Source organism: Ensifer sp. 22460, from assembly GCF_052044935.1.
GTDB lineage: Bacteria > Pseudomonadota > Alphaproteobacteria > Rhizobiales > Rhizobiaceae > Ensifer.
In genome coordinates this window covers 1-53,022 of sequence record NZ_JBQENZ010000003.1, presented here as the reverse complement: position 1 = coordinate 53,022, position 53,022 = coordinate 1, and the positions used below count along the sequence as shown (strand labels likewise).

General features: G+C 63.7%; 65 protein-coding genes (1 of these 65 only partly in view). 34 read left to right on the top strand and 31 right to left on the bottom strand.

All coding sequences use genetic code 11. From position 1 onward, the window contains the following. Both ACTJKM_RS04550 and ACTJKM_RS04545 read left to right on the top strand, forming a co-directional pair. Positions 1-66 carry the end of a histidine phosphatase family protein gene (locus ACTJKM_RS04550; RefSeq protein ID WP_113514322.1) on the top strand. It extends 558 nt beyond the left edge of the window, so only the last 66 of its 624 coding nucleotides appear in the window; its start codon lies beyond the left edge, outside the window; the stop codon is at positions 64-66. 127 nt (positions 67-193) lie between these two features. Continuing rightward, positions 194-1,408, top strand: coding sequence for a multidrug effflux MFS transporter (locus ACTJKM_RS04545; RefSeq protein ID WP_440659938.1), 1,215 nt, complete (start codon positions 194-196; stop codon positions 1,406-1,408). Between the two features lie 156 nt (positions 1,409-1,564). Here the strand turns inward: ACTJKM_RS04545 and ACTJKM_RS04540 are convergent, their stop codons facing one another. Next, on the bottom strand, positions 1,565-1,948 hold the full coding sequence (locus ACTJKM_RS04540; RefSeq protein WP_058321300.1) for a VOC family protein: 384 nt from the start codon (positions 1,946-1,948) through the stop codon (positions 1,565-1,567). Between the two features lie 198 nt (positions 1,949-2,146). Further along, the gene (locus ACTJKM_RS04535; protein WP_113514318.1) at positions 2,147-3,031 is read right to left on the bottom strand and encodes an SDR family oxidoreductase; all 885 of its coding nucleotides are present in this window, start codon (positions 3,029-3,031) and stop codon (positions 2,147-2,149) included. A gap of 200 nt (positions 3,032-3,231) precedes the next feature. On the opposite strand from ACTJKM_RS04535, the gene ACTJKM_RS04530 reads away from it, so the two are divergent. The 4 genes from ACTJKM_RS04530 to ACTJKM_RS04515 all read left to right on the top strand — a co-directional run bounded on the left by ACTJKM_RS04530 (position 3,232) and on the right by ACTJKM_RS04515 (position 6,089). Continuing rightward, positions 3,232-3,636 (top strand): winged helix-turn-helix transcriptional regulator, encoded by a 405-nt coding sequence (locus ACTJKM_RS04530; RefSeq protein WP_440659937.1) that lies wholly within the window; start codon positions 3,232-3,234, stop codon positions 3,634-3,636. A gap of 364 nt (positions 3,637-4,000) precedes the next feature. Beyond that, positions 4,001-5,281, top strand: a complete 1,281-nt coding sequence (locus ACTJKM_RS04525; protein WP_440659936.1) for an FAD-dependent oxidoreductase — start codon at positions 4,001-4,003, stop codon at positions 5,279-5,281. A gap of 62 nt (positions 5,282-5,343) precedes the next feature. After that, the gene (locus ACTJKM_RS04520) at positions 5,344-5,724 is read left to right on the top strand and encodes a VOC family protein (protein ID WP_057253662.1); all 381 of its coding nucleotides are present in this window, start codon (positions 5,344-5,346) and stop codon (positions 5,722-5,724) included. Then, positions 5,724-6,089, top strand: coding sequence for an NIPSNAP family protein (locus ACTJKM_RS04515; protein WP_440659935.1), 366 nt, complete (start codon positions 5,724-5,726; stop codon positions 6,087-6,089). Before ACTJKM_RS04520 ends, ACTJKM_RS04515 begins: the two co-directional genes overlap by 1 nt. A 61-nt stretch (positions 6,090-6,150) precedes the next feature. Here the strand turns inward: ACTJKM_RS04515 and ACTJKM_RS04510 are convergent, their stop codons facing one another. After that, entirely contained in the window at positions 6,151-6,870 is a 720-nt protein-coding gene (locus ACTJKM_RS04510; RefSeq protein ID WP_082616040.1) for an aspartate/glutamate racemase family protein, read from the bottom strand. Positions 6,871-7,055: 185 nt separating this feature from the next. On the opposite strand from ACTJKM_RS04510, the gene ACTJKM_RS04505 reads away from it, so the two are divergent. The 5 genes from ACTJKM_RS04505 to ACTJKM_RS04485 all read left to right on the top strand — a co-directional run bounded on the left by ACTJKM_RS04505 (position 7,056) and on the right by ACTJKM_RS04485 (position 10,139). Next, positions 7,056-7,520: an Lrp/AsnC family transcriptional regulator gene (locus tag ACTJKM_RS04505; protein ID WP_065374885.1), complete on the top strand. Its 465-nt coding sequence runs from the start codon at positions 7,056-7,058 to the stop codon at positions 7,518-7,520. 6 nt (positions 7,521-7,526) lie between these two features. After that, positions 7,527-7,679 (top strand): hypothetical protein, encoded by a 153-nt coding sequence (locus ACTJKM_RS04500; RefSeq protein ID WP_440659933.1) that lies wholly within the window; start codon positions 7,527-7,529, stop codon positions 7,677-7,679. A 26-nt stretch (positions 7,680-7,705) separates the two neighbouring features. Then, entirely contained in the window at positions 7,706-8,122 is a 417-nt protein-coding gene (locus tag ACTJKM_RS04495) for an isochorismatase family protein (protein ID WP_440659932.1), read from the top strand. Positions 8,123-8,247: 125 nt separating this feature from the next. Continuing rightward, positions 8,248-9,516 carry an NAD(P)/FAD-dependent oxidoreductase gene (locus ACTJKM_RS04490; protein WP_058321307.1) on the top strand — a complete coding sequence of 423 codons (1,269 nt, stop codon included), beginning with the start codon at positions 8,248-8,250 and terminating at the stop codon, positions 9,514-9,516. Positions 9,517-9,524: 8 nt separating this feature from the next. Continuing rightward, entirely contained in the window at positions 9,525-10,139 is a 615-nt protein-coding gene (locus ACTJKM_RS04485; protein ID WP_440659931.1) for a hypothetical protein, read from the top strand. Positions 10,140-10,164: 25 nt separating this feature from the next. On the opposite strand, the gene ACTJKM_RS04480 is transcribed toward ACTJKM_RS04485, so the two are convergent. Next, on the bottom strand, positions 10,165-10,890 hold the full coding sequence (locus ACTJKM_RS04480; RefSeq protein ID WP_440659930.1) for a class I SAM-dependent methyltransferase: 726 nt from the start codon (positions 10,888-10,890) through the stop codon (positions 10,165-10,167). A gap of 270 nt (positions 10,891-11,160) precedes the next feature. On the opposite strand from ACTJKM_RS04480, the gene ACTJKM_RS04475 reads away from it, so the two are divergent. Continuing rightward, positions 11,161-11,601 carry a hypothetical protein gene (locus tag ACTJKM_RS04475; protein WP_199536405.1) on the top strand — a complete coding sequence of 147 codons (441 nt, stop codon included), beginning with the start codon at positions 11,161-11,163 and terminating at the stop codon, positions 11,599-11,601. A gap of 3 nt (positions 11,602-11,604) precedes the next feature. Further along, positions 11,605-12,837, top strand: coding sequence for an HlyD family secretion protein (locus tag ACTJKM_RS04470; RefSeq protein WP_057253677.1), 1,233 nt, complete (start codon positions 11,605-11,607; stop codon positions 12,835-12,837). Positions 12,838-13,222: 385 nt separating this feature from the next. Here the strand turns inward: ACTJKM_RS04470 and ACTJKM_RS04465 are convergent, their stop codons facing one another. Both ACTJKM_RS04465 and ACTJKM_RS04460 read right to left on the bottom strand, forming a co-directional pair. After that, a complete protein-coding gene (locus tag ACTJKM_RS04465; RefSeq protein ID WP_440659929.1) occupies positions 13,223-13,711 on the bottom strand; it encodes an N-acetyltransferase family protein in 489 nt (162 codons plus the stop codon). A 181-nt stretch (positions 13,712-13,892) separates the two neighbouring features. Next, positions 13,893-14,324 (bottom strand): rhodanese-like domain-containing protein, encoded by a 432-nt coding sequence (locus ACTJKM_RS04460; RefSeq protein ID WP_440659928.1) that lies wholly within the window; start codon positions 14,322-14,324, stop codon positions 13,893-13,895. Positions 14,325-14,410: 86 nt separating this feature from the next. Here ACTJKM_RS04460 and ftrA point away from each other — a divergent pair, with 86 nt between their 5' ends. Together ftrA and ACTJKM_RS04450 are read left to right on the top strand one after the other, a co-directional pair. After that, positions 14,411-15,436: a transcriptional regulator FtrA gene (gene ftrA / locus ACTJKM_RS04455; protein WP_440660028.1), complete on the top strand. Its 1,026-nt coding sequence runs from the start codon at positions 14,411-14,413 to the stop codon at positions 15,434-15,436. Between the two features lie 2 nt (positions 15,437-15,438). Continuing rightward, complete coding sequence (locus ACTJKM_RS04450) at positions 15,439-16,020, top strand: immunity 26/phosphotriesterase HocA family protein (protein ID WP_440636488.1); 582 nt, start codon at positions 15,439-15,441, stop codon at positions 16,018-16,020. Between the two features lie 10 nt (positions 16,021-16,030). Here ACTJKM_RS04450 and ACTJKM_RS04445 read toward each other — a convergent pair whose 3' ends face one another. Beyond that, a complete protein-coding gene (locus ACTJKM_RS04445; protein ID WP_440659927.1) occupies positions 16,031-17,011 on the bottom strand; it encodes a nucleoside recognition domain-containing protein in 981 nt (326 codons plus the stop codon). Positions 17,012-17,127: 116 nt separating this feature from the next. On the opposite strand from ACTJKM_RS04445, the gene ACTJKM_RS04440 reads away from it, so the two are divergent. Next, the gene (locus tag ACTJKM_RS04440; protein WP_058322360.1) at positions 17,128-17,583 is read left to right on the top strand and encodes an Lrp/AsnC family transcriptional regulator; all 456 of its coding nucleotides are present in this window, start codon (positions 17,128-17,130) and stop codon (positions 17,581-17,583) included. A gap of 83 nt (positions 17,584-17,666) precedes the next feature. On the opposite strand, the gene ACTJKM_RS04435 is transcribed toward ACTJKM_RS04440, so the two are convergent. Then, a complete protein-coding gene (locus tag ACTJKM_RS04435; protein WP_057253689.1) occupies positions 17,667-18,416 on the bottom strand; it encodes an SDR family oxidoreductase in 750 nt (249 codons plus the stop codon). Between the two features lie 165 nt (positions 18,417-18,581). Here ACTJKM_RS04435 and ACTJKM_RS04430 point away from each other — a divergent pair, with 165 nt between their 5' ends. Next, the gene (locus ACTJKM_RS04430; protein ID WP_057253691.1) at positions 18,582-18,989 is read left to right on the top strand and encodes a GFA family protein; all 408 of its coding nucleotides are present in this window, start codon (positions 18,582-18,584) and stop codon (positions 18,987-18,989) included. A 15-nt stretch (positions 18,990-19,004) separates the two neighbouring features. Beyond that, positions 19,005-19,592: a hypothetical protein gene (locus ACTJKM_RS04425; protein WP_058326699.1), complete on the top strand. Its 588-nt coding sequence runs from the start codon at positions 19,005-19,007 to the stop codon at positions 19,590-19,592. An 18-nt stretch (positions 19,593-19,610) separates the two neighbouring features. Here the strand turns inward: ACTJKM_RS04425 and ACTJKM_RS04420 are convergent, their stop codons facing one another. Beyond that, on the bottom strand, positions 19,611-20,504 hold the full coding sequence (locus ACTJKM_RS04420) for a LysR family transcriptional regulator (protein ID WP_440636490.1): 894 nt from the start codon (positions 20,502-20,504) through the stop codon (positions 19,611-19,613). Between the two features lie 74 nt (positions 20,505-20,578). On the opposite strand from ACTJKM_RS04420, the gene ACTJKM_RS04415 reads away from it, so the two are divergent. After that, on the top strand, positions 20,579-20,854 hold the full coding sequence (locus tag ACTJKM_RS04415; protein WP_156436830.1) for a DUF1127 domain-containing protein: 276 nt from the start codon (positions 20,579-20,581) through the stop codon (positions 20,852-20,854). A 45-nt stretch (positions 20,855-20,899) separates the two neighbouring features. Here ACTJKM_RS04415 and ACTJKM_RS04410 read toward each other — a convergent pair whose 3' ends face one another. The 6 genes from ACTJKM_RS04410 to ACTJKM_RS04385 all read right to left on the bottom strand — a co-directional run bounded on the left by ACTJKM_RS04410 (position 20,900) and on the right by ACTJKM_RS04385 (position 26,920). Continuing rightward, the gene (locus ACTJKM_RS04410; protein ID WP_058326697.1) at positions 20,900-21,481 is read right to left on the bottom strand and encodes a nucleotidyltransferase family protein; all 582 of its coding nucleotides are present in this window, start codon (positions 21,479-21,481) and stop codon (positions 20,900-20,902) included. A 43-nt stretch (positions 21,482-21,524) separates the two neighbouring features. Continuing rightward, positions 21,525-22,223, bottom strand: a complete 699-nt coding sequence (locus ACTJKM_RS04405; protein ID WP_058326696.1) for a Type 1 glutamine amidotransferase-like domain-containing protein — start codon at positions 22,221-22,223, stop codon at positions 21,525-21,527. Between the two features lie 77 nt (positions 22,224-22,300). Continuing rightward, complete coding sequence (locus ACTJKM_RS04400; RefSeq protein ID WP_058326695.1) at positions 22,301-22,726, bottom strand: hypothetical protein; 426 nt, start codon at positions 22,724-22,726, stop codon at positions 22,301-22,303. 90 nt (positions 22,727-22,816) lie between these two features. After that, positions 22,817-24,760 (bottom strand): MacB family efflux pump subunit, encoded by a 1,944-nt coding sequence (locus tag ACTJKM_RS04395; protein WP_058326694.1) that lies wholly within the window; start codon positions 24,758-24,760, stop codon positions 22,817-22,819. An 8-nt stretch (positions 24,761-24,768) separates the two neighbouring features. Next, complete coding sequence (locus ACTJKM_RS04390) at positions 24,769-26,118, bottom strand: efflux RND transporter periplasmic adaptor subunit (RefSeq protein ID WP_058326693.1); 1,350 nt, start codon at positions 26,116-26,118, stop codon at positions 24,769-24,771. Between the two features lie 178 nt (positions 26,119-26,296). Further along, on the bottom strand, positions 26,297-26,920 hold the full coding sequence (locus ACTJKM_RS04385; protein WP_058326692.1) for a cysteine hydrolase family protein: 624 nt from the start codon (positions 26,918-26,920) through the stop codon (positions 26,297-26,299). A gap of 127 nt (positions 26,921-27,047) precedes the next feature. Here ACTJKM_RS04385 and ACTJKM_RS04380 point away from each other — a divergent pair, with 127 nt between their 5' ends. After that, entirely contained in the window at positions 27,048-27,896 is an 849-nt protein-coding gene (locus ACTJKM_RS04380; protein ID WP_058326691.1) for a LysR family transcriptional regulator, read from the top strand. Positions 27,897-28,232: 336 nt separating this feature from the next. Here ACTJKM_RS04380 and ACTJKM_RS04375 read toward each other — a convergent pair whose 3' ends face one another. Then, entirely contained in the window at positions 28,233-28,811 is a 579-nt protein-coding gene (locus tag ACTJKM_RS04375) for a hypothetical protein (RefSeq protein WP_440636495.1), read from the bottom strand. A gap of 228 nt (positions 28,812-29,039) precedes the next feature. Between ACTJKM_RS04375 and ACTJKM_RS04370 the strand changes: the two genes are divergently transcribed. Both ACTJKM_RS04370 and ilvC read left to right on the top strand, forming a co-directional pair. Further along, entirely contained in the window at positions 29,040-29,681 is a 642-nt protein-coding gene (locus tag ACTJKM_RS04370) for a TetR/AcrR family transcriptional regulator C-terminal domain-containing protein (protein WP_373419870.1), read from the top strand. Between the two features lie 57 nt (positions 29,682-29,738). Next, positions 29,739-30,758: a ketol-acid reductoisomerase gene (gene ilvC, locus ACTJKM_RS04365; protein ID WP_058322376.1), complete on the top strand. Its 1,020-nt coding sequence runs from the start codon at positions 29,739-29,741 to the stop codon at positions 30,756-30,758. Between the two features lie 374 nt (positions 30,759-31,132). Here the strand turns inward: ilvC and ACTJKM_RS04360 are convergent, their stop codons facing one another. The 13 genes from ACTJKM_RS04360 to ACTJKM_RS04300 form a co-directional block, all read right to left on the bottom strand. Next, the gene (locus ACTJKM_RS04360) at positions 31,133-31,357 is read right to left on the bottom strand and encodes a hypothetical protein (protein WP_057253719.1); all 225 of its coding nucleotides are present in this window, start codon (positions 31,355-31,357) and stop codon (positions 31,133-31,135) included. A 236-nt stretch (positions 31,358-31,593) separates the two neighbouring features. Beyond that, the gene (locus ACTJKM_RS04355; protein ID WP_057253721.1) at positions 31,594-32,367 is read right to left on the bottom strand and encodes a TIGR01458 family HAD-type hydrolase; all 774 of its coding nucleotides are present in this window, start codon (positions 32,365-32,367) and stop codon (positions 31,594-31,596) included. A 147-nt stretch (positions 32,368-32,514) separates the two neighbouring features. Continuing rightward, positions 32,515-33,429 (bottom strand): pyridoxal-phosphate dependent enzyme, encoded by a 915-nt coding sequence (locus tag ACTJKM_RS04350; RefSeq protein ID WP_057253723.1) that lies wholly within the window; start codon positions 33,427-33,429, stop codon positions 32,515-32,517. A gap of 169 nt (positions 33,430-33,598) precedes the next feature. Then, positions 33,599-33,721 carry a hypothetical protein gene (locus ACTJKM_RS04345; RefSeq protein ID WP_255571031.1) on the bottom strand — a complete coding sequence of 41 codons (123 nt, stop codon included), beginning with the start codon at positions 33,719-33,721 and terminating at the stop codon, positions 33,599-33,601. Positions 33,722-34,100: 379 nt separating this feature from the next. Beyond that, positions 34,101-34,499, bottom strand: coding sequence for a hypothetical protein (locus ACTJKM_RS04340; RefSeq protein ID WP_156414711.1), 399 nt, complete (start codon positions 34,497-34,499; stop codon positions 34,101-34,103). Between the two features lie 260 nt (positions 34,500-34,759). Beyond that, positions 34,760-34,981, bottom strand: a complete 222-nt coding sequence (locus tag ACTJKM_RS04335; RefSeq protein ID WP_057253726.1) for a hypothetical protein — start codon at positions 34,979-34,981, stop codon at positions 34,760-34,762. A gap of 43 nt (positions 34,982-35,024) precedes the next feature. Further along, positions 35,025-35,264, bottom strand: a complete 240-nt coding sequence (gene rpsU / locus ACTJKM_RS04330) for a 30S ribosomal protein S21 (RefSeq protein ID WP_057253728.1) — start codon at positions 35,262-35,264, stop codon at positions 35,025-35,027. Between the two features lie 45 nt (positions 35,265-35,309). Then, positions 35,310-35,582: a hypothetical protein gene (locus ACTJKM_RS04325; RefSeq protein ID WP_057253730.1), complete on the bottom strand. Its 273-nt coding sequence runs from the start codon at positions 35,580-35,582 to the stop codon at positions 35,310-35,312. Positions 35,583-35,701: 119 nt separating this feature from the next. After that, entirely contained in the window at positions 35,702-35,911 is a 210-nt protein-coding gene (locus ACTJKM_RS04320; protein WP_057253733.1) for a cold-shock protein, read from the bottom strand. A gap of 497 nt (positions 35,912-36,408) precedes the next feature. Continuing rightward, positions 36,409-36,651, bottom strand: coding sequence for a helix-turn-helix domain-containing protein (locus ACTJKM_RS04315; protein ID WP_058322381.1), 243 nt, complete (start codon positions 36,649-36,651; stop codon positions 36,409-36,411). Between the two features lie 282 nt (positions 36,652-36,933). Then, positions 36,934-38,520, bottom strand: coding sequence for an acetolactate synthase large subunit (locus ACTJKM_RS04310; RefSeq protein WP_058322382.1), 1,587 nt, complete (start codon positions 38,518-38,520; stop codon positions 36,934-36,936). A gap of 96 nt (positions 38,521-38,616) precedes the next feature. After that, positions 38,617-39,249, bottom strand: a complete 633-nt coding sequence (locus ACTJKM_RS04305; protein ID WP_057253739.1) for a LysE family translocator — start codon at positions 39,247-39,249, stop codon at positions 38,617-38,619. Positions 39,250-39,345: 96 nt separating this feature from the next. Further along, on the bottom strand, positions 39,346-39,969 hold the full coding sequence (locus ACTJKM_RS04300; protein ID WP_058326688.1) for an FMN-binding negative transcriptional regulator: 624 nt from the start codon (positions 39,967-39,969) through the stop codon (positions 39,346-39,348). An 84-nt stretch (positions 39,970-40,053) separates the two neighbouring features. Here ACTJKM_RS04300 and pdxR point away from each other — a divergent pair, with 84 nt between their 5' ends. The 12 genes from pdxR to ACTJKM_RS04240 all read left to right on the top strand — a co-directional run bounded on the left by pdxR (position 40,054) and on the right by ACTJKM_RS04240 (position 50,746). Then, positions 40,054-41,541: a MocR-like pyridoxine biosynthesis transcription factor PdxR gene (gene pdxR / locus ACTJKM_RS04295; RefSeq protein WP_197423422.1), complete on the top strand. Its 1,488-nt coding sequence runs from the start codon at positions 40,054-40,056 to the stop codon at positions 41,539-41,541. A gap of 170 nt (positions 41,542-41,711) precedes the next feature. Further along, on the top strand, positions 41,712-42,395 hold the full coding sequence (locus ACTJKM_RS04290; RefSeq protein ID WP_058326686.1) for a redoxin domain-containing protein: 684 nt from the start codon (positions 41,712-41,714) through the stop codon (positions 42,393-42,395). Positions 42,396-42,537: 142 nt separating this feature from the next. Next, positions 42,538-43,098 (top strand): hypothetical protein, encoded by a 561-nt coding sequence (locus ACTJKM_RS04285; RefSeq protein ID WP_058326685.1) that lies wholly within the window; start codon positions 42,538-42,540, stop codon positions 43,096-43,098. Positions 43,099-43,169: 71 nt separating this feature from the next. Beyond that, on the top strand, positions 43,170-44,153 hold the full coding sequence (locus ACTJKM_RS04280; RefSeq protein ID WP_058326684.1) for a threo-3-hydroxy-L-aspartate ammonia-lyase: 984 nt from the start codon (positions 43,170-43,172) through the stop codon (positions 44,151-44,153). A 139-nt stretch (positions 44,154-44,292) separates the two neighbouring features. After that, entirely contained in the window at positions 44,293-44,763 is a 471-nt protein-coding gene (locus ACTJKM_RS04275) for a c-type cytochrome (protein ID WP_309239023.1), read from the top strand. 517 nt (positions 44,764-45,280) lie between these two features. After that, positions 45,281-45,943: a peroxiredoxin gene (locus ACTJKM_RS04270; RefSeq protein WP_058326683.1), complete on the top strand. Its 663-nt coding sequence runs from the start codon at positions 45,281-45,283 to the stop codon at positions 45,941-45,943. A gap of 391 nt (positions 45,944-46,334) precedes the next feature. Further along, a complete protein-coding gene (locus ACTJKM_RS04265) occupies positions 46,335-47,384 on the top strand; it encodes an MBL fold metallo-hydrolase (RefSeq protein ID WP_058326682.1) in 1,050 nt (349 codons plus the stop codon). 54 nt (positions 47,385-47,438) lie between these two features. Further along, positions 47,439-47,654 carry a hypothetical protein gene (locus ACTJKM_RS04260; protein ID WP_058326681.1) on the top strand — a complete coding sequence of 72 codons (216 nt, stop codon included), beginning with the start codon at positions 47,439-47,441 and terminating at the stop codon, positions 47,652-47,654. Between the two features lie 137 nt (positions 47,655-47,791). Next, positions 47,792-48,322 (top strand): metal-dependent hydrolase, encoded by a 531-nt coding sequence (locus tag ACTJKM_RS04255; RefSeq protein WP_057253755.1) that lies wholly within the window; start codon positions 47,792-47,794, stop codon positions 48,320-48,322. Positions 48,323-48,701: 379 nt separating this feature from the next. Then, positions 48,702-49,616 carry an ABC transporter substrate-binding protein gene (locus ACTJKM_RS04250; RefSeq protein WP_058326680.1) on the top strand — a complete coding sequence of 305 codons (915 nt, stop codon included), beginning with the start codon at positions 48,702-48,704 and terminating at the stop codon, positions 49,614-49,616. Then, on the top strand, positions 49,613-50,320 hold the full coding sequence (locus ACTJKM_RS04245; RefSeq protein WP_156436829.1) for a L,D-transpeptidase: 708 nt from the start codon (positions 49,613-49,615) through the stop codon (positions 50,318-50,320). The genes ACTJKM_RS04250 and ACTJKM_RS04245 overlap by 4 nt, the downstream gene beginning before the upstream one ends. A gap of 123 nt (positions 50,321-50,443) precedes the next feature. Continuing rightward, complete coding sequence (locus ACTJKM_RS04240) at positions 50,444-50,746, top strand: hypothetical protein (protein ID WP_245296065.1); 303 nt, start codon at positions 50,444-50,446, stop codon at positions 50,744-50,746. A 39-nt stretch (positions 50,747-50,785) separates the two neighbouring features. Here the strand turns inward: ACTJKM_RS04240 and ACTJKM_RS04235 are convergent, their stop codons facing one another. Both ACTJKM_RS04235 and ACTJKM_RS04230 read right to left on the bottom strand, forming a co-directional pair. Next, positions 50,786-52,303: an arylsulfatase B gene (locus ACTJKM_RS04235; RefSeq protein WP_440659926.1), complete on the bottom strand. Its 1,518-nt coding sequence runs from the start codon at positions 52,301-52,303 to the stop codon at positions 50,786-50,788. Between the two features lie 528 nt (positions 52,304-52,831). Continuing rightward, positions 52,832-53,022 (bottom strand): transposase (locus ACTJKM_RS04230; protein ID WP_440659925.1); only part of this gene is annotated, 191 nt, incomplete at its 5' end.

Genomic DNA, 53,022 nt, shown 5'->3' with positions numbered 1-53,022 from the left:
CAGGACGATTTCTTTCGAAACCGCGCGGTTGTCAGCCTGGCGGATGCGTCACATCTCAATTCATAAGCCTCGCCGACCCGAAAATATCACCTGCAGAAACCGGCGCTTTTTGTGGGTGATGTTGCGACTGGTACGCGCAGGCTTGCGGTAAGACTGCTATAGGTCGAGTCTTTCCTTCCCTTGTGTGCAGCCAATGACATTCCAGACCAGTTTCCGTGAGCGCATCGTTCTCTATGCGCTTCTGACCTCGCTGACCTCGATCAGCATCGATGCGCTTTTGCCGGGCTTGCGCCAGATCGGGGCCGATCTTGGCGTTCAGCCGCCACTTTCCACCCAGCACATCATCTCGCTTTTCATCCTCGGCATGGCGTTTGGCGAGCTCTTGCTCGGGCCGCTTTCCGATGCGATGGGGCGGAAGAGGGCGCTTGTTCTGGGGCTTGGCGTCTATGCGCTCGGAACCGTCATCACCATGGCAGCCGGCTCGCTCGAAATGGTCATTCTCGGCCGCTTCCTTCAGGGCGTCGGGGTCTCGGGGCCGAAGATTGCGACGCGGGCGATGATCCGCGACCAGTTCGAGGGTGATGCCATGGCGCGTGTGATGTCGTTCATGTTCACGCTCTTCATTCTCGTGCCGATGCTGGCCCCGACGCTCGCGCAAGGGATCATCGCCGTCGGTGGCTGGCGTAGCGTCTTTGCGGTCTATCTCGCGGCGGCGGGACTTCTCGGCGTGTGGCTGGTGGTGCGCCAGCCGGAAACGTTGCCGCTAGAGAAGCGCATTCCCTTTCGCCCGCGGCTTCTCGTGTCGAACGGGCGGCGCATCCTGTCAAACCGGCGCGTGGCGCTGCTGATCGTGGCGACCGGGCTCGTCTTCGGTGCGCAGCTCCTCTATCTCAGCACCGCGGCGGATCTGTTCTTCGACGCCTACGGGATCGGGCAGACCTTCCCCTTGTATTTTGCCATGCTGGCGACCGGCATCGGGCTTGCCTCGTTCCTCAATGCCAAGCTCGTGCAGCGCTTCGGTTCGGAGGCGATGGCGCGTTACGGCTTTATTGGCCTGGCGGTGGCGGGGCTCGCGATGCTGGCGGCATCCACCCTTTGGGCCGGCCGGCCGCCGCTCACAGTGCTGATGGTACTCGGCTTTGCGGCCTTCTTTGCGATCGGGGTGCTCTTCGGCAACCTGAATGCCATGGCCATGCGCTCGCTGGGGCAGGTTGCGGGCCTCGGGGCGTCGTTGATCGCCTCCGGCTCGAGCCTGATCGCGACCTTTTTTGCGATCGCATTCGGCGCGTTTTACGACGGCACGACGCTCAATCTGTCCGCCGGGTTCTTTATCGCCGGCGTCAGCGCACTCGTGCTTGCGGAGATCGCGCTGCGGGCAGATGCCTTGCCGGTGGAGGCCGTACGCTAAGTCAGGCAAGATCCGAGCGGACCGTGCGGCAGGCGCGGCCCGCCCAGCCCCCTGGGAAATGGGAAACAAGCCCAGGGGAACCCGCAAAGCATGGTCGCGATCCGTCCGTGCACGTCGTTTTCGCAAAGCCGTCCCGTATTGTCCGCAACGGCAACCCTAGCCGTTGTAGACGACTGAAATCTTGTTTCCGGATGGATCGCGCATGTAGGCGGAGTACCAGTCAGGCCCATAGTGCGGACGCGGCCCGGGTGCGCCTTCGTCCGCCCCGCCATTGATGATGGCGGCCTGGTAGAAAGCATCCACCTCCGCGGGCGACTTGGCCATGAACCCGACCATGGAGCCGTTTCCGGCGGTCGCCGGCTCACCGTCAAAAGGTTTGCAGACCCACAGGACAAAGCCTTTGCCGGCTCCGCCTTCGGAATAGGCGCGCCAGTCCGGAAACTCTATGTGCTTGCTCCATCCGATGGTCGCGAGAATTGCGTCATAGAAGGCATTCGAGCGGGCGCAGTCCAAGGCACCCACGGTCAAATAAGCGCTCATAATGTCCCCTTTCTCCGGTGGTGAAGGTGGGGAATGCATAGCGCATCATAGTGAACATAACAAGAACAAAATGTGGCGACGGCGACTGACAAGATCCTGCTGCCGGGGCGGAAGACGCAATTGGGCATCTCCCTCGTCGCAATCTGGGAGCCCGGCACGGATGGCCGGGCTCGCGTCGTTTCGGACCGGATTCCTTCTTCAGCCGGCAAGTCTCGCCTTGCTCGCTTCCAGGAAAGCGCCGAGCTTCACCGGCGTTGCACCCGTCAGAGACGTCACGTCGTTCGTCACCATGTTGATATGGCCTTCGCGGGTGTTGGCATCGAAGGAGACGACGATCGGGATGAGGAAGTCCGGCAGGCCGGCGCCCTTCAGGCCGCCTGCGAGCGCCTCGTCCGAGATGTGCACGACATCGAGCCGCTTGCCGGTCGCCTTGGCGACGAGGGCCGCGATCTCGTCGGTCGAGCGCTGCTCGCCGCCGGTCAGCGTATAGGTGCGGCTCTCGCGCCCGCTTGAGGCAAGCGCAGCGGCGGCCGCCTTGGCGGCATCGGCGCGGGCGATGTGGGCGAGGCGGCCCTCGCCGGACGAGGAATACCATTGGCCGGTCTCTAGCGCGTGCGGCAGCGCCATGAACAGGTTCTCCATGTACCAGCCGTTGCGCAGGATGGTGTAGGGGATGCCGGTCGCCTTGATGGCGTTTTCGGTGCCGAGATGATCGGGCGCGAAGGGGATCACCGATGTCTCGGGGCTGGGCATCGAGGTGTAGAGGATATGCTTGGCGCCGGCCTTCTCGGCAGCTGCCACGGCGGCGAGGTGCTGCTTCAGGCGCTTGCCCGGCTGATCCAGCGCGTCGGTCGAGATGATCAGGATCCGGTCGGCGCCGGCAAAGGCCTTGTCGAGCGAGGCCGGGTCGTCGAAATCGGCGACGCGGGCCTGAACGCCCTTGGCCGTGTAGTCGGCAAGCTTCGCCGTGTCACGGCTGGTGGCGATGATCCTCGCCGGCTCGACGCCGGAGCCGAGAAGCTGGTCGAGCACGAGCTTGCCGAGCTGGCCGGTCGCGCCGGTGACGAGCAATGTATCGGACATGGTCTTTCCTTTTCCTCTAAACCTGAGACGGGATGGCCGCGGGAGATCGCCCGCACTTTCCTCGCTCGTCGTTGATGCCGGCGGCCCGGGAGGTCGCGCGGCACATGGTCTCTTTTTGAGACTTGCTCTTATCTCGTAATCTCGGTACAGCTGTAAAGGAGGCAGTTTTTTCTGCTGTGGTTACAGGAAGGGTACCGCCTATGAACAAGCTGACCGGGGATGTGAAGGGCAAGCGCGTGGCCATCGTCTGCGGCGTTCCGATGGACATGGAGAACTGCCCGGTGCGCGACGTCATGGACAATATCGGCGGCAAGTGGAACTCGCTGATGATCCTGTCGCTGGCCGACGGTCCCTTGCGTTTCTCCCAGCTTCGCCGGCTCATCCCCGACATTTCCCAGCGCATGCTGACCCAGACGCTGCGCGACCTGCAGCGCGACGGCTACATTCACCGCACCGTCTTTCCGACCCAGCCGCCGAGCGTGGAATATGCGCTGACCGATCTCGGCCGCTCGCTGCTTGGCCTGCTCAAGCATTTCGTCGACTGGTCGTTGGAAAACCACGGAGCGATCCGCGCGGCCCGCGAGGTTTATGACGCGGAGGCGTAGGGCTGTAGCAGCCGAATCCACCGCAGGGCTAGTCCGTTGCGCATGCGGCGCTCTCGTTGCGGGCCATCGCTAGCGGAGTTTGCCCCTCACCCTAACCCTCTCCCCGCGGGCGGGGAGAGGGGACGTGGACGACGGCTGCGTTCCCGGCCGGGGCCTGCTGTCGAGAAGGTCGTGACTGAAAATCGTGAGGTGGAGCGAGCAGGTGCCACGGGTCTCCTTCGCCCCGCTTGCGGGGAGAAGGTGGCCGGCAGGCCGGATGAGGGGCGGTTGCGAGGCGCGACCTCGTGTCCCGTCGTGCAGACTTGCCCTAGCGCCTTGATTTTCCCTATAGTTTCGTAGACTGCCTACGTCACCTCGGGGACCCATGAAGACACTTGATATCGGCATTGCGGGCGCCGGCCCGGCGGGGCTCGCGGCGGCGTTGATGCTGTCGCGGCAGGGGCATCGGGTGGAAATCCTCGAACGCTTCGACGTGGCCTCGCCGGTCGGTTCCGGCCTGATGCTGCAGCCGACGGGACTGACGGTGCTGAACGCGCTCGGCCTGCTGCCGTCCATGCTTGCCCTCGGCAGCCGGATCGACCGGCTCTATGGCGCCGACGCAAAATCCGGCCGCACTGTTCTCGACGTGCGCTACGACGCAATTGCCGGTGGCCGCTTCGGGCTGGCGGTGCAGCGCGCGGCGCTTTTCAACACGCTGCATGATGCCGTGGTCACGGCCGGTTTGCCGGTTCGCACCGGCGTGACGCTCGCCGATGTCCGAATGGCCGGTGGCAAGGCCGTGCTTCTGGATGCAGAGCGGCGGGAGACGGGCGCCTATGATCTGGTGATCGACGCGAGCGGTGCGCGCTCGACGCTATCGGCCGGCTCCGCTGTCTCGCCCAAAGTGCGCGAGCTCACCTATGGTGCCTTCTGGGCGACGCTCGACAGCGACGGGCTCGTCCATGATCCCCACGCCCTGGTGCAGCGCTACGACCGGGCGCGGGTGATGATCGGTATCCTGCCGGCGGGCAGGGCGCAGGTCGGCGAGAAGGAGCGTGTCGCCTTCTTCTGGAGCCTGAGGGTCGCGGATGCGGACAGGGTACGGGAGGCTGGGCTCGACCGATGGAAGGCGCGTATCCTCGACTACTGGCCGGATTGTGCGCCCTTGCTCGATCAGGTCGCCGACTGGGAGCAACTGACGCTGGCGCGCTATGCGCATCGCACCATGCGCCCGCTCGCCTCCGGCCGTATCGCCTTCCTCGGCGACAGTGCACATTCGACGAGCCCGCAGCTCGGGCAGGGGGCGAACATGGCGCTTCTCGACGTGGCGGCGCTGGCGCATGCGCTGGAGACCACGCCGGATCTTGATTGCGCCCTTGCCACCTATGCTGCCGCGCGGCGCAATCATGTCGCGCTGTTCCAGCTTCTGTCGCTGGCCTTTACGCCGTTCTACCAGTCGGACTCGGCACTTCTCGCCTGGCTGCGCGACCGGCTGGTCGCGACGATCGCCCGCACGCCGCCGATGCAGGCGCTGCTCGCCTCGATCGTCTCGGGCACGCTGATCGATCCCTTCGCGCCGGCCGGGCTTGCCGAATGCGATTGGCAGGCGTTCGGCGCGCGCCCGGACGGCCTGCTGCGATCCGCCTCGGACGCGATTTCCGCCTGAGCAGTCGACGAATCCTGTATCGAGGGCAACGGGATGGCGGATGGAGGGATGGAGAAATTGCGATGACCGAAAGCGTGGCGGCCATACTGGTGCATGTTCCCGACACGGAAGCGGGGCTCGCCTGGTATCAGCGTGCTTTCCCAACGGCACAACGCCGGTGGCTTCAGGCGTTCGACTTCGCCTATCTCAAGGTCGGCACGGTGGATCTCGAAATCGTTCAGGCGGACGAGAAGGTGGCGAGTGGTGCCGCAGGTTCCGTCGTCTACTGGGCGGTCGAGGACTTCGACCGGGCGCTTGCCCATTTCGAAGCGCTCGGCGCACCTCTCTATCGTGGACCGATGGCGATCCAGGAGGGGCTCTGGATGTGCCAGGTGCGCGATCCCTGGGGCAATTGCATCGGCCTTCGCGGTCCGAGAACCGGATATAAGAGAGAGGAAGCCTGATGCCGGATAGTCCCGTCACCTGTGAAATCCGCTACCGGCTCGCGCAGGGCCGGATGACGGAGTTCGATGCCTATGCCCAAACCTGGATGATGCTCATTGAGCGGCACGGCGGAACGCACCACGGCTATTTTGTCCCGCGCGAAAAGCCCGAGGGCATCGGCACGAGCTTTCCCGGCCTTGGTGAAGAGGGCGCTGGCGATGTCGCCATCGCGCTCTTTACCTTTCCGGACGAGGCGGCTTACCGCCGCTATCGCCGTGACGTTGCCAGCGATCCGGACGGCATCGCGGCCAATGCGCGTTACGCGGACGATCCGCCGTTCATCAGCTACGAGCGCATCTTCCTGCAGCCGCTTCCAAGAAAATGACTGGACGCACAGCGGAGGGCGGATTTCCCGCCCTGCGTTTGCACCCGTTTCTCGGTCCCGTTCAGGCAGCCCGTGCCAGCAACGCGCCCTCGAGCGCAAACTCGACGGCAGCGTCCGCGTGGATCGCGGTGGAATCGAAGCCCGGCAGCGGCAGGGCCCTGGGGTCGAGGGTCAGGCAGATCTCGGTGCAGCCGAGGATGACGGCGTCCGCGCCTTCCGCCTCGGCCTTGTCGATCAGGTCGATCAACGCCCTGCGGGAAGAGCGCAGCACCTTGCCGGCGCAGAGTTCGTCAAAGATGACGTTGTGGACGAGCGTCCGGCCATCCGCGTCCGGCACCATGATGTCGATGCCGTGGCTCCGCATGCGCTCTGCGTAGAAGCCGTGCTCCATGGTATAGCGGGTGGCGAGCAGCAGCGGCTTGCGGCTGCCGGCGGCCTTGAGGCGGAGCGCCGTCTCGTCGATGATGTTGATCAGCGGGATGTTCACCGCCGCCTGCACCGCGTCTGCGATCAGGTGCATGGTGTTGGTGCAGATCAGCACGCAATCGGCGCCGGCCGCTTCCAGGCCACGGGCGACATCGGCAAGCCGCTTGGCGGCATCATCCCAGCGGCCAGCCTTCTGCAGGTCGACGATCGACTGGAAGTCGACGGAATGCAGCAGCACCTCGGCCGAGTGCAGCGCGCCCAGGCGCTCGCGAACCGCCTCGTTGACCATGCGATAATAGACCACCGAGCTTTCGAAGCTCATACCGCCGATCAGACCAATCTTGCGCATCGCCATTCCTCTTTCCCTTTATGGCGCGCCGGGCACGCCGTTGTTCGATGGCCAGAACTATGCGGCCGAAGCCGCCGGAATGGTTCGCTTTGTTCGCGAGGGGAATGCCGTTCGGCGCGAAAAATTTGCGCATAGAGGTAAATTTGTGCAAATATATACGGCATTGAATCGCAATGGGTGGAGGGATCGGCGTGCTTGACGAGAGAGACAGGAAGCTGCTTGGGCTGTTGCAGCAGGATGCCAGCGTCGCGGTCGGCGAATTGGCAGAGCGGGTCAATCTTTCGCTTTCCGCCTGTTCGCGCCGCATCCAGCGGCTGGAGGAGGCGGGTTACATCGCCAGGCGGATCGTCGTGCTCGACCGCGAGCGCATGGGCGTGCCGACGACCGTCTTCGCGCTGATCAAGACGGCGCACCATTCGGACGAGTGGATCGAGACGTTCCGCCGCGCGATCAGCGATATCCCTGAAATCGTCGAGGCACATCGGTTGACGGGGAACTATGACTATATCGTCAAGGTCGTGCTGCCGCGCGTCGAGCACTACGACGTGGTCTACAAGCAGATCGTGCGAAAGGTGGAGCTCTTCGACGTTTCCGCCTCGATCTCGATGGAAATCCTGAAGAGCGGAACGGCGGTGCCGGTCGATTATGCGGAGTAAGAATCAATGACGGATGAGGCAAACGAGGCGAGCACCGCGAACGAAGGTCCCGTTGCCGATGCGCTTGTGGTCGTCGATGTCCAGCGCGCCTTCATCTCCGGACCGGAGGCGGTGCCCGGCCATGTCGACCTTCAGCGTGCCGTCGGTCTTCACTGCTGAAAAAGGCTCGTGCGGCAGGCGTGCCGGTGATCTTCCTGCAGAATGATGGACCCGAGGGTGCCTCCGACGAGCCGGAGACCGACGGCTGGCGGCTCTTCTTTTCGGCGGAGGCGGATGAGGTGGTGGTGCGCAAACGGAAGGACGACGGTTTCGATGGAACCGACCTCGAGGATTTGTTGCGGGCGCGTGGCATCGAAACGCTTGCGATTTGCGGCATGCTCTCGGAAATGTGCCTGGCGGCGACGGCCCGCACGGCGATCGCCAAGGGCTTCACCGTGATCCTCGCCAACGACGCCCATGCCACCTATGACGTGCCGCCCGGTCCCGGCCGCTCGCCGATGGTGCCGGCGCGTCTGGCCGCGCGCGCGGCCGAATGGTCGCTCGGTGACGAGATCGTGCTGGTGGACGCGGCCGACGAGATCACCTTCGCGACAAGGCCTTGATCGCCGGCCGTTCTTGACTTTTTGCAAGGGTGACATGAGGTGGCTGCGCTTGTCCTTGCTGACCACAACCCCAATCTTGTGGCATGTCCAATAGAAGGCCGGCTGGGAGCCAGCTGGAAGCAAACATGCAGGACAGGCATCATGTGGTCGTCGTTGGCGGCGGGTTCGGCGGATTGCAGCTCGTCAAAGGGCTCGCCGGCGCGCCGGTTCGCATCACCCTCATCGACCGGCGTAACCACCATCTTTTCCAGCCCTTGCTCTATCAGGTGGCAACGACGCTGATCGCCACCTCGGAAATCGCCTGGCCGATCCGCAGCCTTTGGCGCGACCGGCCGGAGGTGACGACGCTGCTCGGCGAGGTGACGGATGTGGACGCGGCCGAAAAGGCGGTCGTTCTCAGGGACGGCAAGCGCATCGGCTACGATACGCTGGTGTTGGCGACCGGGGCGACGCATGCCTATTTCGGCCATGACGAATGGGAGCCCTTCGCCCCCGGCCTGAAGACGCTGGAGGACGCGACGACGATCCGCCGCCGCGTGCTGCTCGCCTTCGAGCGCGCCGAGCTGGAAGAGGATCCGGATGCCCGCGCAGCGCTCCTGACCTTCACCGTCATCGGTGCCGGCCCGACGGGCGTCGAGCTTGCCGGCATCATCGCCGAGATGGCGCATCGCACGCTTCCAGACGAATTTCGCCGCATCGATACGCGGCAAACGCGCGTGCTCCTGGTCGAGGCGGGTCCGCGCATTCTCGCTGCGTTCAGCGAGGATCTCTCGGCCTATGCGGTCAAGGAACTGGAGCGCCTCGGCGTCGAGGTTCGCACCGGCACGCCGGTGACATCATGCACCGAAGAGGGCGTGATGATCGGCGAGGAATTCGTCGCCAGCCGCACGCTCGTCTGGGCTGCGGGCGTCCAGGCGTCACCCGCTGCCCGCTGGCTTGATATCACTGCTGACCGCGCCGGTCGGGCGATTGTCGGCGCCGATCTGACTGCACCCGATCATCCCGATGTCTTCGTCATCGGCGACACGGCTTCGGTTACCTATGACGGCGGCAAGCCGGTGCCGGGCATTGCGCCCGCCGCCAAGCAGCAGGGCGCCTATGTGGCCGATGTCATCCGCGCGCGGCTTGCAGGCGACAATCCGCCCGCCGATTTCCGCTACCGTCACCAGGGCAGCCTCGCCACCATCGGCCGCCGCGCCGCGATCATCGATTTCGGCCGGTTCAAGCTGAAGGGCGCGCTTGCCTGGTGGATCTGGGGCATCGCCCACATCTACTTCCTGATCGGCACGCGCAGCCGCTTCGCGGTCGCCTGGAGCTGGTTCTGGACCTATCTCAGCGGCCAGCACAGCGCCCGCCTGATCACCCAGAAGGAGACGCTGAAGGAGAAGGGCTGAGGGGTTCTTTGCCGCATGTTTCCAGCCGACCGGAGGGCAAATATGCGGCAACTCCGAAAGAGCGACAGCGCTGCGCGTCGGCAAAGGCGTGCAGTGCTGCAGAATTGCACTTTCTGGATGGTGCTCTGATCTCTATGTTCCCGTCTCATTTCAGGGAGTCGGGGATCCAGATGACGAGACATCAGCGCTTGGGCTGCCTTTATGCCATGGCCTTCATGCTTGCCGGTTTCAGTGCACCGACTGCCGAAGCCGCGCCGTCCTGCCCCAAGATCAGCTACACGGCGGAACGGGCCCGGCTGCAAAAGGTGCTCTCGGCGAATGCGTTCCCGCGTGACGAAACCGCCTTCCTGCTGAGAGGTGTGGATCAACAGCTGAAGGAAATGCCCCAAAGCCGCCTGAACGCACACGGCGCTGAATGCGGCATTCAGGCGGTACGTGCGCTCATCCTGGGGTGCGTGAACAAAACACTCCCTGAGATGTTGGAGACGACGTCCAGGCCGAGCGCCAAATCCGGACAGGCCTATTGGGACAAAGCGAATGTTTCCGGTCGCGAAGCGGCCGTGATCGGGGTCACCCATGCGTGCCGCAGCGCGGCGATGGAAACATTCCTCTCAGGCTCGTGACGCGAGGGTGGACCAAAGTGGCTACCTACTTCTGCACTTTCACGATCAGGATCATCGGGCGATCGACTTCTTCGGCCAGGGCGGGGATCTCCGCGATCTGCGCCTCCGTCGGCCGCCACTCCTCTACGTGGCGGATGGCAAAGCCCGTTGATATCAGCGTGTTGAGCGTCGTGCCTGTCGTGCGGTGGTGCTTGATGACGCCCTTCGCCAGCCAGTCTGTGGTGCGCGGTCCCTCGGCCGAATAGTGATCGACCGGCCAGGTGCGCTCGCCGTTCTCATGCCGCCAGCCGGGATTGAGCGACGCCATATAGATCGGGTGCTCGATGGTGAAGACGAAATGCGCGCCGGGAACCAGCGCCCGGTGGATGGTGGCGACCAGCCGGCCGAAATCCTCGACATAGTGGAAGGCGAGCGAGCTATAGGCGAAGTCGAAGCTCTCTTCGGGCAATTCGAGCTGATCGAGATCGGCGATCCGGTAGTCGATCTCCGGATCGGACGTATCGGCCCTGGCGCGGGCGATCATTTTTTCCGAGAGATCGAGGCCGAGCACCTGGGCCGCACCAGCCTCGCGGGCATAACGCGAGAACCAGCCGAAGCCGCAACCGAGATCGACGACGCGTTTTCCCGACAGATCCGGCAATTGGGCGCGAATCGCCGGCCATTCGGCAGCGCCCGCAAGGCCATGCACCGAGCGTCCGAGCTGGCTGTAGCCTTCGAAGAATTCCGGCTTGTCGTAAATGTTCTGGGCCATATCGGTCTCCTTCGGGGCAATGGGCAAGAGCGCGGTCGTCTGCCGCGCGCGATAGGGCGAGCGGGCATCGTTTGCCGTTACCTTGGGAACAGCATGCCGGCAAGGATCCTGCTCGAAACCTCCGGCATTTCAAAGTGCTAGCGCGTTGATCTGATAGGGCGCCGAGCGCCGCAAGGTCAAGTTGCGGCTGAGGTGCAAGGTTTTACTTGTGTTTTTTGGGGGTGTGTTAATGTACGATTCTCTTGGTCCAGTCCGTTTTGTGGAGGCGTAATGTCCGAGGCCATCCATCCCACTGCAATCCATCATTTGCCGGCATTCATCACGGCGCCGGGACAAAGCGACGTCCTGTTCAACGTCGTCGTCGTCTTCATGATCCTGGCGATCTTCGCCCTCGGCACCTTCTATCTCAGGCTGCATTCGCTGCCCGAAACCATGGCGCACAAGAGCCACAAGGTGCAATACGAGCTGGTGGCGGTGCTGGGGCTGATCTCGCTGCTCACGCACAACAACATCTTCTGGATCGCGGCGCTGATCCTGGCGCTGATCGACCTGCCGGATTTTTCGTCGCCGCTCTCGTCGATCTCCCGCTCTCTGGAGAGGATCGCCGGCAAGGTGGATGCATCAACTGAACCGGTGCCGCCCGAGCTCGAGCCGGTGGCGAGCCATCCGGCCGCACCTGCAGATCAGCCGTCGATGGAAGGGAAGGCCTGAGCCATGTTCGAATTCATGCTTTGCTCGATGCTGACGATCCTTCCTGACTATCTCTTCCGCCGCTATGTCCAGGGCAAAAGGTTCGGGCGGGAGATCACCATCTATTCGGTGTGGTTCGAACTGCGCTGGGGCATCACCGCCTGCATCATCCTGACGATCTCGCTGATCACGCTGATCTTCTACTTCCACCCGTCGACGAAGAATGTCACCGCGGCGTTCCGCACGGTCGCCATCCTGCCGGAAGCCGGCGGGCGCGTTTCGGAAATCTATGCGACGCGCTTCGAGAAGGTGAAGGCCGGCCAGCCGTTGTTCAAGCTCGACAGCTCCGAACAGGAAGCCGCCGCCGAGGTTGCCCGCCGCCAGATCGCCGAAGTGGAAGCGGAGCTCGCCGTCGCTCGCACCGAGCTGGTCGCCGCCGATGGCGCGATCGTGGAAGCCCAGGCGGCCGTGCAACAGGCTCAGGACGAGTACGACACCCAGGTCGAACTCAACAAGCTGAACCCCAACGTCGTCGCACGGCGCGAGATCGAGCGTCGGCAGGTCAACCTCGAAGGGCGCAAGGGCGCACTCACCGCTGTCCTTTCCAACAAGCAGACACTGGAGACCAAGCTCGTTTCACTGCTGCCTTCGCAAAAGGCGAGCGCCGAAGCGGCCCTGAAGGAGGCGGAGGTCGATATTAGCAAGACCACCGTGCGCGCCGGCGTGTCCGGCCGGGTGCAGCAGTTCGCACTCCGGGTCGGCGAGGTCGTCAATCCGCTTCTGCGGCCAGCGGGCGTTCTCGTCCCTGAAGATGCCGGCCGGGCGCAGCTGGTCGCTGGCTTCGGGCAGATCGAGGCGCAGGTGATGAAGGTCGGCATGATCGGCGAGGCCACCTGCATCGGCAAGCCCTTCACCATCATTCCCTTGGTCGTCACCGACGTGCAGGACGTGATCGCCTCCGGCCAGGTGAGGGCGAGCGACCAGCTGATCGACGTCGCCCAGATCTCGCAGCCCGGCACGCTCACCGTGGTCATGGAGCCGCTCTATCCCGGCGTGCTCGAGGACATTCCGCCCGGCAGCAGCTGCATCGCCAATGCCTATACCAACAGCCATGACGAGCTCGAGTCGCCCGATATCAGCACCGCCCGCTGGGCCTATCTGCACGTGGTCGACGCCGTGGGCCTCGTCCATGCGATGATCCTGCGCATGCAGGCCCTGATGCTGCCGGTGCAGACGCTGGTGCTCGGCGGGCATTGAGGGGGCGGTGTAGCCTCTGCAGTGCCCCTGCGGCAGTCAATATAAGGGCCCCGACCGGAACTGGTCGGGGCCCTTTCTCTTTGCCTGTTCCTCAAATGAACTGAGCCTCCGCGGGGAACGGAGGCTCAGGCGCGCAATAAAAACAAATAAAGCAACTGCACGGCAATAAAAACGCAACCATACTACTCTTCCGGGGATTGTATGTTTGCGGTGTGCAATTACAGGTGCAGTGTGACAAAAGCGGGGTCTGAAATCAATCAAATTTATGTGGCATTTGAGTAGTCAATTCGAGCTAGGCAGGGCCGCGCGGCGGCCTGCCCAAGCGGATTAGAAAGGCTTTGCCGGGGTTAGACGTCATTTTTGCGGCCCATGGCCAGGCTGATCGCTAGCTTTCGCCGCCATCCGCGGTGATCTCCACCGGCATCGTCCAGGGTTCCCAGATCGCATCGTGGCTGCCGCCTTCGCGTCGGTAAAAACGCTTGGCGGCGTCGTTGGTCGCAAGCACGGTCCAGTTGATGCGCGGCGCGCGGATCCTGGCGGCGTGGCGCTTCAAAGCTGCGATCAATGCGGCGCCTGCGCCCGAGGAACGTGCTGTTTCATCAACGAAAAGTTCCTTCAGCACCAGCGTCGGCTTCAGATCGTAGGTCCACGGGATGACATAGTGTACGGCGATGCCGACTGCACGACCGCCGAGATCCGCGACGAGCACGCCGAAGCGCGGGTTATCGCCAAGCCCGTGTTCGATGAGATCCGCTTCGGTCACGAAAAATTTGTCGATGTAACCTTCGAAGATTGCAAGGCCGCGCATCAGCTCCAGCACATCAGTCACGTCGTGGCGTTCGAAGGGGCGGACGGTGAGGGGTGATGCGTTCATCTCGACATCTCGTGCAAGGGGGGTACCCGTTAGGTGTGGGTTACTGAAGTCCGGCGGGGACGCCGGCCTTGCTGCAGATTCTTTGGATAGCAACCCATTTAGGGACAATTATCCAGCGGTTCGAAGTGCCGTAGCGATCTTGAACAAGGCGCACGCCGCAGTGGTGCGCGCTGACCGGCGCTCAAGCGGCGAGCAGGGCCTGCGCTTCACCCGGTGCTGCGCCGGTGGCGAAGGCGAAGCCTTCGTCTTCCCAGCCGGTGATGCCGCCGATCATGATCTTCACGGGGCGGCCGAGGCGGGCGAGCTTGAGGGCCGCCTGATCGGCGCCGTTGCAATGCGGGCCGGCGCAGTAGGCGACGAAGATGGTATCTTCAGGCCACTCGGCCATGCGCTCGGCACTGATCTCGCGGTGGGGCAGGTGGATCGCGCCCGGCACGTGGCGGCGGGCATAGGCAGCGTCCGAGCCGACCACATGCAAGAGCACGAAATCCTGCTCGCCGCTCTTCAGCGCATGGGCGACGTCGGCGCAATCGGTTTCGACGCTGAGGCGCCCGGCGAAATGGGCAATGGCAATCTTGGGGGAAGCAGCGGGGGTTTCGGTGACGTAGCTCATCGGGGCTCTCCTTGGCTCGGTGCGTGTTGACGAAGAGATATGTAGCAGCGCCCGATGAGGGCTGGCAGTTGGCAACATTGCCATATATGCTCAAGATCATGCCAAAGTCGTTTTCCGCTACCCGATCGCTCCAAAATCCGCTCGTCGTGGCGCTCGCCTATGACGGGCTGTGCACCTTCGAGTTCGGCGTCGCCGTCGAGATGTTCGGCCTGCCACGGCCGGAAATGGGCGAGGACTGGTATCGCTTCGCCGTCGCCTCGGTCGATCCCGGCGAGCTGAGGGCAACCGGCGGCGTGCGCTTTGTGGCCGATGGCGGCATCGAGCTTCTGGCCGAGGCGGGCACGATCATCGTGCCCGGTTGGCGCGGCGCGGACCAGCCGGTGCCGGAGGCAGTCTGCCAGGCACTGCGGGATGCGCATCAGCGCGGCGCGCGCGTCCTTTCCATCTGTTCCGGCGTCTTCGTGCTGGCGGCGGCAGGCCTGCTTTCGGGCCGGAGGGCGACGACCCACTGGCGCTATACCGACAAGCTTGGGGCGTTTTATCCTGACATCGAGGTGGTGCCCGATGTGCTCTATGTCGATAGCGGGCAGGTGCTGACGTCTGCCGGCAGTGCCGCCGGCATCGACCTCTGCCTGCATCTGATCCGCCGCGATTTCGGCAGCGAGGCGGCCAACCGCGTGGCCCGCCGCCTGGTCGTGCCGCCGCACCGCGACGGCGGGCAGGCGCAGTTCATCGAGCGGGCGGTACCTGATGTGCACGAGAGCGCCCGGCTCGGGCCCTTGCTCGACCGCATGCGCGAACGGCTGGGAGAGGATTTCTCGATCGCAGTACTGGCGAAGGCGGCGGGCATGAGCGAGCGCACGTTCTTGCGCCGCTTCGAGGCGGCGACCGGCACGACGCCGGCGCGCTGGCTGCTCGGAGAAAGGCTCAGCCGCGCCCGGCAATTGCTGGAGGAAACCGCGCTCGGCATGGAGCAGGTGGCCGAAGCTTCCGGCTTCGGCTCGACCCAGACGCTGCGCCACCACTTCCGCCAGCAGCTTTCGACGACACCTGCCGCCTACCGCGCGGCGTTTGGGCGAATCTTAGCGGCTACGAACCTGGCTGCGGAATGACCTTGGCGGTATACGTTGCGTCGGCGTGCGCGCTCCTTGCGATCTCCGAAGTTGACAAAATAGGGATAAATGGTGTGACGAGCTCAAAGCCAAAGAGGGTCAGGCGCAAGGTCGGCGATATCCTGCGCATCGACCTGGGGTCTGGCCAGCACGCCTATGCGCAGGTTGCGAGCGAGCCGTTGATTGTCTTTTTCGACGGCGTGTTCACAAAAGACGTCGCAATCGAGGAAATTCCTACGCTGCCCGTCGTGTTTACGCTTGGTGTGTTCAGGTATGCAGTGACCAAGGGTGTATGGCCTGTAATCGCTTCGCAGCCGTTGACGCCAGAAAATGCGCAGGAGCCCTTCTTCTTCAGACAGGACATCATCAACGGCCGCCTCTTTCTCTATCATTCCACCTTCGCCGATCAGAATTTTGAGCGTCCTGCCTCCCTTGCTGAATGTACAGGCCTCGAATGCGTCGCGGTATGGGAACCGGAGCACGTCGTTGACCGGCTACGCGATCATGCAGCGGGGCGGCCGAACCGATGGGCCGAGGCGCTGAAAATCGACACGGCCCGCCTGACATCACCAAGCCGAGCTTAGCCGCTGGCCGCTACGCCTCCGACAGCGCAGGTTCGGTACCGTCCTTGCGAAAGAAGGACCGGAAGAACACGGCGTCCGGCGCCGAGGCGATGACCCGGGCGACGATGGCTGTTGCCGCAATGGCAAAGACGAGACGCCCGAAGAACACGCTGGTGAAATCCGCGCCCAGCGCGACGACCACCAATGTGTCTTCTATCAGGCTGTGGCCAAAGCCCATGAAGACGCAGGCGAGGAAGACCTGGCGCGGCTCGACCTTGGCTTCGCGGGCCTCGCGGATCAGCAGTGCACCACCGTAGGAGATACCGAGGAGCACGCCGACGGCGGCGAAGGGCACCGTTTGCGACTGGATGCCCGCAAGGCGGAAGAGTGGCGCCATGCCCCGGTTCAGCCAGCCGAGGATGCCGACGAGCTTCAGAATCTCGATCGTCCAACTCAAGGCGAGCAGCACCACGAGCATGGTGGCGAGCGTCTTCAGCGTGCTCAAGCCGAAGGCGAGCCAGCCGGAGCCCTCGTTGACCGGTATCCATGTGGGATTCAGCGGCGTGGTGAGCCATCCGGTTACCGCGAAGACTTGGTGTAGCAATGCCGCGAAGACGAGGCCGCCGCCAATCCTGAATGCTCCGGTGACGAGGAAGCTCGGCCCGGCCTTTTGGATGATGCGCTGCTCGATCGGGATGGCATGCGCCACCAGCATCAATGCCGAAAAGACGGTCATGTCGGCAGTCGTCAGCTCCGAGACCGGGACCAGCGCGAAGACGACGACCGCCCCCCAGATGCCGACAAGCAGGCCGGTCAGCCAGGCGAAGGCAAGCTCTGGCGGCAGCCCGACGAGTGTCATCAGCGGCTCGAAGGCGGGTGCGACCGCGCGGATCACGCCGAGTTCCTGCAGCACATGGGTAACGATCGTGACCGGCACGATGATGCGCACCAGGTCAAGGTAGACTTCGAGTGTGGCGAGCGTCTTGCGGTAGAAAATGATGTGAACGGCCATGACGGTGTCTCCTTGAATGTGTTGTCCAAGGACTAGCGCGAGGCCCTTCGCAGTTGTGGTCAAAATATGCACTTTCGTGCAATAAAATTGCAAATGGCTACAACAGGGGGACGGAGATGGACAAGATCGACAGCAAGCTTCTGAGGCTGCTGCAGGAGGATGCGTCGCGCACCAATGCCGATCTCGCGGCTGAAGTCGGCCTGTCGCCGTCAAGCTGCCTGCGCCGCATAAGGCGCCTTCACCAGACCGGCGTCATCGACCGGATTGTCGCTGTCCTCAATCCGGCAAAGGCCGGGCGAACGATGAAGGCGATCATTACCGTGGAGCTCGAGCGTCACGGCGAACAATTCGTCCGCCGCTTCCTCGACATGGCCGCCAAGGAGCCGGCGGTGATCCAGGCCTATAGCGTCAGCGGCGAGACCGATGCGCTCTTGATGCTGCGACTGAAAGACATGGACGAGCTCGACGCGCTGACCGAGCGGCTTTTCAAGGAAGAGAGCAACGTTGCGCGCTATTACACGGCGTTCGTGATCCGCACCGGCAAGGAGACGACGGAGATTCCGCTGGGGTAGGGTCGCATCGGGACGCTCGGTATCGCCGCGCGCTTGGTTCGCGCCGGGGCAACGTGCCCCGGCGCACAAGACTGTGGCGACCGTCACTTCACCGCAGCATTGCCGCCATCGGCAAACAGCGCCGCACCGGAGACGAAGCTTGCCATCGGGCCGGAGAGGAAGAGGGCGGCCTGGGCAATTTCTTCCGGCTGGGCGATGCGCTTCATCGCGTGCAGGCCGGCGGCCCATTCCTTCTGTTCCTTGCTGCCGCCTGCCGGCGTATCGACACCGCCCGGGAGCAGGGCATTGGCGCGGATGCCCTTTGCGCCATAGTCGGCGGTGATGCCCTTGACGAGGCCCATCAGCCCGGCCTTCGCTGCGCCATAGGCGGCCATGCCGGGAATGCCGACGCTGGTGCCGACGAAGGTGGAGGTGAAGACCAGCGATCCGCCATCACGCGCAAGCATCGCCGGGATCTGGTGGCGGGCGCCGAGAAAGGCGGAGGTGAGGTTGGTGGCAAGCGATTGCTGCCATTCCGAAGCGGTGATCTCGGCGACCGGCTTCATGACGTTGACGACGCCAGCATTGTTGACGGCGATGTCAAGACCGCCGAACTGTTTCAGCGCCGCCTCCACCAGCCGGATATGGGTGGCTTCGTCGGTAACGTCGCCGCTGACGGCGATCGCTTCGCCGCCATCCTCGCGGATCGCCTCGACAACAGCCGTAAGCTGCGCCTTGCCGCGGGCATTGGCGACGATCTTCGCACCCTCGGCGGCGAAGAGCTTGGCGACTGCGCGGCCGATGCCCGAGGAGGCACCGGTGACAATAACGATCTTGTCTTGCAGCATGGTCATGGACTTTCTCCTCTTTGGTTGAGGCGCCTTGACTAATGCTGGGAGGGGGGAGCGCCCACCCGATTTCCGCCCACTCAATTCGGAAGACGGTTGACGGGCGACGATTTTCAATCGGCGGGGCCGGTGGCATAGTCCGAGCCGACAAGAGGGGCAGGGAGGAACGGGATGCTGAGGACCTATCGGGGGAGCTGCCATTGCGGCGCGGTGCGCATCGAGGCGGACATGGACATCAGCGCCGGCACCGGGAAATGCAATTGCACGATCTGCGTGAAGATGCGGCTCTGGTCGGTGGTGGTGAAGCCCGAGGCTTTCCGCCTGATCGCCGGCGAAGAGGCGTTGACGGACTATCGCGGGCGCAACCCGGTCGCCCATCATTTCTTCTGCAGCCAGTGCGGCGTCAGGCCATTCGAGCGGATCGACGCGCCGAACATGACCGACGAGACCTACTACAACATCAACGTCGCCTGCCTCGATGGCGTCGATATCGACGAGTTAGTCTCAGCCCCCGTGACCTATTGCGATGGGCTCAACAACAACTGGGGTTCGATGCCGGCCGAGGTGCGGCATTTGTAGGGCTGGAATTGATTGATGGTGGAAAAGACGTTTCCTGAGGCTTTCCCGATCGCACTTCGCTGTCAGTCCGTGAATGCTGTTTCGGCACTCAGGTTGAATTCCGACTATGTATCCGGCCAGTTTTCGGTCAACATTCTCGGCGAGACCTTGCGCATACCCAACCGAGTTCATCTATCGGCAAGGCCGGAGTTCCCGGGACTGAGCCTGTTCGAGCGGCAGATGGCCCTTTGCTTGCTCACGCGCAGCACGGACGGCTTCCAACGCCAGGCCGCTCTGCAAGAAGTCCTTCGCATCAATCAGCCCTGGTCCATTCCCTTCGTCATCGCGCTGATCGGCGAATACGTCGTTGAAATCGTCCGGGATATCCAAGCGGCTCTGCCCGACCTGGACGGGGACGTCGTCTCGACATTTATCAGGGCGAACCCGGTGTTTTATAAGCTCACCTGTGACCGAGTTACCAGCTATTGGGACTGCTACTACCGCTGGCAGTTCTCGCGCCGTGACTACGTCGGCTTCAAACTCTTGCAGGAACTGGACGCAATGCGTGATCTCGAACGGTGCCATCCCCGAGAGGTGGCATCGATAGGGGCTGGTAGGCCCTAGTGAAACTTCTCAAGGAAGCTAGTCTTCGTCCAGATCCGCCAACGTCCTTAGGGCGGCCAGCGTTTCGCGCAGCGCCCGGTCGAGCCGCTTGTCGCGGCGAAGCACGAGGGCGGAGCGGCGTGAGAAGGGCGGCGTAACCTGCCGCACCTCCAGCCGTTCGCGATCCCCGGCGCGCAGCGCGATCTCCGGAACGAGGGCAGCACCCAGGCCTGCGGCGACCATTTCCTTGATCGCATCGACGCTGCCGAACGACATCAGCGGTTTGACGTCGGTGCCGCCCGACACCAACCATTCATCGGTGATCCGGCGGGTGTTGGCGCCCGGTTCGTAGAGGATCATCGGGTACTTCGCCAGGGTTTTTGCGGTCACGCTCTCGGGGAGATCGGTTCCCAGAGGCGCGATTGCGACGAAGCGTTCGTCGAAGAGCGGCGCGACATCGAAGATGCGGCCGGTGACGGGCAGGGTGACCAGCCCGATATCGAGCAGGTTTTCATCGACGGCCCGGACGATGTCGGCGCTGTTGCCGGTCGTTACCGTGATGTCGAGGTCGGGGAAGCGGCGCTTGAGATCGGCGAGCAGCGGCGGCAGCAGGAAGGCGCAAGGGGTGGCACCGGTGCCGAGCCGCACCCGGCCAAGCACGCCCTTGGCATGGCGCGCCACCGCTTCGATGGCCTGGCTGGTTGCAGCCTCAATGCGGCCGGCATGGGCAAGCAGTTCTTCGCCTGCCGCACTCGGCCTTGCCGTGCGGCCGACGCGCTCGACCAGGCGCACGCCAAGCTGCTTTTCCAGCGCCCGCACCTGCAGGCTGATTGCCGGCTGCGTCAGCCCCAGGCGCTCCGCGGCCGCCGAGAAGCTGCCGAGTTCGGCCACCAGCGCGAAGGTCTTGAGATAATCGAGGTTCAGAGCGCTCATATCAAAGTTTCTCTTATGATTCGAATATGAATGATAAGCTTCTTTTATGAAATGTCGAGGCGCAGACTGTGCCCATGGTGAGAAACAAAACATGGGTGTTCGACATGTTCCGGGAAATCGGCCTTTATCTCGTCGCCTCGCCGCAGTCGCGGTACTGGCAGTTGCAGCAGTTGCGCGAACTGGACGCGGAGCGCCTTGCCGACATCGGCATCACACAGGCCGAGGCGCAGCTTGGAAGGCGCAAGGCAGCCCCGGTGCGGGCGCGAGAAAGCGCAATGCCCACACGGCATGCCGAGGCTGTGCGGGGCGATGTAGTCGCTGCAGGTATCGGCGACCATTTCGCCGCTTGAAGCGGCGAGGCGAGGGTTGCCGGCCAAATGTGTGAAAGCCTTGGCTCAATCAGGGTTCTCATCCCAGCGTTCGATCCGGAGACACGGCCAAAGAGCGCTCCATCGATTGACCTTGCGCTCATATACCTCGCGCGTGATCTGGCTCTTGTTGGCCCGCACGATGGGGGCCAACAGGTCGCCAAGGCCGAAGGGCGCACATACGTCCAGACCGCGCGATGACGGGCGAATGCCGACGGCGGTTGCTGTGGTCGGGAATGTCGCGATGGCCTCTTCCATCGAGCTATAGGGCTTGATGGGGCTGCCGAACTTCTCCTGATACCAGAGGTGAACGCGCGCCTCGTTCTTGACATCGATCCGGACGGACCAGTCAGTGAACAGGTTTCCGATCCGGGTGGCGTGCGCGGCCTCCGCCTCTTCGGAAAGGTCGTCACCGTCGAAATAGACGATGTCGATGTCGCTGATCCCATGTGCGGGAGGCAAATCGAAGGCATGGTTCCAGACGGTTTGTGCGATTGCCCCGGCCACCAGCCAGCCAGCCGGCAGGGCAATCTTCTCCCAGTTTCCGAGGATCGGAGAAAGTAGCGGGCTCTTGAGGACGATGGCCCGCAGCTCCTCGTGCTCGCGCATCGGATGTTGCCTTCGGTGTGAGAGGATCTCAGGATCTGCCATGTCACGCCTTGGATATCGAGAATCCGTCGAGCCTGATATCGCCCGCCGTTTGCACGGATCCAGCGGCGATCCACACGGGATCTCCAAAACATTCGACCCGCCTGCCTGTGGCGACGATGCCGTCGCCATCGTTGCAGGCGACGATCGGCTGTGCCGTATGCGTGCTGTAGCGCAAGAGCGCGGGCAGGTGGGTGTCGTCGTCGCTGAGATGCGGAAAGAACGCGAACGGCACCAGATCGAGCGCGTCGCCGTCTGCAATGTCCTCGGGCCTCAGGCCAATGAAGAGCGCGTCCGTCGCGATCGTCGGGGCCATGAGAATAGCGCCGGCGCTGACGCCGATCAGGATGCCGCCGGAGAGTGCCCAGTTTCGGAGCGGCCCAAGCATGCGGCTTCGTTTCAGCCGTTCGAGAAAGCCTCCGGTATGTCCGCCCGAAAGGTGAATGGCATCTGAGGCGAAGAGTGCTGCGATGTCTTCTGCCGAATGCGGCTCGTCGAGATCGAAGAACAGCGCGAGGTCGAGGCCGTATCGGCCGTAATAGGACCGGGCAGCAAGGAAGAAGCTGCGGTCTGGCTCCGGGCCGGATGCTACATAGGCGATGCGGCGTCCCGGTCCAAGCGCCTCAAGCATTTCCACGAGCCTTCGATCAATCGCCGAACATTCCGGGAAAAGCTGATCGCTGTAGAGGACGAGGTTGACCATCTTGACCTCCTGCTTCCCCGCGCCTGCGACCGCAGGGGATTGTCCAGTCTTCACGCCGTTCCCGAACGTTCCGTTTTCTAGCTTGCCCGCGCCGGCTGCTGCGACACACGCTGCCCGTAGCGCCAGACGCCGAGCCAACCGAAATAGTTGAGCAGAAGCAAGAGCAACAAACCGAAAAACCCTGACAGGAGACTTTCGTCTCCGCCTTGGGGTGCGGTGATGAGGGAGACGAGGTCCCAAACCTTGGTCAGCGAGGTGTAGAGGCACCAGCCAGCGAGAAACCAACTGAACGGCCGCCACAGCGGAAAGGGCGGGATCTTCAGGTCGAAGGCGTAGGCAAACAGCCCTATTGTGACCGCAAATTCCACGACCAGACCTACATAGAACAGCGCTCGGTCGGCGGACGACAGCTGGCGTGCTATTTCAGGTGGCAACGTGACAAAAGCCAATGACAGGAGAAAAATGAGAATCAACCCGTAAAGTACTGCAAACGCTTTCCACATCGCGAATCATCCCCAAGTTGCGCCTCTGCGATCTTGGGATTTGGGGTGCGCTTTGTCTATCAGCCGCCGGGCCACATCGCGCCGCCCCGCTCAATCCGCACTCAGCGCCACGGCCGGCTGCAGGCGTGAGGCGTTGCGGGCGGGCAGGAAGCCGAAGGCGAGGCCGGTGAGGAAGGCGCAGGTAAACGCGAGCGCCACGGGTCCGAGGGTGAAGGAAACGGGCATGCCGAACTGGCCGGCAAGCGCGCCGGTGCCGAGCCCGAGCAGCACGCCGAGCGCGCCGCCGATCGCCGAGACGACCAGGGCCTCGATGATGAACTGCAGCAGGATGTCGCGCTGGCGGGCGCCGGTCGCCATGCGCACGCCGATCTCGCGGGTGCGCTCGCTGACCGAGACGAGCATGATGTTCATGACGCCGATGCCGCCGACCAAGAGCGAGATCGCGGCGACGGAACCTAAGAACAGCTTCAGCGTGTTGGAGGTCTCGGTGAAGGCCTCGCGCACCGAGGACATGTTGGTGATCTGGGTGTCCTGGCGCTTGTGGCGCTGGTCGAGCAGCGCCTGGATCGTCTGCTGGGTGATGTCGATCGCCGAGCCGTCCTTCACCTGCACGGTGATGGTGCGGATGTTGCGCTGGCCGAAGAGGCGGATGCTGCCCGTCGTCAGCGGCACCAGCACAACGTCGTCCTGGTCGTTGCCGAACGACGTCGCGCCCATTTCCGCCATCACGCCAATGACCTGGAAGGGGATCTTGTTGACGAGCACATATTGGCCGATCGGGTTGTCGCCATCGGGGAAAAGGGTTTTCACCACCGTCTGGCCAAGGACCGCGACCGGCGCATAGATGTCCATGTCGTTCTGGTTGATGAACTCGCCGCTCGCCATTTTCCAGGATTTTGCCGTGGTGAACTGGGGCACGGTGCCGTTGGCGGTCGTCTGGTAGTCGATATTACCGTGGCGAAGCGTGACGCTGCTGGTCATCTCGGGCACGGCGAAGGCGACGTTCGGCACTTCGAGGATCGCATCGGCATCGGCCGGGACCAGCGTGACGTTGCTTCCCCCCGCGCTGCCGCGGAAGTTCGCCATGCTGGGGCGTACCACGAGCAGGTCCGAGCCCATGGAGGAGATGCGGCTCAGCACCGAATCCTGCGCGCCGGTGCCGATCGCCAGCATCGCGACGACCGAACCGACACCGATGACGATGCCGAGCAGCGTCAGGATGGTGCGGAAGAGATTGGCCTTCAGCGCCCGGAACGCCATCTTCACCGCTTCGGTGACATCGGCGATCGCCGCCGAACCCTCGCTGACATGGTGGGCAAGGGCTGCTGCACCTTCGGCATTGCTGCGGCTCTTCTTGGCGCGGTCGGCGACGATGCGGCCGTCATGGATCTCGATCAGCCGGTCGGCCTGTTCGGCGACCTCGCGCGAGTGGGTGATGACGATGATCGTGTGGCCCTGGTTGTTCATGTCGCGCAAGAGCGCCATGACGTCTGAGCCGCTCTGGCTGTCGAGCGCGCCGGTCGGCTCGTCGGCGAGGATCACCCGGCCGCCGTTCATCAGGGCGCGCGCAATGGAGACGCGCTGCTGCTGGCCGCCGGAGAGCTGGTTCGGGCGATGGTCGAGCCGCTCGCCGAGCTTCAGCGCTTCAAGCAGCGCCTCGGCGCGGTCGTGCCGATCGCGCGCCGACATGCCCGCATAGACCGCCGGCACCTCGACATTCTCCTGGGCGCTCGCCGTCGGGATGAGGTTGTAGCTCTGGAAGACGAAGCCGAAGGTGCGGCGGCGCAGTGCCGCCAGCTCATCGGTATCGAGGTCGGCAACGCTTTCGCCGTCGATCAGATAGTCGCCGCCGGTCGGCTGGTCGAGGCAGCCGAGAATGTTCATCAGCGTCGATTTGCCGGAGCCGGACTGGCCGACGATCGCCACGAACTCGCCCGCCTCGATGTCGAGCGAGAGGCCGTGCAGGACCTCGACGGCGAGATCGCCGTTGAAATAGGTCTTGCTGACGTGCTTGAGCGAGATGAGCGGGGACATGGCCAACCTCAGAACATCGGCGGCATGCGCATGCCGCGCTGGCTGCGGCCGTCCCGGGCGTTGCCGTTGTTGCCGGCACCGGTGCTGACCACGATCTTCTCGCCCTCTTTAAGGCCGCTCCTGATCTCGGCGCTGACGCGGTTGCGGATACCCACTTCGACGTCTCGCGTTTCGAGCGCGCCGGAGGCGGTGACGACGGTGACCTGAGCCTTGCGGCCTTCGCCCCGTGCGCCGCCCGCCTGGCCATTGCCCTGGCCGTCGCGTCGGCCGCTGCCCTGGCCGGCCGCTTCGCCGGTACCCTTGGCGGGGTGGCTCAGTGCGGCGCTCGGCACGATCAGCACGTCCTTGGCGGCAGCCTGCACGAAGAACACCTGCGCGCTCATCGACATCATCAGTTCGCCGTCGGGATTGGGGACGTCGAAGAGGGCGTAATAGAGCACGACGTTGTTGGTGGTGTCGGGCATCGGCTGGATCTGCCGGAGCTTGCCGACGAAGCGTTTGCCCGGCTGGCCGAGCAGCGTGAAATAGGCATCCATGCCGACCTTCAGCCGGGTAACGTCGGCTTCCGAAACCTGTGCCTTCACCGTCATGGTCGAGAGGTCGGCAATGGTGACGATGGTCGGCGTCGTCTGGTTGGCGTTCAGCGTCTGGCCTTCTTTCGCCGGGTTGGCGACAATGGTGCCGGTCATCGGCGCATAGATCTTGGTGTAGCCGAGATCGACCTTGTCGCCGGCAAGCGTCGCCTGCTGCTTGCGGATCTGCGCTTCGATGGCGTTGACATCGGCTTCAGCCGCGGCGAGATCGGCGATCGCCTGGTCGAGCGTCGATTGCGCCACGCTTTTGGTTTCGACGAGATTGCGCTGGCGGTCGATATTGGCCTGTTTCAGAACGAGCTGCGCCTTCTTGGAGATGAGTTGCGCCTGGAGATTGGCGAGCTCCGCCTGGTCGATCTCGATGCGGTTCTCGATCGTTGCCGGGTCGATCTCGGCGACCAGCTGATCCTGAGTGACCTTGTCGCCGATCTCGACATGCAGCGCCTTCAACTGGCCGGAGACCTGCGCGCCGGCATCGACGGATTTGACCGCATCGAGCGTGCCGACGGCTGTGACGCTGTTTTCGATGTCGCCGCGCGTCACCAAATCGGTCACCATGGCAGCCGTTGCCGGTTCCTCGCCGTAGCGCACCCAGCCGTAATAGCCGGCACCGGCAACGGCGAGCACGACCGGCAGCCACAGCCAGCGGCGCGTGCGGCGCTTGCGCTTCACCTTCTGCACCGCACCGGGAATGAAGGTGACGTTGGGGGTCGCGTCGTCGCGGGGCGTGGCGTCGGCTCGCGCCGTCTTGGCTGTCTTGTTCATCGCATGCGCCTAACCGGCATCGTCGATGCCAAAATGGATAGGTCAAAAATAGAAGCGAATGGACGCGGCGAAAAGCATTGAGATCATTATATTTTCGTAATCTTCCTTATCTGCGGGGAAACAAAGGGCGTCCACGATCGGTGGACGCCCGAGCTTTCAATTGCAGGTGGCGAGCTTGTCAGCCCCGCGGGGCAACCAGCACAGCCACATCGACGACGGCGCCGTGGTGATCGGCAAGGCCGGCGAGCTCGGCGTCATGCAGGGTGCGCGCCGGAACGGTACCGCTTGCGGAGGGCAGGTCGCGGGTGGTGCAGGCGTCGGCGGCAATGGTGATGCCGTAGCCCAGGTCCTTGGCGGCGCGGGCGGTCGAGGACACGCAATTGTGCGTCATGAAACCGGCGATGATCACAGGCGTGCCGGCCGGGCCGACGAGCTCGGCAAGGTCGGTGCCCGAGAAGGCGTTGGGCCGCGGCTTCTCGACGACGGTTTCGCCGGCAAGCGGCGCCAGCGCATCGACGATCGCGCCGCGGTGCAGCGCCCGGTCGAACACGCCGCCGGCCGAACCGCGATGGGCAACATGGATGATCTTGGCGCCCGCGGCACGGGCTGCGAGCAACAGCTCGCGCGCCTTCTCGACGGCGGCTTCCGGTTCGAAAAGCCGCAAGGGGCCGGCCAGGTATTCGTTCTGATAGTCGATCAGGATCAGCGTCGCATCACCAAGCGGCGGCGGGGTGAGCGTGACGCCGGCGAGCGTGAAGAGGGTTGCCGGGGCGGCGGGCGAAGGGGTGGCGGAATCGGACATGGGAAGGCTCCTTGGTTTGGTCGAAGTGGCCGTTGTGAACCGGGTCGTCAAAGCGGTCTGTCGATAGGCTTGATCTTAGCGGCTGCGTTGATGCAGAGTGATCCGAAGTTTTCGGAGGATGATCTGCATGAATGCAGGGACGTGGGCAGATCTCGAACTGCTGGATCATCTCGTGCGCGGCGCGACGCTGAGCCAGGCCGCCCGTTCGCTCGGCGTCGACCAGACGACGGTTTCGCGCAGGCTCGCAGCGCTGGAGCGGCAGGTGGGGGCAGCACTCTTCGATCGCATCGACGGCCGGCTGACACCGACGCCGGTGCTTGCCCCTGTTGTCGAGCGGTTGCGGACGATCTCCGAAGAAGCGTCGCTGTCGCTCGCGACGCTTTTGCGGCGGACGGCGGAATTGAAGGGCCAGGTACGGGTGACAAGCATCGGCTTCGTGCTGAGCGCCATCCTGGCGCCGTCGCTTGCCCGCCTCGAACAGCGCCATCCCGGCCTCACCCTTGATCTCGTTGCCGACAACCAGATGCTGAGCATCGAACGGCGCGAGGCCGATATCGCCATCCGCATGGCGCGCACGGGCGAGGATTCGGTGCGGGTGAAAAGCCTCGGCACGCTTCGCTTCCGGCTTTTCCGGCCAAAGGGGCTGGGGACGGGGCCTTGCCCGGTCGTGCGCTACGGTCCGGGGCTTGCCCATGTGCCGGAGATGCAGGCGCTTAACCGGCTGCGGCCGGATGCGCGTGTGGCGCTGACCGCCGACAAGCTGGAGATCCTGATGGAGGCGGCGCTTTCGCTCGGCGCCGAACTGATGCTGCCGGAGGTCTCCGCGATGCGCGACCCTCGCTTCGAGGCGGTAGACGAGCCGGGTGCCGCCGCCGAGCGCCCGGTCTACCTGATGATGCATCCCGAGCGGGCGCGGGTGCCGAGCGTGGCGGCGGTGGCGGCTTTCATCGAGGAGGCGATGAGGGGGTGGAAGTAGGCGGGTTCGTTCACACGGATCCAAGCTGCGTTCGGTTCTGCCCCTCACCCTAGCCCTCTCCCCGCAGGCGGGGAGAGGGGACGCGGGCGACGGCTGCCCACCACTGAGGAGCAACTGTCGGAGAAACGTCGACGTAGAACGGAGCCTTAGCGGGGAATCGGGGGCGCTTATTGTTGGGGCGAGCGGGCGCCGCACGCTTCCTTCGCCCGCTTGCGGGGAGAAGGTGCCGGCAGGCGGATGAGGGGCAATTCCCTCACCGCGCGGATGAGGGGCGCCGTCGTTGAACCAGGAGAGCACCAAAACCACGCATGACAGGCGATCGTCGGCGGTGATCGATCAATCCGCCGAAAACTCCCGTACCAGAGCGTCGAGCGCCCCCGGAGCCGCGACGTCGACACAGCGGATGTTGGCGGCCCGGGCGGCCTCCAGCATGTCTCTGTTCTCGCGGATCGAGCGCTCGATGAATTTATCGATTATTGCGGCCTCCGGCTTGTCCGCATTACCGCGGCGGGCTTCTTCCAACATGCGCCGACGCAGGAAATCGTTATCCGCGTAGAAGAAAACAGGGAGGACTTCACCGTGTTCGAGTTGAGCCACGTATTCAGGCCGGAGTGCGGCGCCCTCCAGCACGAACGGCTTTGCCAGTTGGCGATGGCTTTCGATGATCTGGCGGATGCGCGGCCACATATTCTCATGGTGAACCTTCAGGAACCAATGAATGGTCTCGTCGGACAGGCTGGCATAATATTCGGCGACCTGCGGGCGGACCGATGGCCACGGCCTGCCGGGATGGCGGCCCAGATTGTCCGTCGAGATCAGCTCGCGACCGAGAGAGCTTGCCAGAGCGCTAGCCAATGTCGACTTGCCGACATGCGAACTTCCTCCAATCAGAAGACCCAGGGGCGGTTGCTGCATGCGTTGAACTCCATCCATATCGAGTGATCGATCTTGCCGTGATCAGCCCATTTGGGCGGTGGCAGGTCGATCTCGTTCAGTCGGCTCGAAACCTATGGGCTCCGCCTTTCGCCGTCACCGCCGAAATTTTGCCCTGTTGTGAGAATCGTCTTGACGCCTCCGGGGTGCTTCACTAGAAGAGTGCGAACCGTACCGTACGGTACTGATCGGGAGCGAGGCGACGTGCAGATGACTGCGGCGATAAGGGAGGCGAATGCCGGGGAGGGGCTGACGGAACGTCAGGGCGCCGTTCTCGAACAGGCATTGCGTCTTCTGGTCGACGGCGGCGAAAAGGCGCTGACGACGGCGGGCATCGCGCGCGCGGCCAATTGCTCCAAGGAAAGCCTCTACAAGTGGTTCGGCGATCGCGACGGGCTGATCTCGGCAATGATCGGTTTCCAGGCGAGCAAGGTGCGCACCCAGGACGTCGCCGCCAAGGCGCTCGATGCCGAGAGCCTGGAGCGACACCTGATCGTCTTCGCCAAAGATCTGCTCGAGGTTCTCTCGGGCGACGTGTCGCTGGCGCTGAACCGGCTGGCGATCGGCCAGGCGAGCCGCGATGGCTCCAAACTTGGCCACATGCTGCAGGAACGCGGACGCCGGCAGATCGGCCGCCGTGCGGCCGCACTGCTGGAGGCCGGGCGCAAAGCCGGGCTGCTCAGGTTCGACGACGCCGACGAGGCCTATGGTGCACTTTATGGGCTTGTCGTTTCCGACTGGCACCTGAAGATGCTGCTCGGCGAAGAGGCCGGCGAGATGAAGAAGAGTTTCAGTCGCAAGGCGGAGCAGGCGGTTTCAGCCTTCCTCGCGCTTTACGGCACGAAAGGGTAACGGCGGGGGGAACCTCGCCATCGACAAACTGACAAGCAAACGGGAAGGACCACGAAAATGCGCGTCTATTACGATCGTGATGCCGATATCAACCTGATCAAGTCGAAGAAGGTCGCCATCGTCGGCTACGGCAGCCAGGGCCGCGCCCATGCGCTGAACCTCAAGGATTCCGGCGCCAAGGAAATCCGCATCGCGCTGAAGCCGGGTTCGGCAACGGCTGCCAAGGTCGAGGCCGACGGTCTCTCGGTTCTTTCGGTTGCGGAAGCCGCCAAGTGGGCCGACCTGATCATGATGGCAACGCCTGACGAACTGCAGGCCGAAATCTACAAGGCCGACATCGCCGGCAACATCCGCGACGGCGCTGCGATCGCTTTCGCCCACGGCCTCAACGTTCACTTCGGCCTGATCGAGCCGAAGGCTTCGCTCGACGTCGTCATGATCGCGCCGAAGGGCCCGGGCCACACGGTTCGCGGCGAATACCAGAAGGGCGGCGGCGTTCCCTGCCTCGTTGCCGTTCACCAGGACGCTTCGGGCAACGCCCTTGACCTCGCGCTCTCCTACGCCTGCGGCGTCGGCGGCGGCCGTTCGGGCATCATCGAAACCAACTTCAAGGAAGAGTGCGAAACCGACCTCTTCGGCGAACAGGTTGTTCTCTGCGGCGGTCTCGTCGAACTGATCCGCGCCGGCTTCGAAACGCTGGTTGAAGGCGGCTACGCTCCGGAAATGGCCTATTTCGAGTGCCTGCACGAAGTGAAGCTGATCGTCGACCTGATCTATGAAGGCGGCATCGCCAACATGAACTACTCGATCTCGAACACGGCCGAGTGGGGCGAATACGTCACCGGCCCGCGCATCATCACCGAAGAAACCAAGGCCGAAATGAAGCGCGTCCTCAAGGACATCCAGACCGGCAAGTTCACCTCCGAGTGGATGCAGGAGTACAAGTCGGGTGCAGCCCGCTTCAAGGGCATCCGCCGCGTCAACGACAGCCACCAGATCGAGGAAGTCGGCGCCAAGCTGCGCGGCATGATGCCCTGGATCGGCAAGAACAAGCTGGTCGACAAGGCGAAGAACTAAGCCTTATCGAACGATTGAATGAAGGAAGCCGGGGCAGTGCCCCGGCTTTTTTCGTGACGTGGGCAGGCCATTTGCAAAACCGCGTCATTGCTGCCGGATCGGCGCGAGATTGGTCGAGGCAGACGGGTGGCAGCCTGACGGCGTGCGGCGGCAAGATGCAAGCAGTCGGCCTGGAGCATCCTGCCTGAAGTGAAACCAGTTGAGACAGAAAGATGGGCTACTGCATGTTTCCTTTAATCGTGGCCGGTTAAAGGACAAAAACATGCAGCACTTCAAAGTGCTACAGCGACCTTTGCGCGTCTGATAAGACGCGCGGCGCTGTAGAACCAAAGCACTCGAGCGTGATTGGTGCGATCATCTGAACGCACGGCGCCCTAGACGACTTCCCAGAGAAACCGAAGTAGATCCAAACAGAGACTCCCAAGCAGATCCAGCCAAAAGCCAGGGAAGGCGACAAAGGCTGAACCGGCGCCGAAGCCGACCACGCCGAAACCGAGCGCTCCGTCCCAGCCGTGACCTTGCCAGCCGAGCAGGGCGCCGAAGGCGGTCGCCGCACAGACGACTGTGACCCGAACGATAAACAGGAACGTCTCGCGCATGCTTGCCTTCCTGGCTGAGAGCAGAACAATCTATGGTTCACTCCAGCATATAAGTTCGCGTATGCGTAATCGCCAGGGGCCAGGCGCGAGGAGGTCCGAAGAGAGGGCCGTTCCGTTTCGGCTACCGCATGTCTCCTTTAATCGGCTTCGATTAAGGGACAAAGACATGCAGCAAATCAAAGTGCTGCAGCGACCTTTGCGCGTATGATAAGACGCGCGGCGCTGTACCTCGGGTGTCAGTCCCGCTGCGCCGCCAGGATGAGATCGCAGGCGGCCGTAATGTCGTCGACAACCGCCGAAGGCGCCGGCTGGAAACGCTGCTCATCGCCATCGCGATATTTGCCGCTGCGCACGAGGATCGCGGTGCCGATCCCGGCGGCAAGCGCACCGGCGGTATCGCTTTCGGCATCGTCGCCGATCATGGCCAAATCGGCCGGGTCAAGGCCCATGCTCGCTGCTGCTGCCAGGAAGAAATCGGCAGAGGGTTTGCCGAAGAGCTTCGCCTTGATACCGCTCGCATGTTCCAGCGCCTCGACAAAGGGGCCGGCATCGAGGCTCAGCTCGCCGTCGCGATCACGGAAGAACCGGTTGCGGGCGAGCGCCAGCAGCGGCGAGCCAGCCATCAGGGCGCGAAACGCGGCGTTGAGGCCCTCATAGCTGAAGCGCTCCGCGGCATCGCCAAGCACGACGGCGACGGGGCCGTCCATGCGGCAATCGGCGAAGTCTTCCTCAAGCGCGGGATGAATGAGCAGGTGCGGCTGGTGGCTGTTCGCCTTGAGCCAGGCGCGCGCGGCGGCAACCGGCGTGAACACCTCGTCGGCAGCGCAATCGAAGCCAAGGCGCTGCAGGTGAGCGACGATCTGGCGTTTCGACTGGCGGGTGGTGTTGGTCAGGAAGCGGACGGGGAGGCGAGCTGCGCGCAGCCGCAGCACCGCCGCGATGGCACCCGGCAACACCGTGTCGCCGTCATAGAGCACGCCGGAGAGATCGAGCAGCACGCCTCTTGCCATGGCAAGAGACTGCCTGAGCGCCAGACCATGGTCAACGTTGGGCGGCGGACGCCTCCCAATCGGTCCGCGCCTATCGCGCCGGCACCTTGGGGACTGGCTGCTGTCTTCCCACTGCACGCGGGAAGGGGCGGCGGTGCCGCCCAAAGGTCAGACTGCCTGCCAGGCCTGCAGCCGTTCCACCGTCGTCGTCGCCCCGCCGCAGACGATCATCAGCACGCGCTCGAAGCGCAGGAGTTGATCGGCGTGCTCGTAGGCGATGGCCAGGGCGGCGCCGCAGGCGGGTTCCACCAGCACGCGGTGGTCGTCGAGGAAGCGGGTGCAGGCGTCGACCGCCGACTGGTCGCTGACGACGACGCATTCGACCGGCCGGATCTGGCTGATCTCGAAGGCACGCTTGCAGACCTTTCGGGCGCCGAGCGAAGTGGCGACGCCGCTGATCGAGGGAAGCTCCACCAGCTCTCCCGCCTTGACGGAGGCGAGGTAGGACGCGGTGCCTTCGGTCTCCGCGGTGACAATAGGAATTTCCCGGAGCCCGTTGCGCTCCAGTCCCTCGGCGACGCCCGACAGCAGCCCGCCGCCGCCGACAGAGAGCACGACAGCATCGAAGGCGAGGCCGGCCTTGACGACCTCGTCGATCATCGTCGCGTGCCCGGCCCACAGCAGCGGATCGTCGAAGGGATGGATGAAAGCGGTCTCGGCATCGGCGGATGCGAGCGCGCGGGCATTCGCTTCATCCCAAGCGGCGCCGTGGACGATCACCTCGGCGCCTTCCTGGCGGATAAGCGCCTTTGCCCGTTCGGTGGTCGTTTCGGGAACGAAGACGGAGACGGGGATTGAGAGCTGGCGGCCGGCATAGGCAACCGCCATGCCGGCATTGCCGCCGGAGGAGGAGACGAAACGCCGCTTGCCGTTTCGCGCATGGTGCTCGCAGGCAGCACCAACGCCGCGGATCTTGAACGAACCGGGCGGCTGCAGCGCCTCCATCTTCAGCCAGATGGAGCAATCGGACGCGAGGCTTAGCGGGCGGGATTCAAGGAGGGGAGTTTCGAGGTGAAGTGCCATGGGATGTTCCGTTGAGCGCGCGGTGCTGGAGGCCGGTTTGTTGCAATGGCTCCTGCGGGAGAATCTTGAAACAATTCTCCCCTGATCGCTAGTTCAACGCAACACGGGGAGGTGTGCAGTCGCGGATGGCCGTGTCCTGTCGTGGGATACGATGGGTCTACCGCGCCCGTCACCAGAGAAGGCCGCTCAATGTCATGAGCGTGATGAAGAGCAGGGACAGGACGAGCGATGCCTTGATGGCTGCCAGAGTATAGTCGTATCGGCGAAGTCTGTGTGTGAGCGTCTGGAACATGTGTTCGTCCAATCGTAAGGGATCTGCGGCTCCTCGCCGTTCGTTCAAGCGCAATGCGGCGCCCGTAAAATGTAGCGCCCGTAAATTGGCTGTGGCGAGAATGTCTGCTCAGCCCCCGAACACACCCGGTACACACCCGTTCGGCTCACGGTTGCCTCTCGCCTCCGCGCAACGTCGCGGACGTACTGCTGTCGATAAAGGAGGAAATTGGCGGTCGGGAGCCCCCCACCGCGATATGCCAAGTCGGCCAGTGTCGATCGTCGAACCATGCGCCTCAAATGTGTCCAGCACAAGGGAGATCCCCTTCGAAGGGCATCCCTTCGACGTTCCGGCACTCATGGCCTGTCCGGGTTACGGGCCTGTCCGGATTTCGGGCCTATCAGGATTTCGGGACCTTGCCGGATTTCGGGCGCTTGCCGGGACGGGGTGTCGGGTTCAGGGGCGATATCGCGCCCGGCCAGGGGAGGCGTCGGGCACCGGTGTAGCGGGTAATCGCGCTGGGTCTTTGCGGCGCGCCGCCGTCGTTTTCCCACTGTTCGAGATTTGCGGTTTCAATCTGCCGCGGGGTGCGCAGCCCATCCCGGTTCTGCAGTTCAGCAAGCAGGATATCCGCGGTGGTAACGCCCGCCTGGAACCTTCTGACAAGGAAGACGGCGGCAAGGCGAAGGCTGTCTTGATCGTCAAGGTCGACGCGCTGATGAAAGCCCGCGCGCCGCAACACGCCATCGAGCATTGCCAGGTCGGAGGGAGCCAATGGATGCCGCTGAGCGGGTGACATGAAGCCACCTCCTGTTGACGGGAAACGTCGTTTTCGGCGCGTCCAGGGCGCCGTACGTTCATTTGAACGCACAAAGGACTCTCCGACAATTCTCTCCTACTGCATGTCTCCTTCAATCGATCTCGATTTAAGGACGAAGACTTGCAGCAAGTCAAAGTCTACGGCGACCTTTGCGCGTCTGATAAGACGCGCGGCGCTGTCGGTGCTTGCGCAAGTCCTTATTCCCATGTCCGGGCTTGCGCGTTCGGTTTCAGTCGATATTACGGCCGGCGCGATTTTCGGGATGGTTTGCTTGCGGGCACCTCCGCAGGCGGTTCGGCGGCGGCGCGCTCAAGGCGCTGGGCCTTGAGCTTCTCGGTCTTCTTGTCGCGGGCGATCTTTTCGGCAGCAACGATTGCTCTCGCCGTGTGATCGGTGGCGGAGGCCTTCTCGCTCGCGGAGGTCTTGGCCGGTTTAAATGCCGTGTTGGGGTGTGGCGTCATGACCTGTCTCCTGAAACGGGCGGATTTTTGCCGACCCCAAGCCTCAGCGCGAAGGTCGCGCTGCCTTCTTGGGTCCCGGCAGCAGGCCTTCGCGCTGGAGCTTCTTGCGCTGCAGCTTGCGCTGGCGCCGTACCGCTTCTGCCTTTTCGCGGACGCGCTTTTCCGAAGGTTTCTCGTAGCTGCTGCGCGCCTTGAATTCACGGAACAGACCCTCGCGCTGCATCTTCTTCTTCAAGATGCGCAAGGCCTGGTCGATGTTATTGTCCCTAACGAGTACCTGCAAAAGATGTTCTCCTGTTGTCGGTCGCGGCTTTCCCTGTAGCCGCGGTTATCTGCCGGGTTTGGTGCTCAATTTTTTGAGCCAGGGCCCGGTGATGGCCGCCTGGGGGGCGTCCTCTTTCGAAGTCTCGGCATGCTCGATGTCAGTCTCCAGCACGCAGCGTTCGAACGTCTCGCCTTCGACCCTTACGCGAAAGCGCGCCTCGCCACGATCATTGGGCAAAAGGCCGACGATCAGACCAAGACGGCTGTTCAAGGTCGACTGAGCGGCACTCGCCCTCAGCGTGACCTTGTCGCCAATCTCATAGGTTTTGCGGCTCATGGTGGTCTCCTGAAAAGGGCCCTGAGACGCAAAAAGGCCGGGTTGTTCCCCGACCTCTTCCCGTCATTCAAGCGCCTCCCTGCCAGTACATCCGTGGTCAGAGGAGGGCGAATGACAAATTATTCGGCCCTGAGATTGTCGGCCGAGCTCTTGCCCGTTCTGCGGTCGGCAACAACGTCAAAGGTCACTTTCTGACCTTCGTTGAGCGAGCGCATGCCAGCCCGTTCGACCGCGGAGATGTGTACAAACACGTCCGTGCTGCCGTCGTCGGGCTGAATGAAGCCGAAGCCCTTGGTGCCGTTGAACCATTTTACCGTGCCTGAAGCCATGACGATTTCCTTTCAATCGCTGAATTTACCAGAAATATTTCTCTGGCGGTGATCGATATTTGAGAGGAGATCTGGCCGCGCGGAAGCGCCGTGTCAAAGGTCACAAGCAATATTCGATGAGGTGATATATAGACGATACTTTTTGAAACTCAATGAAAATATTAAATTATTTGATTTTGAGCGATCGCGAAAACATCTGCAAAGGCCTGAAATGGCGGGTTTTTCGTCCATTTATTTTTCTTGTTATTCAAGCTGATACGGCTTCTCGAGAGCCAGACGCTGTGCGCGTGAGCCACGCCGCGACCCGTCGTTGCGCGGTGCTCCGGACGCATAGCTGCTGAATGAAAAGGCAGGCGCTGCTTTGAGGGCGGGCAAGCGGATTCTTGGATCGGCAAGCGGGCTGTCGCTGGCCATTTCGACCAAAGCGGCCGGTCGCGACAGGAGGCGCGAAGGTAGAAGGCGGCGGCGCGCTGTCTTCGGCGCACCGCCCCCGCTTGTCAGGCGCTTGTAAAGGTCTGCGGCGAGACCTGCAATGCGGCGGCGATGCGCTGCAGCTTGGCGGGATCGGTATCGGCGCCAAGCTCGATCTTTGAGATTTCAATTTCCGTCAGGCCAGTCGTGACCGAGAGATCGTCGACCGTATAGCCGGCGGTTTCACGCGAATGCTTGATGGCGGCTCCGATATTGACGCGGGACAGAGATGCGCCGGGGGCCTTGGTTAGGTCTTTCTTAAAGGACATGAAGTGTCTCCTTCGTTGGTCCACCGACAAAGAACATTGTCGGTTGAAGGGGGCCCAAAACTGAAATGCGACTCAGACAGATGAGCGCGAACCTAGGGCGCCGCTAATATAAGCGAGAAGTTTCCGGGTGCAAGTTTGCGGCCGAAGTTTTGTGAAATGCCTATTTAAATCAATCGTTTACCCTGTGATTTCCGCGCCAGGAGGCCGGTAAATCCCATCGGTCAGGGGCATCATCCTTACGACGCGCGGGTGCTCGACGCAGTGCAAAAACGGCAGGGAATTTCACACAAGGCGAGCCTCGATCAGAAAGGGCCCACGCCGCGATAGCGCGGCATCGAAGAGCGCTGCAAAGGCTTCGCAGGAGGTCGCGACGGCAGCTTCAACGCCGAAGCCGCGGGCGAGCGAAACCCAGTCGAGCGCGGGGTTGTCGAGGTTCAGCATGCGGCGCGCGTTGGTGCCGATCTCTTCGACGCCGACATTGCGCATTTCGGCATGCAGGATGGCGTAGGTACGGTTGGAAAAGATGACGGTGACGATGTCGAGGTTTTCGCGCGCCTGCGTCCACAGGCCCTGAATATTGTACATGGCGCAGCCATCGGCCTGCAGGCAAATCACCTTGCGGTCGGGACAGGCGATCGCGGCACCGGTGGAAAGCGGGATGCCTTCGCCGATCGCGCCGCCGGTCTGCATGATGAAATCGTGCGGCGCAGAGAAGGCCGAAAGTGCGAAGTAACGCCGGGCCGAAGTGGCCGCCTCGTCGCAGACGATCGCATTCTCCGGCACCTTATGGGCGACGATGACGGCGATTGCGTCTTCGGTCAGCGCGCCCGAAGGCTCGCCCTCGTCTGTGGGGGCGCTTGGCATCGGCAGGGGCAGCGTGGCGCTGATACCGAGTTCGTCGCGCAGCGCTTCGAGCGTTCCTTTCAGGTCTTCACCGTGGCGGGCAAGCGTGACCACCGCGCAGCCTTCCGGCACCAACCGGCCGGGCTTTCCCGGATAGGCGAAGAAAGCCACCGGTTCCGGTGCGCCGACGAGGATCAGAACCTTGACGTCGCGGAGCGTTTCGAGCGCCATGTCGATCGGGTAGGGGATGCGCCGCGGCGCCACCCGCCCGCGGCCGCGCTGGGTGTGGGCGACTAGCACCTCGTTGAAAAGCTGGACGTTGCAGGCGGCCGCGATCCGCCCGGCGATGGCGAGGCTCTCGGCCCTTGCGGCGGCGCCGCTTAAGACCATGGCGACCCCTGCAGGATTCGCACGGACGAGGCGGGCAACCTCGCGAACCGTTTCCGCACTTGCCGGCCGCGGGGCTTCGATCAGGACTTGTTGCACTGGCGCGTCGGTGGAAAACGCGCCCCAGGACGCGTCTGCCGGCAGGATCATGGTGGCAACGCCCGGTGGCGTCAACGACGCGCGATAGGCGGCGGCCGCCGTCGGCCCCACGTCGGAGGGGTCGTTCACCCGCCGCACCCAGTTCGACATCGGGCGTGCCAGTCCCTCGATATCGCTGGTCAGCGGTGCATCGAGCGCAAGGTGGTAGGAGGCATGGTCGCCGACGACGTTGATGACAGGCGTGCGAGCGCGCCGCGCATTGTGCAGGTTGGCAAGGCTGTTGGCGAGACCGGGACCGGTGTGGAGCAGGGTCGAGGCCGGGCGACCCGTCATGCGCGCATAGCCATCGGCCGCACCGGTGACGACGCCTTCGGAGAGGCCGAGGATACAGCGCATCTCCGGCTTGCGATCAAGGGCGGCGACGAAGTGCATTTCCGACGTGCCGGGATTGGCAAAACAGACATTCACATCGTTTGCCAGAAGTGTATCGACGAGGATGTCCGCACCTGTGGTGCGAATAGGTTGGCCGCCTTCTCCCATGCGCGTGTCCCCCGATGGCGTTCACGCATGATAGCTGCAAGTGATGCGGGTGCAAGGTAGGCTTGCGGCGGCGCTCGATGCGCCGCCCAAGTGGGGTTACGTCCGCTGCCAGGCGAGATGGGCGCCGAGCCCGATCAGCACCGTGCCGCCGGCGCGCTGCAGCAGGCGCTGTGCCCGGGTGGAGCGGCGCATCTTGACGACGACGGCATCGGCGAGAAACACGCAGACGAGATCGGCGGAGGAGAACATCAGGTTGACGACGGTGCCGAGCAGCAGAAACTGCACCCACACCGGGAAGGCGGCGGAGGCATCGGTGAACTGCGGCAGGAAGGCGACGAAGAAGATCGCGGTCTTCGGGTTCAGAACCTCGACGGTGATGCTTTCGAAGAAGGCGCGGCGGGCCGATTTCGCCTCGACCGCGGGCAGGTGGCCATCGCCGCTCGCCTTGGCACGCATCAGCGTGAAGCCCAGCCAGACGAGATAGGCGGCACCGGCTAGCTTCACCGCGAGATAGAGCGTCGGCACCGCATGGAACAGGATCGAGAGACCGGCGGCGGCCGCAAGGACATGCACGTAACCACCGAGATGGATGCCGAGCGAGGCCATCAGCCCGGCAAAACGGCCGCGCGCCATCGTCTGCGCAGCGGCGTAGAGCATCGCCGGTCCCGGGATATAGGCGAAGATCGCTGTCGTGACGAAGAAGGTGAGGAGAATGTCGAGCGATGGCATGGGGTACCTCGTCTGCTGATGCGCGGCCTCTTTCGAGAGTCGTTCTAAGGTCTTGCGCGGGAAAGTTGAAGGGAAATCGGAGCGCCCCCGTGATCGTCAGACGGGAATCTCCTCGGCAACCCGGCGATCCTCAAGCCGCGCACTGACTGCGAGCCCGGCCGCTACCCCCTCGCGGTCCTCGGCGCTGCGGTTCTGGCTGAACTTGCGCTTGCCGTCGAGGCGGTCGATCGGCAGCCTGAGGCCGACGATACCGCGAAGTTGGGCCTTGACGAAGGCGGGCGGGGCGTCGCTCACCTGCCAGGGTTCGGCACGCGCCGCTTCGTGACGATTGGTCAGGCGGGTGACGACATCGAGAAGCCGATCCTCGTCGGTGAAGAACTCGACCTCGCCATAGGCGTGCACGGCCGAATAGTTCCAGGTCGGCACCACTTTTCCGTGCTCGCGCTTGGAGGCGTACCAGGAGGGGGTGACATAGGCGTCCGGCCCCATGAAGGTCGCCATGGCCGCGCCGATCGGCGCGGTCGTCCCTTGCGGGTTGGAGCGGGCGAGGTGGCCATAGAGCGTGCCATAAGGACCTTCGTCGCGATCGAGCAGCAGTGGCAGCGGCGTGGCCAGCAGGCCATCGGCCGTTGCGGTGACGAAAGTGGAAAGCGATGCGGCCTCGATGATCGCGTGCAGCACGCTCAGTGTTTCCTCCTTGAAGGCCGGGGGTGTGTACATGATCTCGCTCCTTGTGCTTGCCACTTCATAGATGCAAACTGGACCAGAACGAATATCCAGTTTCCGCATAAATGAGTGGGCCAGTTGGTTACGGAGAAGGACGAGGCGTGGGGCGGGACCACCCGGCGGATCTACGAGGCGCTGAAGGCGCAGATCCTCGGCGGCACCTATGGCCCTGAGGATCGGCTGCCATCGACGCGGGCGCTGGCGGCCGAGCTCGGCGTCTCGCGCACCACCGTGACTGCGGCCTATGAGCAGCTTCTTTCCGAGGGGTTTCTGGAGAGCCGGCAGGGCGCGCCTTCAAGGGTGGCGCTGCTGCATGCGCATGAGGGTGTCAAGCCGCTTCCCGCAGGGACGGCTTCCCGGTCTGCGCCGAGACCGGCAGCCCCCGTCCGTCTGTCGCGCTTTGGAGCGGCCCTTGGCGACGGGCCGACCTGGGTGCCGCCGCAGTCCGGTGGGTTGATCGCCGATTTTCGCTATGGCGACCTGTCGGCGGCCGATTTCCCGGCGGAAGCCTGGCGCCGGTCGGTCAACGCCGCACTTCGGCGGCGCCAGCCGCGGCTCGCCTATGACGACCCCGGCGGCTCGGCGGAGCTGCGGGCAGCCCTGCAGGCCTATCTCTGGCGGGCGCGCGGGCTGCGCTGCGAGCCCAATCAGATCATCATCGTCAACGGTTCGCAGCAGGGACTGGATCTTGCCGCCCGCGTGCTCCTGGATCCCGGCGACCGCGTTGCGATCGAGGATCCCGGCTACGTTATGGCGCGCCGGGTGTTTGCGGCCGCCGGCGCTGAGGTGGTTCCGATTGCCGTCGACGGGGAGGGGCTGCGGACCGAGGCGCTCGCGGGGCTTGACGCCGTCAGGCTCGCCTATGTCACGCCCTCGCATCAGTTTCCGCTCGGCAGCGTGCTCTCGGCTCGGCGCCGGCAGGAGCTTCTTGCCTGGTCGGACCGCAGCGGCGCCTACGTGATCGAAGACGATTACGACGGCGAATATCGCTATGACATCCGGCCGATCCCGCCGCTGCAGACCATGGCCCATGCGGACAACGTCCTCTATCTCGGCACGATCTCGAAGAGCCTGTCGCCGATGCTCCGGCTCGGTTATCTCGTCGTGCCGCCGCCGCTTCGCGCCGTCTTCGCCGCCGCCAAGCAGCTCGTCGACCGGCATTCGCCCAGCCTCGAGCAGGAAGCGCTGGCGACGATGATTGCAAGCGGGGCCTATGAACGCCACATCCGCCGGAGCCGGCGCAGCAATGGCCGCCGCCGCGAGGCGCTGCTCGCGGCGCTCAAGGCGGAACTCGGCGACGAGGTGACGATATCGGGCGCCGATGCCGGATTGCACGTCGTCGTCTGGTTCGAGCGGCTGGACCGGACGCAGGAAGGCGAACTGATCGCGCGGGCGCGGGCAGCGGGCATCGGCCTTTATCCGATCTCGCCCCTCTACGGCGCCGATGATGCCGGTCACCGGCCGGACCGCGCCGGCATCGTCATGGGCTACGCAAGCCTCGAAGTGCCGCAGATCGGTCAGGGTGTCGCGGCGCTCGCGAAGCTGCTGGGTGACTGGCTCGATTAGCACCGGCGGCACAAAACGCCATGCAGATCACCATTCGGCGTGGGCCGTTCGTCCACCTGTGATAGGGTGGGGCTATCTTCCGCCATCGACCGGCCTCCGGGCGGGCGGCAATGGGAGCGAAAATCACGGGCAGGGACAGAGCGGCGCAGGGGCGTCGACTGGGGGAGCAGATGGCAGACCGGAGAGTGCAGCCGTTGCAGCCGGGACAACCCGCACCCGCCTTCGAGCTTGCAAGCGCCAATCGGGACGATCCGGTTTCGCTTGCGAGCCTTCGCGGCCGGCCGTTTCTGATCGGTCTGTTCCGCGGCCTGCACTGCCCGTTCTGCCGGCGCCAGATGCGGCAGTTTTCCTCCGTCGAGCCGGCATTGCGGGCCGTCGGTGTGGAAACGCTGGCGGTGGTCAACACTCCGGTCGAGCGGGCGCGCCTCTATTTCCGCTTCCAGCCGACGCCGGTCACGGTCCTTGCGGATCCGGACTGCCAGACGCACAGGGATTTCGGCGCGCCACAGGCCGCACTGCTTCCGCCCGAAAGTACTGAGACGCCGCAATGGCCCCATCGCACGCGGCCCGCCGATTTCGCCGCAGCGCGCATCAACCCGACAGGCGAGCTCGCCGAACCGATGCATCCGATGCAGGCCAATGAGCTGCTCAATGCACGCGAAGGTTTCGAGCCAGACGAGACCGATCTGCGCATCTTTGCCGAACACGGCACGCAACTGGTCGGCCACTTCCTGGTCGATGCAGCCGGCATCATCAGCTGGAGCGAGATCGAGGCGCGGTTCGGCCCCGACGAACTCGGCGTGTTCCCGAGCGCCGCGGAGATCATGATGGCCGTCAAGAGGGTCGCAAGCTAACAGGGGCAACCGGCTTGCAGGCAGGTGTCCGCAAACAGGTGCAGGCCAAGGTCGCAACCGGCCGCGCGTTACGGTTAGCCGCTTGCGCCCTGGCTGCGTCCGCTCATAGTGGCCAACTCTTCAGTGTGGCGGTGTGGTCTTCATGAGATCTCTTCGCATCCATCCCCAGCTTCACGACGTGTTCGGCGAAGAGCAGCCGCCGGCCTATCTCGTGGCGATCCTCCTCTTCGGCGTTGGTGTCGCGGCCACCTTTGCCCTGTCGGCGGGCCAGATGCTGGCAGGCCTTGCCTGGTGGCGGGCGGCACTGGCGCTTGTCCTCGTGCTCGATATCGCCGCCGGCTGTGTCGCCAACTTCACGCCGTCGACCAACGACTTCTACGCGGCGCGGCCGCGCAATCGCTGGATCTTCATCGCGATCCACTTCCATGTGGTCATCGTCGCGCTGCTCGTCGGCACCGGGGTCGGTGCTGCGGTCGCCGTCTGGGCCTATACGATCGCCGGCGCGGCGGTCGTCAATCTGCTTGCCGGACGCGCCGCACAGACTTTTGTCGGCGGGCTGCTGCTGGCGGTCGGCCTTACCGGCTTGCCGCTGTTGCCGGGCTTGACGCCGGCGATGGCGGCAGTGTCGGCCCTGTTCATGCTGAAGGTGCTTTTCAGCTTCGCGGTCGATCACTACCGCACGGTCGTTTCCAGCGGTGGGTAGCCGCGCCGGCATCCTTGCCTTGCAGGACCGCATTCAATAGCCTCGGAAGTGGCAAGCTCAGGGAGAGGCTCATGGCAGTTTCAGCGGCAGAGGCGGCATTGCGCCTTCCAACTTTCGACGACGTGCTGGCGGCACGGGACCGCATCGCCGGCATGGCGCATCGAACGCCGGTGCTGACCTCCCGCACAGCCGATGCCGCCACAGGCGCGCGGCTTTTCTTCAAGGCGGAAAATTTCCAGCGCGCTGGCGCCTTCAAATTCCGCGGTGCCTACAATGCGATCGCCGCCTTGCAGGAAGGCGGCCAGAAGCGGGGCGTCGTCGCCTTCTCCTCCGGCAACCATGCGCAGGCGATCGCCTATGCCGCACGGCTGCAGGGTGTTGCCGCGACGATCGTGATGCCGAAGGATGCGCCCGAAATGAAGGTGGCGGCGACCCGCGGCTATGGCGCCGATGTCGTGTTCTATGACCGCTATACCGAGGACCGGTCGGCGATCAGCGCGAAGCTGGCGGCCGAGCGCGATGCCGTCCTCATCCCGCCCTTCGACCACCCTGATGTGATCGCCGGGCAGGGCACGGCGGTGCTGGAACTGATCGAGGAGGTGGGTGAACTCGATCTGATCGTCACGCCGCTCGGCGGCGGCGGCCTGCTCGCCGGCACGGCACTCAGCGCCAAGGAACGTTCGCCGGGCGCGGTCGTTGTCGGGGTCGAGCCGGAGGCTGGCAATGACGGCCAGCAGTCGCTCAGGAAGGGCGAGATCGTTCATATCCCGGTGCCGAAATCGATCGCCGACGGGGCGCTCACCAATCATATCGGCGAACACAATTTCCCGATCCTCAAGCGCGACGTCCGCGAAATCGTCACGGTGAGCGACGCCCAACTCGTGGAGACCATGCGCTTCTTTGCCGAGCGCATGAAGATGATCGTGGAGCCGACCGGCTGCCTGGCGGCGGCGGCCGTGCTGCAGGGCGTGCTTCCCTGCGCCGGGCAAAGAGTGGGCATCGTGATCAGTGGCGGCAATGTCGATCTCGCGACGTTCTGTGCGCTGCTGCAGTAGAGAGCGGCGGTCCCAGAGCAATTCCAGGAAAAGTTTGCAGCGGTTTTCCATCCGGAATTGCGAAATTCCAAACCAGAACAACACGAAAGCGTGAATTGGGGGGGTGAATTTTTTGCGTGTATTTTGGTTGGGTTTCGTCATGCCGCTCAACCGCAATCCAGAGGGTTTGCTCATGAGAACGCTCATTCTTGCCATCGCCGCACTCGCGCTTACGGGCTCCAGCGCCTTCGCTGATCCAATTGCAGATCGCAAGGCTATCATGAAGGAGCGCGGTAGACTGGTCGGCACCGTCGCTCCCATGGTCAAGGGAGAAAAGCCGTTTGACGCTGCCGTTGCCATGACCGCCCTCAAGGGCCTTAGCGAGAACGCAGAAAAATTCGACGTGGACGTCTTGTTTCCCGCCGGCAGCGAAACCGGAGACACGGCCGCCTTGCCGGCAATTTGGCAAGATATGACCGCGTTCAAGGCGGCTGCCGAGAAATTCCGGGTGGCTGCGGCCGCTGCCGTCGCTGCCAATCCGCAGGATCTCGAAGCATTTAAGACGCAGTTCAACGCGGTAACCACGAATTGCGGCAGCTGTCACGAGAAATTCCGAATGAAGAAAGAGTAGCAGCGACAGGCATACGAGCCTGCTCAAGTCGCCCGTCGGATGCGAACCTTCCGGGATTGGCGGATGAAACCGGCGAGCGATGTCCGCAGTGTCGAATTGCCAAGGATAAGATCAATGGCGCTTGGCGCGTCTGCACACGCGTGCAGCGGCGAGGCCGGCGTTGCGACAACATTTCGACGCGTGGCTGGCCTGCCGCGGCGACCGACGATCGATGATGCAAGCCTCGATCCGGCCGGTTGCAAGGCTGCGTCTTTCCGGTTGCCTTAAGCGGCAAAAGTGGCACACTGGACATCGCGCCTTGGCGCCGGGCTTCCCGGCGTGCTCCAGGGCTGCTGTAATGATTTGATTTTCTAAAGGAATTTTTCCTCCGGACGGTTGTCGCCGGAGCGTAAACAATGGACGAAAGCAGAGGATTGCAGCGGCCGTTGGGCGCCTTGCCGGACGCGGCGCTGTCAAGAAAATAGAGTGCTCCCATCGCGCCCGGCGGGCGCGGCGCTCACACACATTGGAGGGTATCGTGACGCTTGCAATCAATGACCTCGCACCGGACTTCGAGGTCGGAACGACCGATGGCACCATCCGGTTTCACGACTGGATCGGCGACTCCTGGGCGGTCCTGTTCTCGCACCCCAAGGACTACACGCCCGTCTGCACCACCGAGCTCGGCTACATGGCGCGCATCAAGCCGGAATTCGACCGGCGCGGCGTCAAGATCATCGGCCTCTCCGTCGATCCGCTCGACCGGCATGCCGGCTGGGCCGCCGACATCGAGGAAACGCAGGGCCATGCGCCGAACTTCCCGATGATCGCCGACGTCGACTACACCGTCTCGAAGCTCTACGGCATGCTGCCGGCCCCCGTCTCCGGCGATCCGACGCAGCGCACGCCTGCCGACAACCAGACGGTGCGCAACGTCTTCGTCATCGGCCCGGACAAGAAGATCAAACTCGTCCTCATCTACCCGATGACCACTGGCCGCAACTTTGACGAGGTGCTGCGCGTCATCGACTCGCTGCAGCTGACCGCCAAGCACAAGGTGGCGACGCCAGTGAACTGGAAGCAGGGCGACGACGTCATCATCGCCGGTTCGGTCAGCGACGAGGACGCGCGCAAGGTCTATCCGGAAGGCTGGCGCGCGCCGAAGCCCTATATCCGCATTGTGCCGCAGCCGAAGGGCTGAGGCGTCGCATCGGCAAAGGGGTGAGGACATCCACTCTGTGAGGGATGCGCCCTCATCCCCGCAGTGAGGGAATTGCCCCTCATCCGCCTGCCGGCACCTTCTCCCCGCAGGCGGGGAGAAGGAGACATGCGGTACCCGCTCGGCTCTTCGCCTCCTCCAACGTTTGGAGGTTGCGGCTGGCGCGGTCGTGGGTGCAAGCTTAGCTCTCCCCGCACGGGGGAGAGGGGAAACTCGGGCGTGCGGCAACGTTCCTTCGCCCCGCTTGCGGGGAGAAGGTGCCGGCAGGCGGATGAGGGGCGCATCCCCTCACCGTGCGGATGAGGGGCGACCACCTCTCTTTGCCATCGCGCCCCGATTGGAAGCCGCGTTATCGTCAGCCAAGGAGCCGCCGATGATCTTCCGTCAATTGTTCGACAGCGTGTCCGGCACCTATACCTACCTGATCGCCAGCCGCCAGGGCGGCGAGGCGCTGATCATCGATCCGGTACTGGAAAAGGTCGAGCGTTACCTGCAGCTCGTCCGCGAACTCGACCTCCGGCTGGTCAAGGCGGTCGATACCCATCTCCATGCCGATCACATCACCGGGCTCGGGGCGCTGCGCGACCAGACCCATTGCATCACCGTGATGGGCGAGCAGACGGCGGCCGACGTCGTTTCCATGCGGGTGGCGGAGGGCGACCGGGTGTCGATCGAGGGTCTCAGCCTCGACGTGCTCTATACGCCCGGCCATACCGACGATTCCTATTCCTTCCTGATGGGCGGCGACATGGGGCGGCGGGTCTTTACCGGTGACACGCTCTTGATCCGCGGCACCGGGCGCACCGATTTCCAGAACGGCGACCCGCGCCAGCAATACGATTCGATCTTCAACAAGCTCCTGAAGCTCCCGGACGAGACGCTCGTCTACCCGGCGCACGACTACAAGGGCGATACGGTCTCGACCATCGGCGAAGAGAAGCACTTCAATCCGCGGCTTCGGGTGAAATCCGTCGACGAATATGTCGACCTGATGAACAATCTCAACCTGCCGAACCCGAAGATGATGGATGTGGCGGTGCCGGCCAATGTCCATATCGGCCTGCACCAGGACGAGATCGCGCGCCGCGGCTGGGCGCTTTCGGCCAAGGAGGCGCTGGCGCTCTGCGGCCGGGCGAAGATCGCGCTCGTCGACCTGCGCGAGAAGGCTGAGCGGGAAAAGCACGGGGTCATCCCTGGCTCGCTGCACGCGCCCTATCCGGACCTCGAGCAGAACATCGCGACCGGCGGCATACTGCATGAACTGGCGGAGGCGACTGGCAAACGCATCGTCTTCTACTGCGCCTATGGCGAGCGTTCGGCGATGGCTGTCGAGGCGGCGCAGCAAGCCGGCATCGCGAGCGCCTGCCATATCGAGGGCGGCATCGCCGCCTGGAAGAAGGCGGATGGGCCCGTGACGCATTGACGCCGGGCGCGGGCGCGCCATCTCATAGGTGCGTTCAAAGAGCAGGGGCCGACCATGCACAAGTTTTCCGTCAGCGTTGTCAGAGAGTTCGAGGCCGATAGCGCCGAGGAAGCAGCGCTTCTGATGTACCAGTGTCTGACGCGCGAGCCGGCGCCGCTCACCTACGCCGTCACCGATGAGGCGAGGAACGCCACCAGCCAGACGCTCGACCGGGAAACGGCCGACGAATTCGCCAGCATCGATCACAGTGCTGATCCGGGCAACTGGTAGCACCCGCTGGCAGCGGCGGCTGTGGGCAACAGCCACGAATCCGACATTTTCGGTTGCAAATCCTCAAGCATTCACGTCTCGACTGCGGGTGTGAAAGACGCGGTTCCGCGGGATTGCGCTTCAGGAGGAAACCTGCCTTGTTCATTGCCCATCTGCCGGCAGGCTATCTGCTGAGCCGCCCCTTTGCGCGTCGCAATCCCTCGCAGGCCCGCGCCATCTTCGGCATCGGGCTGCTCTGTTCCGTTCTGCCGGATTTCGATCTCGCCTATTTCTACCTGATCGACCAGCGCCGCACGCCGCATCACGACTACTGGGTGCATACGCCGGTCTTCTGGCTGGTGCTGGCGGCGGCGATCGCGCTTCTCCTCATCGCCACCGGGCGACGCAATCAGCTCGTCCTCGTCAGTGTCGGGCTCATCAGCGTGCTCCTGCATCTGGTGATGGATTCGATCGCGGCAGATATCCGCTGGCTCTTTCCCTTCGCCGATCTCCGGGTGAACCTGGTGCATGTGCAGGCGGTCTATAAGCCCTGGTATCTGAACTTCCTGCTGCACTGGACCTTTGCGCTTGAGCTGGCGATTTGGTTGGTTGCAGGCCAGTTCGCCCTGCGCGATTTCAGGGCGCGGCGCGCCATCGGGAAAGAGGCTGCCCGTGCGGCAGAGCCGTAGGCTCCACGAACTCCGGCATGCAATGCTTGCGGTCTCGCGCGGTGCTGCGGCGTGAACGCCGATGAAGAGGCCCTCCCCATGCAACGTGCGGTGTAGCCGGATCGTTGACGAAGGCCGTCGTTCTATGCATCCTGCCGGCCAAGAAACGAAGATGCCGGCAGACGGCACAGGGAACACTGCAGCGCCGCGGTCTTACCGGACCCGCAAAGGTCGCTGTATCACTTTGATAGCATTCGCATAGCCGTGGCGCGCGCCTCGCGTGCCCCGGAACTTGGACGCATTCCTGATACGCATTCACGACGTCATTCGCATCGATTAATCGAGGCCGGAGGGGACTGTGAAGGGAAAGTCGAGGTATCTGCCAGCGGCCCTGGCTGTCATGCTTGCCGCATCCGTGACCGTGCCGGCCACTGCCGCCGACCTGGTGATCGCCATGCCGAACTGGCCGTCGGGCCAGGCGACGGCCAATATCCTGAAGGTCGGCATCGCCAAGAAGTTCGGCCTCGATGCCGAGGTCAGGGAGCTCGGCACGCTCAATGCCTTCGTCGGCTTCGAGACGGGCACGGTCGATATCCAGCCCGAAGTCTGGCGGCCGAATTTCGAGGATGTCGTGCGCAAATACGTGACCGACAAGGGTGTCGGTCAGCTGACGGAACGCAGCGTGCCGGCCTGGCAGGGGCTTTGCGCCACGCCGGAAGCCGCCGCGACGATCAAGACGGTCGCCGATCTCAGCGACCCCGAGAAAACCAAGATCCTCGACACTGACGGCGACGGCAAGGGCGAGATGTGGATCGGTGCTGCGACCTGGCTTTCGACCGGTATCGAACGGGCGCGGGCGGCGGGCTACGGCTATGGCGAAACCCTGACGCTGTTCGAGGCGGAAGAGGAAGTGGCGATGGCGGCGGTGGACGCGGCGGTCGCGACCGGGCGGCCGATGGTGTTTTACTGCTACGCGCCGCACCATGTGTTCGAGCTGCACCAGATTGCCAGGCTCGAAGAGCCGCCGCACGATGCCGCCAAGTGGAAGATCGTGCCGCCGAGCGATCCGCTCTGGGTGTCGAAATCCAGTGCCTCGACCGCCTGGGAAGCGGCGCATTTCCAGATCGCCTATGCCACCGCCTTCGGCAAGAAGCACCCTGACATTGCGAAGTTCCTGGAGAAGGTGGATTTCTCGCCGGAGGAAGTGACGAAGATGAGCTACGCGCTGGAGGTCGAGCGGCAGGCGCCGGCCGACTATGCGAAGAAATGGGCCGAGGACAATGCGGCGCGCATCGACGGGTGGGCCAAGCCATGACCGCGACATCCGACCATAACCACCTTGTTGGCACCGATCAGCCGGCATGGACGCGGCGCAGGCTCGGCGTCGCCGTTCTGGTCGCCGCGCTCTGCCTCGGGCCGCTGGCAGCACTGGCACAGACGCAGATCTATGACGCCCGCACCAAGAAGTGGGTGAATTACGACAAGAAGAAAGCGCGGCAATACTTCGCCCGCAACAACCAGCTGCCGGAAGCTTTCCGCCGCCAGGTGGTGCCGTTCCGCACGGCGGAGCAACCCGGCACCATCATCATCGACGGCAACCAGCATTTCCTCTACCTGGTGCAGCCGGGCGGCCAGGCGATCCGCTACGGCATCGGCGTCGGCCGCGAGGGCTTCGGCTGGGCCGGAATCGTGCGCGTCGGACGCACGGCGGAATGGCCGACCTGGACACCGCCGGCCGAGATGGTGGCCCGCGACCCGAACGCCGCCAAATGGGCGGCCGGCATGCCCGGCGGGCCGGACAATCCGCTCGGCGCCCGCGCGCTTTATCTCTACGAGGGCGACCAGGACACGATCTACCGCATCCACGGCACGGTCGAGCCCTGGACGATCGGGCTCGACGTTTCGTCCGGCTGCATCCGCATGAACAATGACGACGTCACCGACCTGCATTCCCGCATCGAGATCGGCGCCAAGGTGATCGTGCTGATGCAGGGGGCAGCACTCTACAAGGGGGTATGACGTCGCTCGAACAGGGGTGGCGAGTGCTTTTAATTGGCCGCAGGGTCAGGCGTGGCCAATCCGTCCCGCAGGACCCAGTGACAGGCAAATACTCAAAGGGGAGAACAGATAGTGAGCGAGGGGATGTTGCGTTCGAAGGGGTTTGTTCCCGTGGCTTTGGCGGTGGCCATAATCGGTGGCTGCCAGTCAGCGCCCAAACCTGAGGATATGGCGCGCACGAGCCTGCAGACGGCGCCGGCCGACCTGCAGCTGATCTGCGCCAACGCGGTCGCGGGCACGGCGAAGCTCGAAAGCACCAAGGTGCTGCCGACGAGCTCCCGGGCGCTCGACGCGACAAGCTACAGCGTCGATCTCGACGCAGGCGGCCGCAAATACAACTGCGTCGTCGATAGTACCGGCAGCGTGAAATCCGTGACGCCGGTTTAGGCGGGCAAGCGCCCGCGCTTGCGCGACCTTCGCTGATGATCAATCTCCAAGGCTGAACAGCGTCGCAGGGTCGGCGACGACCGGCGGTGCATAGAAGGTCAGCCGCGCGGCATCCATGAGAAGAAGCGGCTGGACCATTTCGCCGGCGAGCCTGGTGATCCAGTCCTGAAGTTCGCGCACCTTGTCGCCGTTCTCTGCCGAGAGATTCTTGGTCTCGGACGGGTCGGCGGCGATGTCGAAAAGCTCCAGCCTGGAGGGCAGGGCTGCCTTCCAGACGAGCTTCCAATTGTCCTTGCGCACAGCACCTGCCAGCGGATCGACATTGTAGACGAGCTCCCCGCGCGGCGAAGGTTTGCCTTCACTCAAGGCCGGCCAGAGGTTCATGCCGTCGAGCGGCTTGTTCCTGCCGAGCGGCGCACCGGCGATGGCTGCGAGCGTCGGGTGCATGTCGACGACATGGACCATGCCGCCGACTTTGCCCGGCTTGATCCTTCCCGGCCAGTTGGCAAGCGCTGCGACGCGGGTGCCGCCTTCGTAGAGCGTGCCCTTGCCGTCGCGGTAGGGGCCGTTGTTCGCCGGCAATCCGCCGCTGACCTTGCTGTCGCCGGCAAAGAGCGAGCTTGTCACGCCGCCATTGTCGCTGTGAAAGACAATCAGCGTGTTGTCGCGCATGCCGCGCTTTTCGAGCGCTGCCACCAGTTTGCCGATGCCATCGTCAAGCACGGAGATCATCGCCGCATAGGCGCGGCGGTTTTCATCCGCGATGTGCTTGTAGCGGTCGAGATAATCCTCTGGCGCCTGGAACGGCGTGTGCGGCGCGGTAAAGGCGAGATAGAGGAACAGGGGAGCAGCGGCATCGTGCCCTTCCACGACCCGCGCCGCCTCATCGCCGAAGAGCGTGTTGTCGAAACCGCTTTCCTCGAGCGGCTTGTTGTCCCGGTACCAGTCCTTCACCCCGTGGGAGGAATGCTTGAAGTGATCGATTTCGCCGACCAGCGCACCGTAGAACGTATCGAAGCCGCGCTGCTTCGGCCAGTATTCCACCTTGGCGTGGCCGAGATGCCACTTGCCGACAAGCGCGGTTTTATAGCCGGCATCCTTCATCACCTGAGGCAGCAGATATTCGTCGAGCGCCAGCCCGTAGGAGCCGGGCGAGGGGATGACCCCGGTCTGCAGTCCGTAGCGCAAGGGGTAGCGGCCGGTGAGGAAGGCGGCGCGCGTCGGCGTGCACATGGGCTGGGTGTAGAATTCGTCGAAGGTCACGCCGGTTTCGGCGAGCTTGTCGAGATTGGGCGTCCTGATGTCGGAGCCATGGAAGCCGACATCGGCCCAGCCGAGATCGTCGGCGATGATGTAGACGATGTTCGGCGGCGTCGTGCCATTGGCGAGGGCCGGGTTTGCGGAGAAGGCGGCAAGGCCGGCCGGCATGCCGGCGGCAACGGCAAACGCCGCGCCGCTCATGAGAGCCTCGCGCCGCGTCAAGCCGCTTTTGTCCTTGTCGGCGACGGCCGTTTCGCCGCCGCCCGCGCGGGCGTTGTTCGCTTGCAGGTCAGACATGCGCACCCCCTGGAAAATAGACCCCGCCGGCCGGCGGATCTTTTCATTCGATATTGCTAATATCTACATCTTCCGGTAGCGCCGTCAATCGGTTTGCCGCGGCGCCGGCGCTGGGCTTTATCCTGAGAGCCGTTCGCCGACGAAGGCGCGTGAAGGCCGCCACGGGAAGGGCAATCTCGCCTCCGAGCGGGCCGGGGCGCCTCGGGCAGTTGAAGGAAATCAAGTCGTTCGGCATTCCGATCGAGAGCCGAATCTTGAAGTTGTGCCGGTCTTGATGTTGGAATCGTCATTGTGCGGCGCCGAAATAAATTTGCTGCGGAGCAATAATAATGCCGAGTAATATCAATTGAACGTCAGTATAGCCCGGTATTCTTCTTCCAAACCGTGGAAATATGTGCTCTCATAGGTTTAGTTGGAAGGAGGAAATGCCATGCTCTCGTTCTTCGAGCATTTTGCACTTTTCGACGCATTGATCGTTGCAGCGATCTGCACGCTTTTGATCCTGAGTTACTTTAGAGCATTTCCCTTTCATGCTGGATCGTATCCGCATGAGTTGAAGTAGTTTCTGCATTCTTTTGGCGCGACGAGATGGACGAGCTTGCCAATCATGTCCCACAGACCAGACACGGTCCGCTCAGCCGCCTTCCTCAGATGTGCCTTGAGCTTGGAGAAGGCCTTTTCGATGGGGTTGAAGTCGGGACTGTAGGGCGGCAGGAACA

Bases quoted from the DNA above. Each gene is read 5' to 3' on its own strand.
- ACTJKM_RS04545 (WP_440659938.1), top strand. From the start codon at position 194: ATGACATTCCAGACCAGTTTCCGTGAGCGCATCGTTCTCTATGCGCTT.
- ACTJKM_RS04540 (WP_058321300.1), bottom strand. From the start codon at position 1,948: ATGAGCGCTTATTTGACCGTGGGTGCCTTGGACTGCGCCCGCTCGAAT.
- ACTJKM_RS04535 (WP_113514318.1), bottom strand. From the start codon at position 3,031: ATGTCCGATACATTGCTCGTCACCGGCGCGACCGGCCAGCTCGGCAAG.
- ACTJKM_RS04530 (WP_440659937.1), top strand. From the start codon at position 3,232: ATGAACAAGCTGACCGGGGATGTGAAGGGCAAGCGCGTGGCCATCGTC.
- ACTJKM_RS04525 (WP_440659936.1), top strand. From the start codon at position 4,001: ATGAAGACACTTGATATCGGCATTGCGGGCGCCGGCCCGGCGGGGCTC.
- ACTJKM_RS04520 (WP_057253662.1), top strand. From the start codon at position 5,344: ATGACCGAAAGCGTGGCGGCCATACTGGTGCATGTTCCCGACACGGAA.
- ACTJKM_RS04515 (WP_440659935.1), top strand. From the start codon at position 5,724: ATGCCGGATAGTCCCGTCACCTGTGAAATCCGCTACCGGCTCGCGCAG.
- ACTJKM_RS04510 (WP_082616040.1), bottom strand. From the start codon at position 6,870: ATGGCGATGCGCAAGATTGGTCTGATCGGCGGTATGAGCTTCGAAAGC.
- ACTJKM_RS04500 (WP_440659933.1), top strand. From the start codon at position 7,527: ATGACGGATGAGGCAAACGAGGCGAGCACCGCGAACGAAGGTCCCGTT.
- ACTJKM_RS04490 (WP_058321307.1), top strand. From the start codon at position 8,248: ATGCAGGACAGGCATCATGTGGTCGTCGTTGGCGGCGGGTTCGGCGGA.
- ACTJKM_RS04480 (WP_440659930.1), bottom strand. From the start codon at position 10,890: ATGGCCCAGAACATTTACGACAAGCCGGAATTCTTCGAAGGCTACAGC.
- ACTJKM_RS04475 (WP_199536405.1), top strand. From the start codon at position 11,161: ATGTCCGAGGCCATCCATCCCACTGCAATCCATCATTTGCCGGCATTC.
- ACTJKM_RS04470 (WP_057253677.1), top strand. From the start codon at position 11,605: ATGTTCGAATTCATGCTTTGCTCGATGCTGACGATCCTTCCTGACTAT.
- ACTJKM_RS04465 (WP_440659929.1), bottom strand. From the start codon at position 13,711: ATGAACGCATCACCCCTCACCGTCCGCCCCTTCGAACGCCACGACGTG.
- ACTJKM_RS04460 (WP_440659928.1), bottom strand. From the start codon at position 14,324: ATGAGCTACGTCACCGAAACCCCCGCTGCTTCCCCCAAGATTGCCATT.
- ftrA (WP_440660028.1), top strand. From the start codon at position 14,411: ATGCTCAAGATCATGCCAAAGTCGTTTTCCGCTACCCGATCGCTCCAA.
- ACTJKM_RS04445 (WP_440659927.1), bottom strand. From the start codon at position 17,011: ATGGCCGTTCACATCATTTTCTACCGCAAGACGCTCGCCACACTCGAA.
- ACTJKM_RS04440 (WP_058322360.1), top strand. From the start codon at position 17,128: ATGGACAAGATCGACAGCAAGCTTCTGAGGCTGCTGCAGGAGGATGCG.
- ACTJKM_RS04435 (WP_057253689.1), bottom strand. From the start codon at position 18,416: ATGACCATGCTGCAAGACAAGATCGTTATTGTCACCGGTGCCTCCTCG.
- ACTJKM_RS04430 (WP_057253691.1), top strand. From the start codon at position 18,582: ATGCTGAGGACCTATCGGGGGAGCTGCCATTGCGGCGCGGTGCGCATC.
- ACTJKM_RS04425 (WP_058326699.1), top strand. From the start codon at position 19,005: ATGGTGGAAAAGACGTTTCCTGAGGCTTTCCCGATCGCACTTCGCTGT.
- ACTJKM_RS04420 (WP_440636490.1), bottom strand. From the start codon at position 20,504: ATGAGCGCTCTGAACCTCGATTATCTCAAGACCTTCGCGCTGGTGGCC.
- ACTJKM_RS04415 (WP_156436830.1), top strand. From the start codon at position 20,579: ATGGTGAGAAACAAAACATGGGTGTTCGACATGTTCCGGGAAATCGGC.
- ACTJKM_RS04410 (WP_058326697.1), bottom strand. From the start codon at position 21,481: ATGCGCGAGCACGAGGAGCTGCGGGCCATCGTCCTCAAGAGCCCGCTA.
- ACTJKM_RS04405 (WP_058326696.1), bottom strand. From the start codon at position 22,223: ATGGTCAACCTCGTCCTCTACAGCGATCAGCTTTTCCCGGAATGTTCG.
- ACTJKM_RS04400 (WP_058326695.1), bottom strand. From the start codon at position 22,726: ATGTGGAAAGCGTTTGCAGTACTTTACGGGTTGATTCTCATTTTTCTC.
- ACTJKM_RS04395 (WP_058326694.1), bottom strand. From the start codon at position 24,760: ATGTCCCCGCTCATCTCGCTCAAGCACGTCAGCAAGACCTATTTCAAC.
- ACTJKM_RS04390 (WP_058326693.1), bottom strand. From the start codon at position 26,118: ATGAACAAGACAGCCAAGACGGCGCGAGCCGACGCCACGCCCCGCGAC.
- ACTJKM_RS04385 (WP_058326692.1), bottom strand. From the start codon at position 26,920: ATGTCCGATTCCGCCACCCCTTCGCCCGCCGCCCCGGCAACCCTCTTC.
- ACTJKM_RS04380 (WP_058326691.1), top strand. From the start codon at position 27,048: ATGAATGCAGGGACGTGGGCAGATCTCGAACTGCTGGATCATCTCGTG.
- ACTJKM_RS04375 (WP_440636495.1), bottom strand. From the start codon at position 28,811: ATGCAGCAACCGCCCCTGGGTCTTCTGATTGGAGGAAGTTCGCATGTC.
- ACTJKM_RS04370 (WP_373419870.1), top strand. From the start codon at position 29,040: ATGACTGCGGCGATAAGGGAGGCGAATGCCGGGGAGGGGCTGACGGAA.
- ilvC (WP_058322376.1), top strand. From the start codon at position 29,739: ATGCGCGTCTATTACGATCGTGATGCCGATATCAACCTGATCAAGTCG.
- ACTJKM_RS04360 (WP_057253719.1), bottom strand. From the start codon at position 31,357: ATGCGCGAGACGTTCCTGTTTATCGTTCGGGTCACAGTCGTCTGTGCG.
- ACTJKM_RS04355 (WP_057253721.1), bottom strand. From the start codon at position 32,367: ATGGCAAGAGGCGTGCTGCTCGATCTCTCCGGCGTGCTCTATGACGGC.
- ACTJKM_RS04350 (WP_057253723.1), bottom strand. From the start codon at position 33,429: ATGGCACTTCACCTCGAAACTCCCCTCCTTGAATCCCGCCCGCTAAGC.
- ACTJKM_RS04345 (WP_255571031.1), bottom strand. From the start codon at position 33,721: ATGTTCCAGACGCTCACACACAGACTTCGCCGATACGACTATACTCTG.
- ACTJKM_RS04340 (WP_156414711.1), bottom strand. From the start codon at position 34,499: ATGTCACCCGCTCAGCGGCATCCATTGGCTCCCTCCGACCTGGCAATG.
- ACTJKM_RS04335 (WP_057253726.1), bottom strand. From the start codon at position 34,981: ATGACGCCACACCCCAACACGGCATTTAAACCGGCCAAGACCTCCGCG.
- ACTJKM_RS04325 (WP_057253730.1), bottom strand. From the start codon at position 35,582: ATGAGCCGCAAAACCTATGAGATTGGCGACAAGGTCACGCTGAGGGCG.
- ACTJKM_RS04320 (WP_057253733.1), bottom strand. From the start codon at position 35,911: ATGGCTTCAGGCACGGTAAAATGGTTCAACGGCACCAAGGGCTTCGGC.
- ACTJKM_RS04315 (WP_058322381.1), bottom strand. From the start codon at position 36,651: ATGTCCTTTAAGAAAGACCTAACCAAGGCCCCCGGCGCATCTCTGTCC.
- ACTJKM_RS04310 (WP_058322382.1), bottom strand. From the start codon at position 38,520: ATGGGAGAAGGCGGCCAACCTATTCGCACCACAGGTGCGGACATCCTC.
- ACTJKM_RS04305 (WP_057253739.1), bottom strand. From the start codon at position 39,249: ATGCCATCGCTCGACATTCTCCTCACCTTCTTCGTCACGACAGCGATC.
- ACTJKM_RS04300 (WP_058326688.1), bottom strand. From the start codon at position 39,969: ATGTACACACCCCCGGCCTTCAAGGAGGAAACACTGAGCGTGCTGCAC.
- ACTJKM_RS04290 (WP_058326686.1), top strand. From the start codon at position 41,712: ATGGCAGACCGGAGAGTGCAGCCGTTGCAGCCGGGACAACCCGCACCC.
- ACTJKM_RS04285 (WP_058326685.1), top strand. From the start codon at position 42,538: ATGAGATCTCTTCGCATCCATCCCCAGCTTCACGACGTGTTCGGCGAA.
- ACTJKM_RS04280 (WP_058326684.1), top strand. From the start codon at position 43,170: ATGGCAGTTTCAGCGGCAGAGGCGGCATTGCGCCTTCCAACTTTCGAC.
- ACTJKM_RS04275 (WP_309239023.1), top strand. From the start codon at position 44,293: ATGCCGCTCAACCGCAATCCAGAGGGTTTGCTCATGAGAACGCTCATT.
- ACTJKM_RS04265 (WP_058326682.1), top strand. From the start codon at position 46,335: ATGATCTTCCGTCAATTGTTCGACAGCGTGTCCGGCACCTATACCTAC.
- ACTJKM_RS04260 (WP_058326681.1), top strand. From the start codon at position 47,439: ATGCACAAGTTTTCCGTCAGCGTTGTCAGAGAGTTCGAGGCCGATAGC.
- ACTJKM_RS04250 (WP_058326680.1), top strand. From the start codon at position 48,702: ATGCTTGCCGCATCCGTGACCGTGCCGGCCACTGCCGCCGACCTGGTG.
- ACTJKM_RS04245 (WP_156436829.1), top strand. From the start codon at position 49,613: ATGACCGCGACATCCGACCATAACCACCTTGTTGGCACCGATCAGCCG.
- ACTJKM_RS04240 (WP_245296065.1), top strand. From the start codon at position 50,444: ATGTTGCGTTCGAAGGGGTTTGTTCCCGTGGCTTTGGCGGTGGCCATA.
- ACTJKM_RS04235 (WP_440659926.1), bottom strand. From the start codon at position 52,303: ATGTCTGACCTGCAAGCGAACAACGCCCGCGCGGGCGGCGGCGAAACG.